This is a genomic window from Ramlibacter algicola (assembly GCF_016641735.1).
Lineage (GTDB): Bacteria > Pseudomonadota > Gammaproteobacteria > Burkholderiales > Burkholderiaceae_C > Ramlibacter > Ramlibacter algicola.
This window is the reverse complement of sequence record NZ_JAEDAO010000001.1, coordinates 1,824,030-1,880,319: the sequence shown is the minus strand read 5'-3', so window position 1 is coordinate 1,880,319 and position 56,290 is coordinate 1,824,030. Positions and strand designations below refer to the sequence as shown.

Annotated in this window: 51 protein-coding genes (2 of these 51 only partly in view); 25 read left to right on the top strand and 26 right to left on the bottom strand. The window is 69.7% G+C overall.

All coding sequences use genetic code 11. From position 1 onward, the window contains the following. Together I8E28_RS09135 and I8E28_RS09130 are read right to left on the bottom strand one after the other, a co-directional pair. Positions 1-875, bottom strand: partial view of a sensor histidine kinase gene (locus I8E28_RS09135; RefSeq protein WP_200787671.1) — the 5' portion only. It extends 208 nt beyond the left edge of the window; only the first 875 of its 1,083 coding nucleotides appear in the window; the start codon lies at positions 873-875; its stop codon lies off the left edge, out of view. Between the two features lie 188 nt (positions 876-1,063). Continuing rightward, a complete protein-coding gene (locus tag I8E28_RS09130) occupies positions 1,064-1,444 on the bottom strand; it encodes a RidA family protein (RefSeq protein ID WP_200787670.1) in 381 nt (126 codons plus the stop codon). A gap of 184 nt (positions 1,445-1,628) precedes the next feature. Between I8E28_RS09130 and grpE the strand changes: the two genes are divergently transcribed. The 4 genes from grpE to I8E28_RS09110 all read left to right on the top strand — a co-directional run bounded on the left by grpE (position 1,629) and on the right by I8E28_RS09110 (position 6,315). Beyond that, on the top strand, positions 1,629-2,201 hold the full coding sequence (gene grpE / locus I8E28_RS09125; protein WP_200787669.1) for a nucleotide exchange factor GrpE: 573 nt from the start codon (positions 1,629-1,631) through the stop codon (positions 2,199-2,201). 84 nt (positions 2,202-2,285) lie between these two features. Next, complete coding sequence (dnaK, locus tag I8E28_RS09120) at positions 2,286-4,241, top strand: molecular chaperone DnaK (protein WP_200787668.1); 1,956 nt, start codon at positions 2,286-2,288, stop codon at positions 4,239-4,241. Positions 4,242-4,328: 87 nt separating this feature from the next. Continuing rightward, positions 4,329-5,486 carry a molecular chaperone DnaJ gene (dnaJ, locus tag I8E28_RS09115; protein ID WP_200787667.1) on the top strand — a complete coding sequence of 386 codons (1,158 nt, stop codon included), beginning with the start codon at positions 4,329-4,331 and terminating at the stop codon, positions 5,484-5,486. Positions 5,487-5,754: 268 nt separating this feature from the next. Next, positions 5,755-6,315 (top strand): phosphoethanolamine transferase domain-containing protein, encoded by a 561-nt coding sequence (locus tag I8E28_RS09110; protein WP_200787666.1) that lies wholly within the window; start codon positions 5,755-5,757, stop codon positions 6,313-6,315. Here the strand turns inward: I8E28_RS09110 and I8E28_RS09105 are convergent. From I8E28_RS09105 to I8E28_RS09085, 5 genes are all read right to left on the bottom strand, one after another. Continuing rightward, the gene (locus tag I8E28_RS09105) at positions 6,312-7,394 is read right to left on the bottom strand and encodes a PA0069 family radical SAM protein (protein WP_200787665.1); all 1,083 of its coding nucleotides are present in this window, start codon (positions 7,392-7,394) and stop codon (positions 6,312-6,314) included. The genes I8E28_RS09110 and I8E28_RS09105 overlap by 4 nt on opposite strands. Before the next feature lie 170 nt (positions 7,395-7,564). Beyond that, positions 7,565-8,518, bottom strand: a complete 954-nt coding sequence (locus I8E28_RS09100; protein ID WP_200787664.1) for an NAD(P)H-dependent flavin oxidoreductase — start codon at positions 8,516-8,518, stop codon at positions 7,565-7,567. A gap of 44 nt (positions 8,519-8,562) precedes the next feature. Continuing rightward, positions 8,563-10,356 (bottom strand): acyl-CoA dehydrogenase, encoded by a 1,794-nt coding sequence (locus tag I8E28_RS09095; RefSeq protein ID WP_200787663.1) that lies wholly within the window; start codon positions 10,354-10,356, stop codon positions 8,563-8,565. Between the two features lie 114 nt (positions 10,357-10,470). Then, on the bottom strand, positions 10,471-11,406 hold the full coding sequence (locus tag I8E28_RS09090; RefSeq protein ID WP_200787662.1) for an electron transfer flavoprotein subunit alpha/FixB family protein: 936 nt from the start codon (positions 11,404-11,406) through the stop codon (positions 10,471-10,473). A gap of 58 nt (positions 11,407-11,464) precedes the next feature. Then, positions 11,465-12,214, bottom strand: coding sequence for an electron transfer flavoprotein subunit beta/FixA family protein (locus I8E28_RS09085; RefSeq protein WP_200787661.1), 750 nt, complete (start codon positions 12,212-12,214; stop codon positions 11,465-11,467). Positions 12,215-12,476: 262 nt separating this feature from the next. Between I8E28_RS09085 and I8E28_RS09080 the strand changes: the two genes are divergently transcribed. From I8E28_RS09080 to I8E28_RS09065, 4 genes are all read left to right on the top strand, one after another. Further along, positions 12,477-13,484, top strand: a complete 1,008-nt coding sequence (locus tag I8E28_RS09080; RefSeq protein ID WP_200787660.1) for a TRAP transporter substrate-binding protein — start codon at positions 12,477-12,479, stop codon at positions 13,482-13,484. A gap of 84 nt (positions 13,485-13,568) precedes the next feature. After that, positions 13,569-14,054: a TRAP transporter small permease gene (locus I8E28_RS09075; RefSeq protein ID WP_200787659.1), complete on the top strand. Its 486-nt coding sequence runs from the start codon at positions 13,569-13,571 to the stop codon at positions 14,052-14,054. Continuing rightward, the gene (locus I8E28_RS09070; RefSeq protein ID WP_200787658.1) at positions 14,051-15,346 is read left to right on the top strand and encodes a TRAP transporter large permease subunit; all 1,296 of its coding nucleotides are present in this window, start codon (positions 14,051-14,053) and stop codon (positions 15,344-15,346) included. Before I8E28_RS09075 ends, I8E28_RS09070 begins: the two co-directional genes overlap by 4 nt. Continuing rightward, complete coding sequence (locus I8E28_RS09065) at positions 15,319-16,191, top strand: 5'-3' exonuclease H3TH domain-containing protein (RefSeq protein WP_200787657.1); 873 nt, start codon at positions 15,319-15,321, stop codon at positions 16,189-16,191. Before I8E28_RS09070 ends, I8E28_RS09065 begins: the two co-directional genes overlap by 28 nt. Positions 16,192-16,281: 90 nt before the next feature. Here the strand turns inward: I8E28_RS09065 and I8E28_RS09060 are convergent, their stop codons facing one another. From I8E28_RS09060 to I8E28_RS09050, 3 genes are read right to left on the bottom strand one after another with little or no spacing between them, the layout of a single operon-like run. After that, entirely contained in the window at positions 16,282-17,523 is a 1,242-nt protein-coding gene (locus tag I8E28_RS09060; RefSeq protein ID WP_200787656.1) for a mechanosensitive ion channel family protein, read from the bottom strand. Positions 17,524-17,529: 6 nt separating this feature from the next. Then, on the bottom strand, positions 17,530-18,312 hold the full coding sequence (locus I8E28_RS09055) for an enoyl-CoA hydratase (RefSeq protein ID WP_200787655.1): 783 nt from the start codon (positions 18,310-18,312) through the stop codon (positions 17,530-17,532). 10 nt (positions 18,313-18,322) lie between these two features. Further along, complete coding sequence (locus I8E28_RS09050) at positions 18,323-19,282, bottom strand: histone deacetylase family protein (protein ID WP_200787654.1); 960 nt, start codon at positions 19,280-19,282, stop codon at positions 18,323-18,325. Positions 19,283-19,322: 40 nt separating this feature from the next. Here I8E28_RS09050 and I8E28_RS09045 point away from each other — a divergent pair, with 40 nt between their 5' ends. The 5 genes from I8E28_RS09045 to I8E28_RS09025 are packed head-to-tail and all read left to right on the top strand — an operon-like array spanning position 19,323 to position 24,991. Continuing rightward, entirely contained in the window at positions 19,323-20,243 is a 921-nt protein-coding gene (locus I8E28_RS09045) for an AAA family ATPase (protein WP_200787653.1), read from the top strand. After that, positions 20,240-21,217, top strand: coding sequence for a DUF58 domain-containing protein (locus tag I8E28_RS09040; protein ID WP_338050749.1), 978 nt, complete (start codon positions 20,240-20,242; stop codon positions 21,215-21,217). Before I8E28_RS09045 ends, I8E28_RS09040 begins: the two co-directional genes overlap by 4 nt. Continuing rightward, the gene (locus I8E28_RS09035) at positions 21,211-23,253 is read left to right on the top strand and encodes a transglutaminase TgpA family protein (protein ID WP_338050748.1); all 2,043 of its coding nucleotides are present in this window, start codon (positions 21,211-21,213) and stop codon (positions 23,251-23,253) included. The genes I8E28_RS09040 and I8E28_RS09035 overlap by 7 nt, the downstream gene beginning before the upstream one ends. Continuing rightward, positions 23,250-24,335: a lytic murein transglycosylase B gene (gene mltB / locus I8E28_RS09030; protein ID WP_200787652.1), complete on the top strand. Its 1,086-nt coding sequence runs from the start codon at positions 23,250-23,252 to the stop codon at positions 24,333-24,335. Before I8E28_RS09035 ends, mltB begins: the two co-directional genes overlap by 4 nt. Next, a complete protein-coding gene (locus I8E28_RS09025; RefSeq protein WP_200787651.1) occupies positions 24,332-24,991 on the top strand; it encodes an N-methyl-D-aspartate receptor NMDAR2C subunit in 660 nt (219 codons plus the stop codon). Before mltB ends, I8E28_RS09025 begins: the two co-directional genes overlap by 4 nt. 268 nt (positions 24,992-25,259) lie before the next feature. Here I8E28_RS09025 and I8E28_RS09020 read toward each other — a convergent pair whose 3' ends face one another. The 5 genes from I8E28_RS09020 to I8E28_RS09000 form a co-directional block, all read right to left on the bottom strand. After that, positions 25,260-25,898 (bottom strand): glycoside hydrolase family 19 protein, encoded by a 639-nt coding sequence (locus I8E28_RS09020; RefSeq protein WP_200787650.1) that lies wholly within the window; start codon positions 25,896-25,898, stop codon positions 25,260-25,262. 75 nt (positions 25,899-25,973) lie between these two features. Then, positions 25,974-27,518, bottom strand: coding sequence for a tetratricopeptide repeat protein (locus tag I8E28_RS09015; RefSeq protein ID WP_200787649.1), 1,545 nt, complete (start codon positions 27,516-27,518; stop codon positions 25,974-25,976). Next, the gene (locus tag I8E28_RS09010; RefSeq protein WP_200790347.1) at positions 27,518-28,477 is read right to left on the bottom strand and encodes an alpha-E domain-containing protein; all 960 of its coding nucleotides are present in this window, start codon (positions 28,475-28,477) and stop codon (positions 27,518-27,520) included. The genes I8E28_RS09015 and I8E28_RS09010 overlap by 1 nt, the downstream gene beginning before the upstream one ends. Positions 28,478-28,479: 2 nt before the next feature. Then, positions 28,480-29,976, bottom strand: a complete 1,497-nt coding sequence (locus I8E28_RS09005) for a circularly permuted type 2 ATP-grasp protein (protein ID WP_200787648.1) — start codon at positions 29,974-29,976, stop codon at positions 28,480-28,482. Positions 29,977-30,044: 68 nt separating this feature from the next. Further along, complete coding sequence (locus tag I8E28_RS09000; RefSeq protein ID WP_200787647.1) at positions 30,045-32,426, bottom strand: DNA internalization-related competence protein ComEC/Rec2; 2,382 nt, start codon at positions 32,424-32,426, stop codon at positions 30,045-30,047. Positions 32,427-32,567: 141 nt separating this feature from the next. Here I8E28_RS09000 and I8E28_RS08995 point away from each other — a divergent pair, with 141 nt between their 5' ends. From I8E28_RS08995 to I8E28_RS08975, 5 genes are all read left to right on the top strand, one after another. Beyond that, complete coding sequence (locus I8E28_RS08995) at positions 32,568-35,945, top strand: transglutaminase family protein (protein ID WP_200787646.1); 3,378 nt, start codon at positions 32,568-32,570, stop codon at positions 35,943-35,945. A 121-nt stretch (positions 35,946-36,066) separates the two neighbouring features. Further along, a complete protein-coding gene (locus I8E28_RS08990) occupies positions 36,067-36,417 on the top strand; it encodes a DUF4148 domain-containing protein (RefSeq protein ID WP_200787645.1) in 351 nt (116 codons plus the stop codon). A gap of 150 nt (positions 36,418-36,567) precedes the next feature. Continuing rightward, the gene (locus I8E28_RS08985) at positions 36,568-39,204 is read left to right on the top strand and encodes a circularly permuted type 2 ATP-grasp protein (RefSeq protein ID WP_200787644.1); all 2,637 of its coding nucleotides are present in this window, start codon (positions 36,568-36,570) and stop codon (positions 39,202-39,204) included. Positions 39,205-39,207: 3 nt separating this feature from the next. Continuing rightward, a complete protein-coding gene (locus tag I8E28_RS08980) occupies positions 39,208-40,095 on the top strand; it encodes a transglutaminase family protein (protein WP_200787643.1) in 888 nt (295 codons plus the stop codon). A gap of 29 nt (positions 40,096-40,124) precedes the next feature. Further along, entirely contained in the window at positions 40,125-40,577 is a 453-nt protein-coding gene (locus tag I8E28_RS08975; protein WP_200787642.1) for a RidA family protein, read from the top strand. A gap of 162 nt (positions 40,578-40,739) precedes the next feature. Here the strand turns inward: I8E28_RS08975 and I8E28_RS08970 are convergent, their stop codons facing one another. Genes I8E28_RS08970 through gph form a run of 6 tightly spaced genes read right to left on the bottom strand, consistent with a single transcriptional unit; the run spans position 40,740 to position 46,113 of the window. Next, a complete protein-coding gene (locus I8E28_RS08970; protein WP_200787641.1) occupies positions 40,740-41,147 on the bottom strand; it encodes a PaaI family thioesterase in 408 nt (135 codons plus the stop codon). A 30-nt stretch (positions 41,148-41,177) separates the two neighbouring features. Beyond that, positions 41,178-42,794, bottom strand: a complete 1,617-nt coding sequence (locus I8E28_RS08965) for a GMC family oxidoreductase (protein ID WP_200787640.1) — start codon at positions 42,792-42,794, stop codon at positions 41,178-41,180. Continuing rightward, complete coding sequence (locus I8E28_RS08960; protein WP_200787639.1) at positions 42,791-43,789, bottom strand: ABC transporter substrate-binding protein; 999 nt, start codon at positions 43,787-43,789, stop codon at positions 42,791-42,793. The genes I8E28_RS08965 and I8E28_RS08960 overlap by 4 nt, the downstream gene beginning before the upstream one ends. 31 nt (positions 43,790-43,820) lie before the next feature. Further along, positions 43,821-44,633, bottom strand: coding sequence for an ABC transporter ATP-binding protein (locus I8E28_RS08955; protein ID WP_200787638.1), 813 nt, complete (start codon positions 44,631-44,633; stop codon positions 43,821-43,823). Continuing rightward, entirely contained in the window at positions 44,630-45,445 is an 816-nt protein-coding gene (locus I8E28_RS08950) for an ABC transporter permease (protein WP_200787637.1), read from the bottom strand. The genes I8E28_RS08955 and I8E28_RS08950 overlap by 4 nt, the downstream gene beginning before the upstream one ends. Then, complete coding sequence (gene gph, locus I8E28_RS08945) at positions 45,442-46,113, bottom strand: phosphoglycolate phosphatase (RefSeq protein WP_200787636.1); 672 nt, start codon at positions 46,111-46,113, stop codon at positions 45,442-45,444. Before gph ends, I8E28_RS08950 begins: the two co-directional genes overlap by 4 nt. A 138-nt stretch (positions 46,114-46,251) precedes the next feature. On the opposite strand from gph, the gene I8E28_RS08940 reads away from it, so the two are divergent. From I8E28_RS08940 to I8E28_RS08920, 5 genes are all read left to right on the top strand, one after another. Continuing rightward, positions 46,252-47,031 carry a GntR family transcriptional regulator gene (locus I8E28_RS08940; RefSeq protein WP_200787635.1) on the top strand — a complete coding sequence of 260 codons (780 nt, stop codon included), beginning with the start codon at positions 46,252-46,254 and terminating at the stop codon, positions 47,029-47,031. After that, a complete protein-coding gene (locus tag I8E28_RS08935) occupies positions 47,028-48,179 on the top strand; it encodes a mandelate racemase/muconate lactonizing enzyme family protein (protein WP_338050746.1) in 1,152 nt (383 codons plus the stop codon). The genes I8E28_RS08940 and I8E28_RS08935 overlap by 4 nt, the downstream gene beginning before the upstream one ends. Positions 48,180-48,262: 83 nt before the next feature. Next, positions 48,263-49,159, top strand: a complete 897-nt coding sequence (locus I8E28_RS08930) for a DUF3014 domain-containing protein (RefSeq protein ID WP_200787634.1) — start codon at positions 48,263-48,265, stop codon at positions 49,157-49,159. A gap of 4 nt (positions 49,160-49,163) precedes the next feature. Further along, complete coding sequence (locus I8E28_RS08925) at positions 49,164-49,727, top strand: DUF1439 domain-containing protein (protein WP_200787633.1); 564 nt, start codon at positions 49,164-49,166, stop codon at positions 49,725-49,727. Between the two features lie 120 nt (positions 49,728-49,847). After that, positions 49,848-50,081, top strand: coding sequence for a hypothetical protein (locus I8E28_RS08920; RefSeq protein ID WP_200787632.1), 234 nt, complete (start codon positions 49,848-49,850; stop codon positions 50,079-50,081). Between the two features lie 195 nt (positions 50,082-50,276). On the opposite strand, the gene I8E28_RS08915 is transcribed toward I8E28_RS08920, so the two are convergent. The 4 genes from I8E28_RS08915 to I8E28_RS08900 all read right to left on the bottom strand — a co-directional run bounded on the left by I8E28_RS08915 (position 50,277) and on the right by I8E28_RS08900 (position 53,959). Beyond that, positions 50,277-50,960 carry a hypothetical protein gene (locus I8E28_RS08915; RefSeq protein ID WP_200787631.1) on the bottom strand — a complete coding sequence of 228 codons (684 nt, stop codon included), beginning with the start codon at positions 50,958-50,960 and terminating at the stop codon, positions 50,277-50,279. Between the two features lie 133 nt (positions 50,961-51,093). After that, positions 51,094-52,086, bottom strand: a complete 993-nt coding sequence (glsA, locus tag I8E28_RS08910) for a glutaminase A (protein ID WP_200787630.1) — start codon at positions 52,084-52,086, stop codon at positions 51,094-51,096. 144 nt (positions 52,087-52,230) lie between these two features. Next, on the bottom strand, positions 52,231-53,196 hold the full coding sequence (locus tag I8E28_RS08905) for a Bug family tripartite tricarboxylate transporter substrate binding protein (protein WP_200787629.1): 966 nt from the start codon (positions 53,194-53,196) through the stop codon (positions 52,231-52,233). Positions 53,197-53,239: 43 nt separating this feature from the next. Then, positions 53,240-53,959 (bottom strand): IclR family transcriptional regulator, encoded by a 720-nt coding sequence (locus I8E28_RS08900; protein WP_200787628.1) that lies wholly within the window; start codon positions 53,957-53,959, stop codon positions 53,240-53,242. 80 nt (positions 53,960-54,039) lie between these two features. Here I8E28_RS08900 and I8E28_RS08895 point away from each other — a divergent pair, with 80 nt between their 5' ends. Both I8E28_RS08895 and I8E28_RS08890 read left to right on the top strand, forming a co-directional pair. Continuing rightward, positions 54,040-55,248 (top strand): CaiB/BaiF CoA transferase family protein, encoded by a 1,209-nt coding sequence (locus I8E28_RS08895; protein ID WP_200787627.1) that lies wholly within the window; start codon positions 54,040-54,042, stop codon positions 55,246-55,248. Continuing rightward, complete coding sequence (locus tag I8E28_RS08890) at positions 55,245-56,078, top strand: citryl-CoA lyase (protein WP_200787626.1); 834 nt, start codon at positions 55,245-55,247, stop codon at positions 56,076-56,078. Before I8E28_RS08895 ends, I8E28_RS08890 begins: the two co-directional genes overlap by 4 nt. Here the strand turns inward: I8E28_RS08890 and I8E28_RS08885 are convergent. After that, positions 56,075-56,290, bottom strand: partial view of a hypothetical protein gene (locus I8E28_RS08885; RefSeq protein WP_200787625.1) — the 3' portion only. It continues 141 nt past the right edge of the window; 216 of the gene's 357 nt are visible here — the last part of the coding sequence; the start codon falls outside the window, past its right edge; the stop codon is at positions 56,075-56,077. The two genes, I8E28_RS08890 and I8E28_RS08885, sit on opposite strands and share 4 nt — an antisense overlap.

The following is a 56,290-nucleotide window of genomic DNA, read 5'->3' as shown; positions in this document are numbered from 1 at the left end:
CACAGGACCTCGACGCGGCCGCCGCGCACCGACGGGTCGATGCCGTGGCGAATCGCGTTCTCCACCAGCGTCAGCAGCGCCATCGGCGGGAACGGCAGGTCGCGCAGCGTGGGATCGAGCAGCGCGTTCCATTCCAGCCGGTCGGGCATGCGCATCTGCATCAGGTCCAGGTACGCGGTCACGAGGCGGTGCTCGTCGCCGAGCGTCGCATTGCGCTGCTCCAGCCGCGGCATCGCGGCACGCAGGTACGCGATGAGGCTGCGGAACACGGGGGCGGCGCGCGGCGAGCCGGTCTCGACCAGTTCCTGCACGTTGGCCAGCGTGTTCAGCAGGAAGTGCGGCTGGATCTGCGCCGTCATCAATCCAAGGCGTGCATCGGCTTCCTGCCGCTCGAGCCGCTCCTGCAGCAGGTCGGCCTTGAGCGCCTGCGCCTTGGCCAGCGCCTCGCGTTCGCGCACCAGGGCACCGAGGGCGACGAACACGCCGATGATCGCGGCGGCGAACGTCACCAGCCAGTAGCCACGCACGTGCGGCCGCGAGGCGGCGAAGGCGGCAAAGCTGCCGCCCGCGTTCATCACCTGCAGCAGCAGCGGCGCCATCAGCGCGGCGACGACGACCGCCAGCAGCTGCACGGCCCAGGGCGGCACCCTGCCGACACGGCAGCGCGCGGCGCCGGTGTAAGAGAACAGGATGACGATGCCGATGAACAGGAACTCGCCGAGCAACTCGACATAGCTGTTCAGCGTGAACGGCAGCAGCAGTGCCGCCATCCAGGCCGCGACCAGCGCGGTGATGGCGAGCGAGCGCCAGCTCGGGAAGGTGGCGCGCCAGCCCGGCTTCGTGGGCCGGTCGGTGTCCAGGGGGACGGAACTCATCGAGCGAGATTACGGGGCGGGCGGGCGCAGGGTCAAGGCAATCGGCGTGGCTCTGCGACGGGTTGCGGAAGGTCGGGGATGAACTGCGGGGCAAGAGGAGCCTTGTCATTGCGGGCTTGACCCGCAATCCACACGAAGGCGCGACAGCGCCGCATGGGCATGGATTCCGGCTTTCGCCGGAATGACAACTAGCGCTTGCGCGCCGTCACCTCCACCTCGAACTTCATCGCCGGCTCCAGCAGCCCGGCCTGCAGCATCATCGCCGCGGGCCGGACTTCGCCCAGGTGCTTCTGCAGCGTCGGCCAGCACTTCTCGAAATCGGCCCGGTCGGGCAGCACGTAGACGACCCGGACCACGTCGGCCCAGGAGGCGCCGGCCTGCTCCAGCGCGTGCTGGACGTTGCGCATGGCCTGCTCGCACTGGGCCTCGACGCTGCGGGGCAGCCGGCCGGCCTGGTAGTCGTAGCCGGTGGTGCCGGAGACGAACACCCACTCGCCGTCGACGACGGCGCGCGAGTAGCCGATGCGGGCCTCGAAGGCGGATCCGGAGCTGATGAGACGGCGCGGCATGGCGTGGTTTCCCTCCTGTCGAGCCGGCACTGTAGGGCATGGGCCGGCGGTCGCGTTGGTGGTCCATAGCCCTTCCGGGCTGGCTCAGCCTTTTTTCGCCTCGGCTGACAAAGTCGCCGCTTGAAAAGCACTAGGCTGCCCCAAGGTGGTCCCCGATTCCGAGCGTTCCCACCCCCAGAGAGCAATGAACGAAGACACGACGAAGATCGAACCGACGCTGGACGCAGCCCCCGGGCCGGCGGACATCAGTCCCGAGGAGCGCGAGGCCGCGGCCGCCGCGAACGAGGCCGACCTGGCCGGCGCCGTGGCCGAGCTGGAGCAACTGCGCGCCAGGAATGCCGAGCTGACCGAGCAGGCCCTGCGGGCCGCCGCCGAGGCCCAGAACACCCGCCGGCGCGCCGACGAGGAGATGTCCAAGGCGCGCAAGTTCGCCATCGAGAGCTTTGCCGAAAGCCTGCTGCCCGTCTGCGACAGCCTCGAGGCCGGGCTGGCCATCCAGGACGCCACGCCCGAACAGATCCGCGAAGGCGCCGAAGCCACGCTGCGGCAGCTGAAGTCCGCGCTCGAGCGCAACAAGGTCGTCGAGATCGCGCCGGCCGTGGGCACGAAGTTCGACCCGCACCAGCACCAGGCGATCTCCATGGTGCCGGCCCCCGGCCAGGAAGCGAACACCGTGGTGACCTTGCTGCAGAAGGGCTACCTGATCGCCGAGCGGGTGCTCCGCCCGGCGCTGGTGACCGTCGCGGCGCCGCAGTGACGCTTGAAACGCAGCGAGTTATCCACAAGTAGGACGCACCGGGGCGCAGCCCCACACAGATCCAGAAGCTAGGAGAGACGAGACATGGGCAAGATCATCGGCATCGACCTGGGCACCACCAACTCGTGCGTGTCCATCATGGAGGGCAACACGCCCAAGGTCATCGAGAACAGCGAGGGCGCGCGCACGACGCCGTCCATCGTCGCGTACCAGGAGGACGGCGAGATCCTCGTCGGCGCCTCCGCCAAGCGCCAGGCCGTCACCAACCCGCGCAACACGCTGTATGCCGTCAAGCGCCTGATCGGCCGCCGGTTCGAGGAAAAGGAAGTCCAGAAGGACATCAACCTGATGCCCTACACCATCGCGAAGGCCGACAACGGCGACGCGTGGGTGGAAGTGCGGGGCAAGAAGATGGCGCCCCCGCAGGTCAGCGCCGAGGTGCTGCGCAAGATGAAGAAGACCGCCGAGGACTACCTGGGCGAGCCGGTCACGGAAGCCGTGATCACGGTGCCGGCGTACTTCAACGACAGCCAGCGCCAGGCCACCAAGGACGCCGGCCGCATCGCGGGCCTGGACGTCAAGCGCATCATCAACGAGCCGACCGCGGCCGCGCTGGCCTTCGGCCTGGACAAGCAGGAAAAGGGTGACCGCAAGATCGCCGTCTACGACCTGGGCGGCGGCACGTTCGACATCTCGATCATCGAGATCGCCGACGTCGACGGCGAGAAGCAGTTCGAGGTGCTGTCCACCAACGGCGACACGTTCCTGGGTGGCGAGGACTTCGACCAGCGCATCATCGATTACATCATCGGGGAGTTCAAGAAGGACCAGGGCGTCGACCTGTCGAAGGACGTGCTCGCGCTGCAGCGCCTGAAGGAAGCCGCCGAGAAGGCCAAGATCGAGCTGTCCAACAGCTCGCAGACCGACATCAACCTGCCGTACATCACGGCCGATGCCAGCGGTCCCAAGCACCTGAACATCAAGCTGTCGCGTGCCAAGCTGGAAAGCCTGGTCGAGGACCTGATCGAGCGCACCATCGCGCCGTGCCGCACCGCCATCAAGGACGCCGGCGTCAGCGTGGGCGACATCCACGACGTCATCCTGGTCGGCGGCATGACCCGCATGCCCAAGGTGCAGGAAAAGGTGCGCGAGTTCTTCGGCAAGGACGCCCGCAAGGACGTCAACCCCGACGAGGCCGTCGCCGTGGGCGCGGCCATCCAGGGCCAGGTGCTGGGCGGCGACCGCAAGGACGTGCTGCTGCTGGACGTCACCCCGCTGTCGCTGGGCATCGAGACCCTGGGCGGCGTGATGACCAAGATGATCGCCAAGAACACGACGATCCCGACCAAGTTCGCGCAGACCTTCTCCACCGCCGACGACAACCAGCCGGCCGTGACGATCAAGGTGTTCCAGGGCGAGCGCGAGATGGCCACCGGCAACAAGCTGCTGGGCGAGTTCAACCTCGAGGGCATCCCGCCGGCGCCGCGCGGCACGCCGCAGATCGAGGTGAGCTTCGACATCGACGCCAACGGCATCCTGCACGTGGGCGCGAAGGACAAGGCCACCGGCAAGGAGAACAAGATCACCATCAAGGCCAACTCGGGCATCTCCGAGGAGGAAATCCAGAAGATGGTGAAGGACGCCGAGCTCAACGCCGCCGAGGACAAGAAGAAGCTCGAGCTGGTGCAGGCCCGCAACCAGGGCGAGGCGCTGGTGCACTCGGTGCGCAAGAGCCTCACCGAGTACGGCGACAAGCTCGATGCCGGCGAGAAGGACAAGATCGAGGCCGCGATCAAGGACCTCGAGGGCGTGCTGAAGGCCGACGACAAGGAAGCGATCGAGTCCAAGTCGAACGCGCTGATGACGGCCAGCCAGAAGCTGGGCGAGAAGATGTACGCCGACATGCAGAACGCCCAGGGCGCGCAGGCGCCGGGTGCCGATGCGGCGGCGTCGCCCGAAGGCGGTGCGTCCGCCTCGGCCGGCCCGGCGAACGACGACAACGTCGTGGACGCCGAAGTCAAGGAAGTCAAAAAAGGTTGAGCGCGGAGCGGCGCCACCCATGAGCGACACGCGCCGCGTTGGTGACGAGCCAACGCGGCGTTCGTGCTAGAAAACTGTCGAGACACGATGGCCACCAAACGCGATTACTACGACGTCCTCGGCGTGCCGAAGAACGCCTCCGAGGAAGAGATCAAGAAGGCTTATCGCAAGCTCGCGATGAAGTACCACCCCGACCGCAACCAGGGGGATGCGGCCAAGGAGGCGGAGGCCAAGTTCAAGGAGGCCAAGGAGGCGTACGAGATGCTGTCGGACACCGACAAGCGTTCGGCGTACGACCAATACGGCCACGCAGGCGTGGACCCCAACATGCGCGGCGGCTTCGGCGGCGCGGGGCCGGAAGGCTTCGGCGGCTTCGCCGAGGCGTTCGGCGACATCTTCGGGGACATCTTCGGCGGCGGCGGCCGTCCCGGTGCCGGGGCGCGCGGTGGCCGCCAGGTGTTCCGCGGCAGCGACCTGTCGTACGCGATGGAGGTCACCCTGGAGGAAGCGTCGACCGGCAAGGAGGCGCAGATCCGCATCCCGACCTGGGACTCCTGCGACACCTGCCACGGCAGCGGCGCCAAGCCGGGCACGCAGGCCAAGCAGTGCGGCACCTGCCACGGCGCCGGCGTCGTGCAGATGCGCCAGGGCTTCTTCTCGGTGCAGCAGACCTGCCCCACGTGTCGCGGCACGGGCAAGATCATTCCCGAGCCCTGCCCCACGTGCCATGGCCAGGGACGGGTCAAGCGGCAGAAGACGCTGGAAGTGAAGATCCCCGCCGGCATCGACGACGGCATGCGCATCCGCAGCGCGGGCAATGGCGAGCCGGGCACCAACGGCGGGCCACCGGGCGACCTGTACATCGAGATCCGGCTGAAGAAGCACCCGATCTTCGAGCGCGATGGCGACGACCTGCACTGCGTGGTGCCGATCTCGTTCACGCGGGCCGCGCTCGGCGGCGAGATCGAGGTGCCGACGCTGCAGGGCAAGGCCGCCATCGACATCCCCGAAGGCACGCAGGCCGGCAAGCAGTTCCGCCTGCGCGGCAAGGGCATCAAGGGCGTGCGTTCCAGCTACCCCGGCGACCTGTACTGCCACATCAGCGTCGAGACGCCGGTGAAGCTGACCGAGCACCAGCGCAAGCTGCTGAAGGAACTGGACGAGTCGCTGAAGAAAGGCGGCTCCAAGCATTCGCCCAGCGAGGAAGGCTGGGCGGACAAGTTGAAGAACTTCTTCAGCGCCTAGCCGACCTGGGCCACGTGATCGAAGGCCGGGCTCACCCGGCCTTTGTCATTGAGCCCTCGCAGTTGTCATTGCGGGCTTGACCCGCAATCCACACGAAGGGGCGTAAGCCCCGCATGGATTCCGGCTTTCGCCGGAATGACAACCGATCCGGCATGGATTCCGGCTTCGCCGGAATGACAAGGCCGCGGCTGGCAAGTCTTCCTTTTCCTGTACCCGCGGCACCACAGCCCCCTATGCACCACGGTTGGGCTGCCTCAAAATTCAGCACATGTCGCTGAAGTTGTTCCGGCACACCGATTACGCCCAGTCCATGCTCTCGCCTGGGGAGACGCGGTTCGCGCTGCACCCCGGCTGGGCGGTCACCGTCCTTGCTGCCTGGATCGGGTTCGCGTGCAATCCGTGGTTCTGGCACGCCCTGGCCCACGGCGGGCTGGCCACCGCGGTCATGCTGGGCACGGCCATCGCAGGCGGCGCGGCTTTCGTGCTGAGCCTGTTCGGCTGGCGCCGCACCTTCAAGACCGTCGCCACGCTGCTGCTGCTCGTCGCTTCCGTGCTGGCCGCGGGCGTGTGGACGCAAGACGTGTCGCTGGCCGCCGTGATGGACAGCCCGCGCGCCGCCTTCGTGCTGCCCAGCTGGGCCAGCTTCTTCGGCTGGCAGGTGCCCACCCTGCTCGCGCTGCTCGGCTTCGTGCCGATGCTGTGGGCGTGGAACGCGCACCTGCGCCGCCTGGCCGGTCCTTCGCAACTGCGCGTGAACCTTGCCGGCATGACCCTGGCCGCGATGGTCGCCGGCAGCGCCCTGTTCGCGCTGTCGTTCATGGCCGCCTAGAACAGGCTGGCCTGGCCGTCCAGCGCGGGCGGCCGGAACTTCGAGACGTCGAACTCGAACCGTTCGCGGTTGAACCCCAGGCGCGTCGCCGCCTTGCGGAACCGCTGGCCGATCAACTCGGCCCACAAGCCGCTGCCCTTCATGCGCGTCGCGAAGTCGGCGTCGTAGTCCTTGCCGCCGCGCATGTCCTGCACGCGCGCCATCACGCGGTCGACGCGCTGCGGATAGTGCAGCTCGAGCCACTGGCGAAACAGCGGGGCCACCTCCCAGGGCAAGCGGAGCACGTGGTAGAAGGCGATGCGCGCGCCGGCGTCCCACGCCGCCTCGAGCACCTGCTCGAGGTCCTCGGTGATGAACGGAATCTGCGGCGCGAGGCTGACGCCGACGGGCACGCCCGCTTCGGCCAGTGTGCGGATCGTCCGCAGCCGCCGGTGCGGCGCCGCGGCGCGCGGCTCCAGCTGGCGCGTCACTTCGGCATCCAGCGTCGTGATGGTCACGTACACGGCGGCCAGCTTGCGATGCGCCATCGGCGCGATCAGGTCCAGGTCGCGCTCGACGCCGCTGTTCTTCGTCACCAGCGACCAGGGATGGTTGGTCTCGTCCATCACCTCCAGCACCGACCGCGTGAGCCGCAGTTCCCGCTCGACCGGCTGGTAGCAGTCGGTGGCCGTGCCGATGGCCAGCATCCGGGGCTCGTACGCCTTGCGCGCGAGTTCCTTGCGCAGCACCGCGTCGATGCCGCGCTTGGCGATGATCTTGGTCTCGAAGTCCAGCCCCGGCGAGAGGTTCAGGTAGCTGTGCGTCGGCCGCGCATAGCAGTAGATGCACCCGTGCTCGCAGCCGCGGTACGGATTGAGGCCGCGGTCGAAGTAGATGTCGGGGGAATCGTTGTGGCTGATGGCCGACTTCGGCGTTTCCCAGATCACCTCGGTGCGCGGCGGCAGGGCCGCGCCCTCCTCCGCGTCGTCGGGCCAGCCGTCGTCGAACGCCTCGCGTTCGTCGCGCGAGAAACGATGCGCAAGACGCGTCGCGGCGCCTCGGCCCTTGATCGCTTCGACGGGGGTGTGGAGCTCGGCCATAACACTGGATGCGCATCCAGTATAACCGCAGTGCCTGAGATGAGATCCAAGCGCTGCATGCGGCTCAACGGACCTGTCATTCCCGCGAAGGCGGGAACCCATCGCTTCCGCCTTCGCAGGCTTCCAGAAGGAAGCGATGGGTTCCCGCCTCCACGGGGACGACGGGGTTCTCAGGCGATGCGCGCCTTGGCTTCCGCGTACTCGCGCTTCAGTCGCGCGATGAAGTCAGCGGCCGGCGCGACCTGGTGCACGGCGCCGATGCCCTGGCCGCAGCCCCAGATGTCCTTCCAGGCCTTGGACTTGCTGCCCTCGCCGCCGGCGAAGTTCATCGCGCTGGGGTCGCTCTCGGGCAGGTTGTCCGGGTCGAGGCCGGCGTTGCGGATCGACGGCTTCAGGTAGTTGCCGTGCACGCCGGTGAACAGGCTCGAGTACACGATGTCGTCGCTGGTGCCGTCGACGATCGCCTGCTTGTACGCGTCCGACGCACGCGCTTCCTGCGTGGCGATGAACGCGGAGCCGATGTACGCGAGGTCGGCCCCCATGGCTTGCGCGGCGAGGACCGCGCCGCCGTTGGCGATGGCGCCGGACAGCGCGAGCGGGCCGTCGAACCACTCGCGGATTTCCTGCACCAGCGCGAACGGGCTCTTCGTCCCGGCGTGGCCGCCGGCGCCCGCTGCGACGGCGATCAGGCCGTCGGCGCCCTTCTCGATCGCCTTGCGCGCGAACATGTTGTTGATGATGTCGTGCAGCACCACGCCGCCATACGAGTGGATCGCGTCGTTGACGTCGGTGCGCGCGCCCAGCGACGTGATGATCACCGGCACCTTGTACTTCACGACCATCTCCATGTCGTGCTCGAGCCGGTCATTGCTCTTGTGCACGATCTGGTTGATGGCGAACGGCGCCGCCGGCTTGTCCGGGTGGGCGCGGTTGTACGCGCCGAGCGTCTCCGAGATCTCCGCCAGCCACTCGTCCAGCTGCGACGCCGGCCGCGCGTTGAGCGCCGGCATGGCGCCCACGATGCCCGCCTTGCACTGCTCGATCACGAGCTTGGGGTTGCTGATGATGAACAGCGGCGAGCCGATCACCGGCAGCGAGAGGTTGCGCAGGACGGGAGGCAGCATCAGGGCTCCTGTGGGGAATCGGCGAAGACGGACGGTCGTCCGCTTCAGAAAGCTTCGAGGGGCAGCGAAGTGACGCTCTCGGCGCCTTCGACGATCGCGTCGCGCACGCCGGGCGCCTTGGCCAGGAGGTGCTCGGCGTAGAAGCGCGCCGTCGCGATTTTCGCTTCCATGAACGCCTTGTCCTCGCCCTTGGCCGCCAGGTCCTCGGCGACCAGCAGCGAACGCGCGAGCTGCCAGCCGGCCACCAGGTTGCCGGCCAGCATCAGGTACGGCACCGAGCCGGCGAACACCGCATTCGGGCTGCCCTTGGCCTGCCCGGCGATGTAGTCGACCACGTCGACGAACGCCTGGCGTGCGGCCGTGAGGCGCTTCAGCACCGCGCGAGCCGCCACGCTGTCACGCTTGGCGAGATCGGCTTCGGTCTTCTCGATCTGCGCGGCGATCGCCTTGGCGACCTGGCCGCCGTCGCGCGCCGTCTTGCGGCCCACGAGGTCGTTGGCCTGGATGGCGGTCGTGCCTTCGTAGATGGTCAGGATCTTGGCGTCGCGGTAGTACTGCGCCGCCCCGGTCTCCTCGATGAAGCCCATGCCGCCGTGCACCTGCACGCCCAGCGACGTGACGTCCAGGCTCATCTCGGTGCTGTAGCCCTTCACCAGCGGCACCAGGAATTCATAGAAGGCCTGGTTCTGCTTGCGCACTTCGGCGTCGGGATGGTGGTGCGACGCGTCGTACGCCGCCGCGGCCACGCTGGCCATCGCGCGGCAGCCTTCGGTGGACGCGCGCATCGTCATCAGCATGCGCTTGACGTCGGGGTGGTGGATGATCGGCGCGGCCGTGGTCATGGAGCCGTCGACCGGACGCGATTGCACGCGGTCCTTCGCGTACTCGACCGCCTTCTGGTACGCGCGCTCGGCGATGGCGATGCCCTGCACGCCCACCGCGTAGCGGGCCGCGTTCATCATGATGAACATGTACTCGAGGCCGCGGTTCTCCTGGCCCACCAGGTAGCCGATCGCGCCCTTGCCGCTGTCGCCGTATTGCAGGACCGCGGTCGGCGACGCCTTGATGCCCATCTTGTGCTCGATGCTCACGCAGTGCACGTCGTTGCGCTCGCCGGGCGTGCCGTCGTCCTTGGGCATGAACTTGGGCACCACGAACAGGCTGATGCCCTTCACGCCTTCCGGCGCGCCGGTCACGCGCGCCAGCACGAGGTGGACGATGTTGTCCGCCATGTCGTGCTCGCCGTAGGTGATGAAGATCTTGGTGCCGAAGATGCGGTACGTGCCGTCCGGCTGCGGCTCGGCGCGCGTGCGCACCAGCGCCAGGTCGCTGCCGGCCTGCGGCTCGGTGAGGTTCATGGTGCCGGTCCACTCGCCGCTCACCAGCTTCTCCAGGTAGCGCGCCTTCAGGTCGTCCGAGCCCGCGGTCAGCAGCGCCTCGATGGCGCCGTCGGTCAGCAGCGGGCACAGCGCGAAGCTCAGGTTCGCGGCGTTGAGGATCTCGCCGCACATCGCGCCGATGGTCTTGGGCAGGCCCTGGCCGCCGAAGTCGGTCGGGTGCTGCAGGCCCTGCCAGCCGCCCTCGATGTATTGCCGGTACGCGTCGCGGAATCCCTTGGTGGTGGTGACGTTGCCGTCCTTCCACGACGAAGGTTCACGATCGCCGGTGACGTTCAGCGGCGCGACCACTTCCTGGTTGAACTTCGCGCATTCCTCCAGCACGGCCTGCGCCGTGTCGAAACCGGCTTCCTCGAAGCCGGGAATCTTCGCGATCTCGTCGATCCGCGCGAGGTGGCGGATGTCGAACAGCATGTCCTTGATCGGGGCGCGGTACGTCATGGTCTCTCCGGGGAAATGGAACGCAGGGACGCCAAGGTTGCGCAAAGGGCGCAAAAGACCTTGATGTCCTTTGCGCCCTTTGCGAGGTCTTGCGGCCTTTGCGTTCGGCTGCTCTTACAGGGCTTTGACGAGCTCGGGCACGGCCTGGAACAGGTCGGCCTCGAGGCCGTAGTCGGCGACGCTGAAGATGGGCGCTTCGGGGTCCTTGTTGATCGCGACGATCACCTTGGAGTCCTTCATGCCGGCCAGGTGCTGGATCGCGCCGGAGATGCCGGCGGCGATGTACAGCTGCGGCGCGACGATCTTGCCGGTCTGGCCGACCTGCAGGTCGTTGGGCGCGTAGCCCGCGTCGACCGCGGCCCGCGACGCGCCGATGGCGGCGCCCAGCTTGTCGGCCAGCGGCGTCATCACTTCCTGGAACTTCTCGCTCGAACCGAGCGCGCGGCCACCCGACACGATGATCTTGGCGGCGGTGAGCTCGGGGCGGTCGTTCTGCGCGATCTCCTGGCCGACGAAGCGGCTCTTGGCGTTCGCGGCAACGGCATTGGCGGTCTCGACGGCGGCGCTGCCGCCGCTGGTGGCGGCCGGATCGAACGCCGTCGTGCGCACCGTCAGCACCTTCACCTTGTCCGCGCTCTGCACGATGGCGATGGCATTGCCGGCGTAGATCGGGCGCTCGAACGTGTCGGCGGCGTCGACTTTGGTGATGTCGGAGATCTGCGCGACGTCCAGCTTGGCCGCGACGCGCGGCGCGACGTTCTTGCCACCCGCGGTGGCGGGGAACAGGATGTGCGAGTAGTCGCCCGCGATGGCGAGCACCTGCGCGGCGACGTTCTCCGCGAGGCCGTGCGCGAACTGCTCGCCCTCGGCGTGCAGCACCTTCGCGACGCCGGCGATGTGCGCCGCTGCCTTCGCAGCTTCGGCGGCGTTGTGGCCCGCGACCAGCACGTGCACGTCGCCCGACGCGCAGGCAGCCGCGGCGGTGACGGTGTTGAGGGTAGCGCCCTTGATGGACGCGTTGTCGTGTTCGGCGATGACGAGGACAGTCATGAGAATTCCTTGAATGGATCCCGGCCTGCGCCGGGATGATCTGACGCGCTGCGCTGTGTCAGATCACCTTCGCTTCGGTCTTGAGTTTTTGCACCAGCGTCGCGACGTCCGGCACCTTCACGCCGGCGCTGCGCTTGGGCGGCTCGGTGACCTTGAGCGTCTTCAGCCGCGGCGCGACATCCACGCCGAGGTCGGCGGGCGTGACGGTGTCCAGCGGCTTCTTCTTGGCCTTCATGATGTTGGGCAGCGTGACGTAGCGCGGCTCGTTCAGGCGCAGGTCCGTCGTCACCACCGCGGGCAGGTCGATGGACAGCGTCTCGAGGCCGCCGTCGACTTCGCGCGTGACTTGCGCCTTGCCGTCGGCCACTTCCACCTTCGAGGCGAACGTCGCCTGCGGCAGGTCGGCCAGCGCGGCCAGCATCTGGCCGGTCTGGTTGGCGTCGTCGTCGATCGCCTGCTTGCCCAGGATCACCAGGCCAGGCTGCTCCTTGGCGACCAGCGCGTTCAGTAGCTTGGCGACCGCCAGCGGCTGCAGTTCCTCGTCGGTCTGGACCAGGATGGCGCGGTCGGCGCCGATGGCCATCGCGGTGCGCAGCGTCTCCTGGCACTGCTGGACACCGCACGAGACGGCGATCACCTCGGTCGCGATGCCCTTTTCCTTCAGGCGCACCGCTTCCTCCACGGCGATCTCGTCGAACGGGTTCATGCTCATCTTGACGTTGGCGATGTCCACACCCGTGTTGTCCGACTTGACCCGGACCTTCACGTTGTAGTCGACCACCCGTTTCACGGGGACGAGGACCTTCATGCGGGGCGCTCCTTGCCTGCTGCGCAGTTGACGTTGACGTAAACGGGAAATTCTAGGCGCCGGCGAAGCCGCTCAGGCCCCGCCCGGTAAAAACGAACGACCGTTCGCTTTTGGAATTATAGGACGCGCGCTGCCAGCGGTGGCGCTCCGCTTTGTCCATGGCACGACAGTCGCGCGCGCACCGTGCGGGAAAGTCATGACGGGACCGCACCGGTGCGCGCCGTACAGTGCCTGCCATCGAAGCACTCCCCTGGAGACAGCCATGAAACGCCTGCTGCTGGCCGCGGCCACCACCCTTGCCTGCGTGCCCACGTTCGCCGACACCGTGATCACCGCGTCGACGTGGCTGCCGCCCACGCACGCGATGTCCGTCGCGCAGAAGGAATGGTGCGACCTGCTCGCGAAGAACACGTCCGGCAAGATGAAGTGCAACATCCTGCCGCGCGGCGTCTCCAACCCGCCCGGCACCTACGACGCCATCAAGAACGGCCTGGCCGACCTGTCGTTCACGGTGCACGGCTACACGCCGGGCCGTTTCGTCACGACGCAGATGGCGGAGTTCCCGTTCCTGGGCGACTCGGCCGAATCCATCTCGGTCGCATTCGACCGCATCGGCCGCAAGAACCCGGCGATCCTGCAGGAGCACCAGGGCGTCAAGGTCATCACGCTGTTCACGCACGGCCCCGGCATGGTGATGACCACCAAGGGCCCGGTGACGAAGATGGAAGACCTGCAGGGCCAGAAGTGGCGCGTCGGCGGCGGCATCATCAACGACATCACCAAGGCGCTGGGCATGAACGCCACGCTCAAGCCCGCCACCGACAACTACGAGCTGCTGTCCAGCGGCGTCATGGACGGCACGCTGCTGCCGGCCGAGTCGATGGAATCGTTCAAGATCGACAAGCTGATCAAGAACGTGACCACCTTCCCCGGCGGCCTGTACAACACCAGCTTCGTCATGATGATGAACCAGGGCAAGTACGACAAGCTCACCGCCGAGGAGAAGAAGGCCGTGGACGCCATCTCCGGCGAAGTCGCCGCCCGCATCGTCGGCCGCCAATGGGACAAGTTCGACCGCCGCGCGCTCGGCCTGATGCAGGCCAACGGCATCACGCACACCAAGGCCGACGCCAAGTTCGTCGCCGACGTGAAGGGCAAGGTCGCCCCGCTGGAGCAGGACTGGGCCAAGCGTGCCGAGGCCAAGGGCCTGAAGAATGGGTCCAAGGTGCTGGCCGACTTCCGGGCCGAGATCGCCAAGGCGGCCAAGTAGCCCGGCCGTCAGCCCGGCTCTGCTACAAGCAAGGGGCGGCCGTGCCGCCCTTTTTTGCGTCCGCCCTGATCTACCTCGCCTGACATGAAACGCCTTCTCGAGCTGCTGTGCGGACTGCTGTCCGGCGTGGCGCTGTTCGCCATCATGGCGCTCACCTTCTTCGACGTGCTGGGCCGCAAGTTCGCCAGCAACTCCATCCCGGGTTCGCTGGAGATGACCGAGCTGCTGATGGTCGTCGTGATCTTCGGCGCTTTGCCGCTGGTGTCCGAACGCGGCGAGCATGTCGAGTTCGATTCGCTCGACCCGTACCTGCCAGCCTGGCTGCGCCGCGCGCAGGCGGTGCTGGTGCATTTGCTGTGCGCCGCCGTGCTGCTCGGGCTGGGCTGGCTGATGTGGCGCACCGGGAACCAGTTCCTGGAGAACGGCGAGACCACGGCGCAGTTGCGCATCCTCAAGGCGCCCTTCATCTGGGGCATGGGCGTGCTGTGCGCCCTCACCGGCGTCATCCACCTGGTGATGATCGGGCAGCCGCCGGTCGACAAGCTCGAAGGCGAAGGGGTGGCGCTGTGATCGAAGCCCTCATCGGATTCGGCGCCATCTTCGCGCTCGCGCTGCTGCGCGTGCCGCTTGCATTCGCGATGGGCCTGGTGGGCTTCGGCGGCATCTGGGTCACGCGCGGCTTCGACCCCGCGCTGGCCAGCACGGCGCAGGTCGTCTACGAAACCGGCTTCGCCTACACGCTGTCGGTGATCCCGCTGTTCATCCTGATGGGCAACTTCGTCGCGCGCGCGGGCCTCGCGCACGAGCTGTTCCAGGCCGCTTACGCGTTCCTCGGCCACGTGCGCGGGGGTCTCGCGCACGCCACGGTCGCCGCCTGCGCGGGCTTCGGCGCCATCTGCGGCTCCTCGATCGCCACCGCGGCCACCATGAGCAAGGTCGCGTACCCGTCGATGAAGAAGCTGGGCTACAGCGACTCGCTGTCCACCGGCGTGATGGCGGCGGGCGGCACGCTGGGCATCATGATCCCGCCGTCGACCATCATGGTGATCTACGGGATCATCACCGAGACCTCGATCGGCCGGCTGTTCGCCGCTGGGATCATCCCCGGCCTGCTCACCGCGGCACTGCTGATGCTGTCGATCGTGTTGATCACCAGGCGCGACGCCGAGCACGCACCGCCCGGCGTGCGTGCCACCTGGCCCGAGCGCTGGCGCGCGCTGCGCGGCATCTGGGGCGTGGCCGTGCTGGTGGTCGTGGTGCTCGGCGGCATCTATGGCGGCTTCTTCACCGCCACCGAAGGCGCCGGCTTCGGCGCCGCCGGTGCGTTCCTGTTCGCGCTGGGCCGCCGCCGCCTGACGTGGAAGATCCTCTACCAGGTGCTGGTCGAGTCCGCGCGCACGACGGCCATGCTGTTCACGCTCCTGATCGCGGCCACCATCTTCGCCAACTTCGTGAACTTCACGACCATGCCCGGCGACCTGAAGGACTGGATCACGCACCTGGGCCTGTCGCCCACCATGATCATCGTCGCCATGATGGCCATCTACGTGGTGCTGGGCACGGTGATGGAGGAGCTGACGATGGTGCTGCTCACCATCCCGCTGTTCTTCCCTATCGTCACCAGCCTCGGCTTCGACCCGGTCTGGTTCGGCGTGCTGATCGTGATGATCGTGCAGATCGGCCTGATCTCGCCGCCGGTGGGCATGAACCTGTTCGTGCTCAACGCGCTGCTGCCCGGCGTCGGCCTGGGCACCATCTTCCGCGGCTGCTGGCCGTTCGTGCTGGTGATGATCTTGGTCCTCGGCCTGCTGGTCGCCTTCCCGCAGCTGAGCCTGTGGCTGCCCTCGCTGCTCAAGGTGTAGCCCCTGGGGTCGTCGTCGACCTGGTCGACGGCACCTACGAGCTGTTCCGCCAGTTCCACGGCCTGCGGCGCTTCACCGACTGGAAGAAGCGGCCGCTCGCCGCCGCGGCGGGCGTGCTCGGCGGCGTGCTGCAGCTGCTGGAGAACCGCGCGACGCACGTCGGGGTCGCCACCGACCATGTCATCGAGTCGTTCCGCAACCTGCTGTGGCCCGGCTACAAGACCGGCGAAGGCATCGACCCCGCACTTTGGGCGCAGTTCCATCCGCTCGAAGAGGGCCTGGCCGCGATGGGCGTCGTCGCCTGGCCGATGGTGGACCTCGAAGCGGACGACGCGCTCGCCTCTGCCGCGCGCGTCGCCGACGCCGACCCGGCGGTGCAGCGCGTGCTGATCTGGACGCCCGACAAGGACCTGGCGCAATGCGTGCGGGCCGACCGCGTCGTGCAGGTCGACCGCCGCGCGGAACAGGTGCGCACCGCGAAGGACGTGCGCGCGAAGTTCGGCGTCGACCCCGCGCTGATTCCCGACTACCTGGCGCTGGTCGGCGACACGGCCGACGGCTACCCGGGCATTTCGGGCATCGGTGCGGTGAGTGCCGCGCGACTCTTGAATCGCCACGGGCCGATCGAGTCCTTCCCGGACGACGTGCTCGGCGCGAGCCGAGAGGAAGCGTTGCTGTTCAAGCGGCTCGCGACGCTGGTGGACGATGCGCCCGTGCTGCGCAACGTCGACCAGTTGCGGTGGCGCGGACCGACGCCGGCGTTCGCCGCCTGGGCCGAGAGCGCCGGCGCGCCGCAACTGGTGCAACGCGCGCTCGAAGCGCAGGCCGCGGTCGCTGCGCGCTGATGCCCGAAGTTGTCATTCCGGCGAAAGCCGGAATCCATGCCTGGTCGGACATGGATTGCGGGTCACGCCCGCAATGGCAAGGCCCGCGGTTCAGGCGGCCTGCACCACGCGCACGACTCGTTGCGGGTACGGGATGTCGATGCCCGCTTCCCGCAGGCCCTTGAGGATCGCCAGGTTGACGTCCGACCTCACGTTGTTCTGGCCGTTCCCGGGGTCGGCAATCCAGAAGTACAGCGCGAATTCCAGGCCGTCGGCGCCGAACTTGAGCAGCCGCGCGCCCGGCCCCGGGTCCTTCAGGACGCGCGGTGCCGACAGCGCCGCATCGACCAGGATGCGCTGGACGAGATCCGGGTCGCTGTCGTAGCCGACCGCGACCTCGGTGGAGACCAGCACCTTCGGGTCGAGCAGCGACAGGTTCTCGATGCGCTCGGTGATCAGCTTCTCGTTCGGCACGATCGACTCGCGGCCGTTGAGCGCGCGGATCAGCGTGTAGCGGGTCTTGATGTCGACGACTTCGCCCTCGAAGCCGTCGACGCGCACGACGTCGCCGATGCGCACGCTGCGCTCGAACAGGATCACGAAGCCACTGACGTAGTTGGACGCCAGCTTCTGCAGGCCGAAGCCCAGGCCGACGCCCACCGCGCCGCCGAGCACCGACAGCGCAGTGAGGTCGACGCCCGCGGTGGATGCCGCGGACAGCAAGCCCACCAGCAGCAGGATGGCGCGGATCGCGTTGGCGGCGACCCGGCGCAGCGACAGGTCGTGCACCGCCTGTCGCAGCACCTGCTTTTCCAGCACGGCGGAGATCCACAACGCGCCCACCAGCACGAGGCCGGCGCCGATCGTTCCGTCGACGATGGACAGCAGGCTCACGTGCGACTTGCCGAACGCGAACCGGATGTCGTCCATGTCGGCACGGATCTCCGGCAGGATGCCCAGCACCCACAGGATCGCGGCGATCCACGCGACCCACGAGAACACGCGCTCGACGAGCCGCGCCAGGTGGGACTGCGGGAAGGCGACGGTCAGCACCCGGGCGATGAAGCGGATGCCCACCAGCGACACGAGCACCGGGATCGCGATGCGCAGCAGCGGCAGCTGCTGGCGCGTTTCCAGCACGTGGCGCATCGCGAAGGCGAACGCCAGCGCGAGCAACGGGAACAGCACGCCGTCGAAGATGGCGCGGCCCAGCCAGACCGAGTCGGCAGGGTGGCGGCGGGCGATCGACCAGCAGATGCCATAGGCCAGCCCCAGGCAGCCCAACAAGGCGGCGAGTTCGACAGGGAACCCCGGGCGGCCCAGGTCCTGGACCAGCTTTTCGATGGCGTACATCGCGCCTCAGGCCCAGCGGGGTTTGCGCTTCTCGGTGAAGGCGGTGAACCCTTCCTGCGCGCAGCCGTCCATCATGTTCACCGCCATCGTCTGGCTGGCGAGCTGGTACGCCGCCTCGATGCCCAGTTCACGCTGGCGGTAAAACAGCTCCTTGCCCATCGCCAGCGCGGCGCGCGGCTTGGACAGGATGCTGGCGACGAGCGACTCCACCTCGGCATCGAGCCGGTCGGCCGGGACAACGCGGTTGACGAGGCCGCGCTCGCGCGCCTGGTCAGCGGTGATGAACTCGCCGGTGACCAGCATCTCCATCGCCTGCTTGGGCAGCATGTTGCGCAGCAGGGGCACGCTGGGCGTGGAGCAGAACAGGCCGTAGTTGACGCCGCTGACGGCGAACTTCGCCTCGGTCGCGGCGACTGCCAGGTCGCACTGCGCGACGAGCTGGCAGCCGGCCGCCGTCGCGATGCCGTGCACGCGCGCGATCACCGGCACCGGCAGCTTCTGGATGGCCAGCATCACGCGGCTGCAGCGCTGGAACAGTTGCTGGTAGTACGCCAGCTCGGGGCGCGCGACCATTTCCTTGAGGTTGTGGCCGGGGCAGAACGCCTTGCCGTTGGCGGCGATGACCACGGCGCGCGCGTCCGGGTCGTCGGCCACGCGGTCCAGCGCCGCCTGCAGCGCCGCGAGCATGTCCTCGCTGAGCGAGTTGAAGTCGGCCGGCCGGTTCATCGTCAGCGTGACGACGCCGCGCGCATCGCGCGCTTCCAGCACGGGAGCGGTGGTCTCCGTCATGGGGGTCTCCTCAGAGGTCGGCCAGCGCGCGCACATGCGCCTCGACGCTGCGGCCGAGCGCGTCGAGGTTGTAGCCGCCTTCCAGGCTGGACACGATGCGGCCTTGTGCGTGGCGCGCCGCGATGTCCTTCAGCTGCCGCGTGATCCAGGTGTAGTCGGCTTCCGTCATGCCCAACTGGCCGAGGTCGTCGTCCTTGTGGGCGTCGAAGCCGGCGCTGATGAACACCAGTTCCGGCTTGAACTCCTCGAGCCGCGGCAACCAGGCGGCTTCGACCAGTTCGCGGATCTTCGCGCCCTTGGTGTACGCGGGCACCGGCACGTTGACCATGTTGGCGCCGCGCGGGTGGTCGCCGCTGTACGGGTAGAACGGGTGCTGGAACAGGCCGACCATCAGCACGCGGTCGTCGCCCGCGAGGATGTCCTCGGTGCCGTTGCCGTGGTGCACGTCGAAGTCGACCACCGCGACGCGCTGCAGGCCATAGCGGTCCAGCGCGTACTTGGCGCCGACGGCGACCTGGTTGAACAGGCAGAAGCCCATCGCGCGGCCCCGCGTGGCGTGGTGGCCGGGCGGCCGCACCGCGCAGAAAGCGTTCTGCATCTCGCCGGCCATCACGGCGTCGGTGGCGGCGATCACCGCGCCGCACGCCCGCGCCGCCGCTTCCCAGCTGTGCGGGTTCATCGCGGTGTCAGGGTCGATGTGGCTGTAGCCGTAGCCGCCGGCGTTGATCTGGTCGGCGAGCTCCTCGCGCAGGCCGAGCAGCGAGGCGACGTGGAACTTGTCGTGCGCCAGTTCGATGGTGCCGGGGGAAGCCTCGGGCGCCTCGCGCCTGTCCAGCGCATCCATCACGCCGGTGGCCAGGAGCCGGTCCTCGATCGCGTCGAGGCGCTCGGGGCATTCAGGGTGGCCGCGGCCCATCTCGTGCCGTCGGCAGGCGGGGTGGCTGAAATACCCGGTCTTGGTCGCACTCATGGCGGTTCGCCCGTCGAAATTCGGATAACGTCTGCCCTTGATGGAAGCCCAACAAAAACTCAGGACGCTGCTGGACCAGCTTAACACGGTGATCGTGGGCAAGCCCGACCAGGTGCGGGACTGCGTGGCGTGCCTGCTGGCCGGCGGCCACCTGCTGATCGAGGACGTTCCGGGCGTCGGCAAGACCACCCTGGCGCATGCACTCGCCCGCTCGTTCGGCCTGCACTTCTCGCGCGTGCAGTTCACCGCCGACCTGATGCCCAGCGACCTGACCGGCGTGTCGATCTACGAGCGCGGCAAGGAGTCGTTCGTCTTCCACCCCGGCCCCATCTTCGCGCAGGTGCTGCTGGCCGACGAGATCAACCGCGCCAGCCCGAAGACGCAAAGCGCGTTGCTGGAGGCGATGGAGGAAAAGCAGGTCAGCGTCGAAGGCGAAACACGCCCGCTGCCCTCGCCGTTCTTCGTGATCGCCACGCAGAACCCGCACGACCAGCTGGGCACCTTCGCGCTGCCCGAGTCGCAGCTGGACCGCTTCCTGATGCGAATCTCGCTCGGCTACCCGGATCGCGCGGCCGAACGCCAGCTGCTCGCGGGCGCCGACCGGCGCGACATGGTGGCGTCGCTGCAGAACACGCTGACGCCCATCGACCTCGACTGGCTGCAGCGCCGTGTGCTGGAAGTGCACACCGCCGATCCGCTGCTCAATTACGTGCAGGACCTGGTGCACGCCACCCGCTCGGGCCGCTGGTTCCTGCAGGGTCTGTCGCCGCGCGCCGGCATCGCGCTCGTGCGCGCCGCCAAGGCGCAGGCCCTGCTGTCGGGCCGCGACTACGTGGCGCCCGACGACGTGCAGGCCATCCTCGCGCAGACCATCGCCCACCGCATGGTGCCGGTGGCCGACGCGGGCCGCGGGCCCATCGAGCAGGTGCGCGCCATGGTGGAGGCCGTGCCGCTCCCGTGATCGCCGGCGTGCTCAACCCGGTCGCCTTCGCGCGCCAGCGTTTTCGTTCCTGGTGGCAGGCCCGCCTGCCGCTGTCCGACACGACGACGCTCACCCAGCGCAACGTCTACATCCTGCCGACCCGGCCCGGGCTGATGCTGGTGGCGACGCTGCTGGTGCTGCTGGTCGCGTCGATCAACTACCAGCTGAACCTGGGCTACCTGCTCACGTTCCTGCTCGCCGGCTGCGCCGTGGTCGGCATGCACGTGTGCCACGCGACGCTGCGCGGCCTCACGATGAACCTCGCGCCGCCGGAGCCGGTGTTCGCCGGCCAGAACGCGCCGCTGCGCATCGTGCTGACCAACGACCGCAAGGCGACGCGCTACGGCATCGGCCTGGCGGTGCTCGACGAAACGCACGAGGACCACTGGTCCTGGACCGACGTGCCCGGCCTGGGCACGGCCACGGTCTCGGTCGCGTTCCAGCCAACGCGGCGCGGCCTGCACCGCATCCCGCCGCTGACGGCCGAGACGCGCTTCCCGCTCGGCACCTTCCGCGTCTGGACGGTGTGGCGCCCCGCGGCGCAGGTGCTGGTCTACCCGCAACCCGAACGCATGCCGCCGCCCTTGCCCGAAGGCGAACCGCGATCCGGCACCGTCGGCACCGCGCGCGTCGCGCTGGCCGGCGAATTCGACGGCGTGCGCGCCTACCGGCGTGGCGACCCGATGAAGCTGGTGGTCTGGAAGAAGGCCGCCAAGTCCGACGAACTGGTCAGCCGCGACGCGCAGCAGGCGCAACGGCGCGAGCTCTGGCTGGACTTCTCGCGCGCCGGCCCGCTCGATGCCGACGGGCGCGTCGCACGCCTGGCCGCCTGGGTGCTGCAGGCCGAGAAGCTCGGGCTCGACTACGGCCTGCGCCTGCCGGGCCAGCAGATCCAGCCCGACACGGGCGAGGCGCACAAGCGCCGCTGCCTGGAGGCGCTCGCGCTGTGCTGACCCGCACCGCCCCCGCCTCGCCGCTGGACCGCCTGAAGGCGCTGCCGCGCGACGCGCGCGACACGCTGTTCCTGCTGGTGGTGATCGGCTGGGTCGTCCTGCCGCAGGTCGGCCAGCTGCCCTGGTGGTGCACGCTGCTGGCCGCCGCGCTCCTCGTGTGGCGCGGCGTGCTCGCCCTCAAGGCCGCGCCGCTGCCCGGCGGCCGCTGGGTGCTGGGCCTGCTCGTGCTCACCGTGGCGGCCACGTACGCGTCGCACCGCACGCTGCTCGGCCGCGATGCCGGCGTGACGCTCATCGTGGTGCTGCTCGCCTTGAAGACGCTGGAGATGCGCGCCCGGCGCGACGCGTTCGTCGTGTTCTTCCTCGGCTTCTTCACCATGCTCACCAATTTCTTCTTCTCGCAGTCGCTCGCGACGGCGGCGGCGATGCTGGTGGGCCTGCTGGGATTGCTGACGGCGCTGGTCAACGCGCACATGCCGGTGGGGCGCCCGCCGCTCGCGCAGGCGGCGCGCACCGCCGGCTGGATGGCGCTGCTGGGCGCGCCGGTGATGGCCGTGCTGTTCATGCTGTTCCCGCGCATCGCGCCGCTGTGGGGCATCCCCGCCGACGGCCTGACGGGCCGCAGCGGCCTGTCGTCGACCATGCGCGTCGGCAACGTCGCCCAGCTCGCGCTGGAGGAAGGCATCGCGCTGCGCATCCGGTTCGAGGGCGCCGTGCCGCTGCCGACCGACCTGTACTTCCGCGGCCCGGTGCTGTCGCAGTTCGACGGCCGCGAATGGCGGCCGCTGCTGCCGCGCATGACGCCGGGCACCGCCAGCCTGATGCCGCCCGACGGGCTCGAAGTGGGCGGCGAGGCGGTGCGCTACACGGTGACGATGGAGCCGAACAACCGGCCCTGGCTGATCGTGCTCGACGCGGCCAGCAGTCCCCCGTCCGCGCCCGGGCTCGACGCCTTCACCGGCGGCGAACTGCAGTGGATGACGACCCGGCCCGCCATCGACCTGCTGCGCTACACCGTGACCAGCCACGTGCAGTACCGCGCCGGCGCGCGTGGACGGTCCGCCGTCGTCGCGCCGCAGTACCGCGAGCTGCCGCCCGGCACCAACCCGCGCACGCTGCAACTCGCGACGGACCTGGTGCGGCGTGCGCCCGCAGGCGCCGCCGACAAGCCGGCGCTGGTGCGCGCCGCGCTGGACCTGCTGCGCACCGGCGGCTACACGTACACGCTCGACCCGGGCCTGTACGGCGACGACACCGCCGACGAATTCTGGTTCGACCGGAAGCAGGGGTTCTGCGAGCACATCGCGTCCGCGTTCGTCGTGCTGATGCGCGGCATGGACATCCCGGCGCGCATCGTCACCGGCTACCAGGGCGGCGAGCTGAACGGCGTCGACGGCTACTGGGTGGTGCGCAACAGCGACGCCCACGCGTGGGCCGAGGTGTGGCTGGCCGGCCGCGGCTGGGTGCGCGTCGACCCGACGGCGTCGGTGGCGCCGGGCCGCGTCGGCAGCCTCGCGCGCCTGCGCCCCGCGCAGAACGCGTTCGCGTCGGCGCTGGGGAACGTCAGCCCCGGCCTGCTCGCCTCGGTGCGCCAGGCCTGGGAGGCCGTCAACAACGGCTGGAACCAGTGGGTGCTGAACTACACGCAGAGCAAGCAGCTGGACCTGCTGAAGAACCTGGGCTTCAAGTCGCCGAGCTGGCAGGACCTCAGCCTGGTGCTGATCGGCATCACTGTCGCCGTCACGCTCGCCGCCATCGCCTGGGCCAAGTGGGAGCGCAGCCGCCAGGACCCGTGGCTGCGCCTGCTCGCGCGCGTGCGCCAGCGGCTGCAGCAGGCCGGCGTCGCCGTCGGTCCCACCAGCGGGCCGCGCCAGATGGCCGCCGCCGTCACCGCCCGTTTCGGCGCGGAAGGGCAAGCGCTGGCAGACTGGCTCCTTCGGCTGGAGGCGCAGCGCTACGCACGCCACGCCCCGGCCGCCCTGCCCGCGCTGCAGCGCGAGTTCCACCGCTTGCCCTGGCCTACCCCCGCCGCATGACCCGCCGATCGATCGTCCTCGCCGCCGCCGCGGCGCTGTTGCCATGGCCCGCCTGGGCCGCCAAGGCCGCGCCGCCCGCGCGCCGCAAGACCGCGGCGAAGCGCGAACCGCAGGGCGAGCCGTATGCGGACCGCGAAGACGCGATGCGGGCCGCCGACGAGATCGCCGTCGAACGCAGGCTCGACCGCTCCTGGACCCGCGCGGCCATCGGGCAGGCCCGCATGCTGCCGGTGGTCGTGCGGCTGATGCAGCCGGCGCCACCCGGCACGCCCAAGAACTGGGCCGTGTACCGCAGCCGCTTCATCGACCCGGTGCGCGTCGCGGCCGGCGCCCGCTTCTGGCAGGAGAACCGCGCGGCCCTCGAGCGGGCCCATGCCGACTACGGCGTGCCACCCGAGATGGTCGTCGGCATCATCGGTGTCGAGACGATCTACGGCCAGCAGATGGGCACCTTCCGCGTGCTCGACGCGCTGGCGACGCTGTCGTTCGATTTCCCCGCCGCGCATCCGCGCGCGGCCGAGCGTGCCGCCTACTTCCGCGGCGAGCTGTCGCAGTTCCTCGCGCTCACCAACGGCGGCGATGCCACGCAGCAGCTGGGCAGCTACGCCGGCGCGATGGGCATGCCGCAGTTCATGCCATCGAGCTGGGCGCGCTGGGCCGTCGATTACGACAGCGACGGCCGCATCGACCTGGCGCGCAGCCCGGCCGATGCGATCGGCTCGGTGGCCCACTACTTCAGCGCGCATGGCTGGCAGCCCGGCGTGCCGACGCACTTCCCGGTCGCCTTCGACCCGGCGCGGCTGGACCTCGACGCCCTGCTCGCACCGGACATCCTGCCCACCTTCAACGTTCCGTCGTTCCTGGCCCGCGGTGCACTGCTGGACGAAGCGGGCCGCGCGCACAACGGGATGCTGGCGCTGGTCGAACTGGAAAACGGCGGCAGCCCGCCGACCTACGTCGCCGGCACGGAGAACTTCTACGTGATCACCCGCTACAACTGGTCCGCGTACTACGCGATGGCCGTCATCGAACTCGGGCGCGAGGTGCGCCACGCGCTGGGTTCGTCGGGAGTGGCAACGTGAGCATTCGCCTGGACGAATGGAAGCGCATCTGGTCGGAACTGGGCGCGCGCACGCTCAACGGCGGCCTGATGAACCAGCTGGTGGCCGCGTACAGCGAGCCGCATCGCAAGTACCACACGCTCGCGCACCTGCGCGACTGCCTGGCGCACTTCGACGCCGCGCGGCCGCTCGCGCGGCGCCCTGCCGAAGTCGAACTGGCGCTGTGGTTCCACGACGCCGTGTACGACCCGCGGCGCGCCGACAACGAGGAGCGCAGCGCCGCGTGGGCGCACGCCAGCGTGCTGGCGTCGGGTTGCGCGGCGGACATCGCGGACCGCGTGCGCAACCTGGTGCTCGCGACGCAGCACCATGAGGCGAGCGAAGCCTGCCCCGGGCGTCGCGAAGCGACCGGACCCGGGGATCCCGACACGCGCCTGCTCGTCGACGTCGACCTCACGATCCTGGGCACGCCCTATTCACGGTTCGACGAGTACGAGGGGCAGGTGCGCGAGGAGTATGCGCATGTGGACGATGCCGCATGGCGCGAGGGCCGCGCCCGCGTGCTGCGCGCTTTCCTCGACCGGCCGCGCATCTACCAGCTGGACGTCTTCCACGACGTGTACGAGAAGCGCGCGCGGGAGAACCTGCAGCGCGCGCTGGACGCATTCACCGCCTGAGGAGCCTGCGCGGCAGAGAGACGGGGCCGCGTTGGGTCGAGAAGGGGTCAGAGGCTAGGCGCGGGCGCGGGTCCAGCCTGGGTGGCTGGACCCGTGGCCGCAACGACGCATCTGGCCCCTTATCGGCCCAACCCTTCGGGCCGTGACCGGAAACGCGCCATGCGTCGTTACGGCCTCCTTCTGTACATCAAGTACAGCGCGTCGGACCGCGCCTAGCCTGGCGCGTTTCTGGTCGCGGCGCGGGCCCATCTCTCTGCCGCGCAGGCTCCTAGGCGAGCGCCTGCTCCACCCGCTGGTACAGCGCGAACCGCTCCTTCAGCCCCACCGCGCCGCCGTTGATGCGGCGCGTGATCTCGGTGAAGTCCTCCAGGTCGTTGTCGGAGGTGCGATCGTCGGCCAGGGCGTTGAGACCGCGTGATGCCCAGAACCAGGCGGCGGCCATCGCGGCCGGCCCCGGCTCCAGCAGCAGGTCCGGGTGGGCCACGAAGTCGAGCCCCAACGCCGCACCCGCCTGCACGTAGTTGGACCGGCCCGTGAGCTGGATGATCCCGCGGCCGCGAAAGCGCCAGCCGTCGCCGCTGGCGATGTCGCCGTTGCCCAGCCGCTTCGCGTACACGACGTTGGCCAGGGCCTGCGGGTCGTTCACGTACGGCTGCGCGCTGTCGATGCTTGGGAAGCGCCTGGGCCACACCTTCAGCAGCCGCTCCGCACTGGTGTAGCGCAGGTTCTCCTGCAGCACGTTGAACTGCCCCGACTCGTGGCCGGTTTGCGCGAGGAAGGCGGCGATGCGTTCCGGCGAGCGGATGTCATACCGCTGCAGCGCGGGCTCCAACGCGTCGGCCCACATCCCCGGCAGCTTGCACCGCGGCAGCGTCTTCGCGATCAGGGCTTCGGTGATCAGCGGCATGGGCACCTCCGTGGCGCCCATCATCGGTCGTGCCGCAGGCGGCCGCCACCCCCCGAACTGCCGATGCGCGCCGCGTCAGGCCGGCAAGCGTTGCCGCAAGGCATCGCCGACGCGTGCGACCTGCGCGGCACGCGGCTCGCCATGCGCGCGCCGGAACAGCCGCATCGTCGGGTACCAGGGCGAGTCCTCGCGTTCCAGCAGCCAGCGGAAGTCCGGGTTGGGCGGCAGCATCACCCACACCGGCGTGCCGAGCGCGCCGGCCAGGTGCGCGATCGACGTGTCGACCGTGACCACCAGATCCAGCTGCTCCAGCATCGCGGCGCTGTCGGCGAAGTCACGCCACTGGCCGGTCAGGTCGACGACGTGGTCCGGCAAGGGCACGTCATTCAGCGCGCTCGCGTCGCCCTTCTGCAGGCTGTACCACTGCACGCCGGGCACCGTGAGCAGCGGCTGCAGCACGCTGAGCGGCATCGCGCGGTTGCGGTTGTTCACCTGCACGGGCGAGCCGCTCCAGGCGATGCCCACGCGCAGGCGTCCGTCGCGCTCGCCCAGCTTCTCGCGCCAGGCGGTGCGCCGCGCGAGCGGAGCGCGCAGGTAGGGCACGGCGGCGGGAACGGACTCCAGCGTCGTGCCCGCGCGCCCCGGCAGGTCCAGCAGCGCGACGTGCAGGTCGATCTCGACCGAGCGCTCGCGGGTGACGCAAGGCACCTCGAAGCTCGCTTCCAGCAGCGGCACCAGCTCGGGCGGGACCACCGCCGAGACCTGCGCGCCCAGCGCCTGCAGCCCCGGGATGTAGCGCGCGAATTGCAGCACGTCGCCCAGTCCCTGCTCCGCGTAGACGAGCAGCCGCTTGCCGCGCAGGGGCTGCGACGGGCCCGACCACTCACGGTGCGCCTGGTGGAACGCAGGCCGCTGCATGCGCGCATCGTTCCAGCGCTTCGCGTACCAGGACCAGCCTTCCTGGAGCTTGCCCGCCAGCAGCAGCGTGAACGCGAGGTCGACCTGGGCCAGCGCGAAGTCGGGCTGGATCGCCAGTGCGCGGCGCAACTGCACCTCGGCCTCGTCGAGCCGGTTCAGCTGCAGCAGCGCCATGCCGAGGATGCGCAACGCGTACGGATGCTGCGGCGCGAGACGCACAGCTTCCTGCGCGTGCGCCAGCGTGCCCTCGAAATCCTCGACGCGCCACAGCACGCCGGCGAGGTCCACGTGCGCCTCGAAGAACGACGGCTCGCGCGCGATCGCCGCGCGGTAGCTGGCGATGGCGGCGTCGACGTCGCCGAGCTGTTCGTGGCAGTACCCCAGGTGCAGCAAGGTGGCGCGGTCGCGGGCGGCGAACTCCTCGTGCAGGCGCCGGTACAGCGGCAGCGCCTGCGCGAACTGCTGTTGCCGGAGCAGGACCTCCGCGAGAGCCGCGAGCGGCTCGGCGCGTTGCGGCGCGATACGGCAGGCATCGCTCAGCCAGGCCGTCGCCAGCGGCAGGTCGCCGCCCTGCGCAAACGCATGCGCCAGGCCCATGCGGGCGGGGAGCGAGGCCGGGTCTTGCGCGAGCGCCTGCCGGAAGGCGGCTGCCGCGTCCTGCCAGCGGCCGGACTGCAGCAGCGCCTGGCCGCGCGCCGGCATCAGAGCGTCGCCGGGACCAGGAAGTCGCGGCTGATGCGGCCGCCGAGTTCGTTGACGCGGTCGAGGAACTGCGTCAGGAACGCGTGCAGGCCGGTGGCGAGGATCTCGTCGATGTTGCCGTACTGCAGCTCGGCGCGCATCTTGCCCGCGCGGCGCTGCGTCTCGGCCGACTGGTCGTTGGCGACCATCTGCAGGTTCGCCACGACTTCGTTGAGGCTCGCATGCAGCGACCGCGGCATGTCGGGGCGCAGGATCAGCAGTTCGGCGACGCGCTCGGGCTTGATGACATCGCGGTACACCTTGCGGTAGATCTCGAAGCCGGACACCGATCGCAGGATGGCGGACCAGTGGTAGAAGTCGTACTCCTGGTCCTGCTCGGTGGCGGCGCCGAAGAAGTCGCTGTGCACCGCGTGGAACTTCACGTCCAGCAACCGCGCCGTGTTGTCGGCGCGTTCGAGGAAGGTGCCCAGGCGCAGGAAGTGCAGCGCCTCGTCCATCAGCATCGTGCCCACGGTGACGCCGCGCGACAGGTGCGAGCGGTACTTCACCCACTCGAAGAACTGGCCCGGGTCGCGCTCGAAGGCGCCGCTGCGCAGCAGGCGGCCGATCTCCAGCCAGGTCTGGTTCTGCGTCTCCCAGGCTTCGGTGGTCAGCGAGCCTCGCACGGCGCGCGCGTTCTCGCGCGCGGCGCGGAGGCACGACACGATGGACGATGGATTGCTCTCGTCCTTGACCATGAACTCCATCACGCGGCCGGGCTCGACGTCGCCGTGCTTGGCGGTGTAGGCCGGGCCAAGCTCGCTGATCGACAGCAGCCCCTGCCAGCCCACCTGCGCGACGGCGGCGGACTGCGGCAGCAGCGACGTCTGGTAATTGACGTCGAGCATGCGGGCCGTGTTCTCGGCCCGCTCGGTGTAGCGGGCCATCCAGAACAGGTGGTCGGCGGTGCGCGAGAGCATCGTCATGCCTCCAGCACCCAGGTGTCCTTGGTGCCGCCACCCTGGGACGAATTGACGACCAGCGAGCCCTGCTTGAGCGCGACGCGCGTCAGGCCACCCGGCACCATCTGCACCTGCTTGCCCGACAGCACGAACGGCCGCAGGTCGATGTGGCGCGGCGCGATGCCGCTGTCGACGAAGGTCGGGCAGGACGACAGGCTCAAGGTCGGCTGCGCGATGTAGCCGCCCGGGTTGGCGTCCAGCGCCTTGCGGAAGTCCTCGATCTCCTGCTGCGTCGCCGCCGGGCCGACCAGCATGCCGTAGCCGCCGGCGCCGTGCACTTCCTTGACGACCAGGTCCTTCAGGTTCGCCTGCACGTACTTGTGGTCCTCGGGATTGCGGCACATGTAGGTGGGCACGTTCGACAGGATCGGCTTCTCGCCCAGGTAGAACTCGATCATCCTGGGAACGTACGGGTAGATCGACTTGTCGTCGGCCACGCCCGTGCCGATGGCATTGCAGATCGTCACGTTGCCCGCGCGGTACGCATCGACCAGGCCGGTGCAGCCCAGCGTCGAATCGCGGCGGAACACCTGCGGGTCCAGGAAGTCGTCGTCCACGCGGCGGTAGATGACATCGACGCGCTTGGGCCCGCGCGTGGTGCGCATGTAGACGAAGCGGTCCTTGACGAACAGGTCCTGCCCCTCGACCAGTTCGATGCCCATCTGCTGGGCGAGGAAGGCGTGCTCGAAGTACGCGCTGTTGTACATCCCGGGCGTCAGCACGACCACGGTCGGGTCGGGGGCGCCGGGCTGGGCCGATGCGCGCAGCGTTTCCAGCAGCAGGTCGGGATAGTGCGCGACGGGCGCGATGCGGTGCTGGCTGAACAGGTCGGGGAACAGCCGCATCATCATCTTGCGGTCCTCGAGCATGTAGCTCACGCCGCTGGGCACGCGCAGGTTGTCCTCCAGCACGTAGTACTCGCCCTCGCCGTTGGCGTTGGGCGCCCGCACGATGTCGACCCCGGCGATGTGCGAGTAGACGCGGTGCGGCGTGTACACGCCCATCATCTCGCGGCGGAACTGCGCGTTCTGCAGCACCTGCTCCTGCGGGATGACGCCGGCCTGCAGGATCTCCTGCTCGTGGTAGACGTCGTGCAGGAAGCGGTTCAGGGCCGTGACGCGCTGGACCAGGCCCTGCTCCAGCCGGGCCCACTCGTCGGCCGGGATGATGCGGGGAATCAGGTCGAAGGGAATGAGCCGCTCGGTGCCGGCACCGTCCTCGTCCTTGGCGCCGTAGACGGCGAAGGTGATGCCCACGCGGCGGAAGATCATCTCCGCCTCCTCGCGCCGGGCCCGCATGGTGTCCTGCGGCTGGCGCGCCAGCCAGTTGGCGTAGCGCTGGTAGTGGTCACGCACCCCCTGCACCTGCACCTGGGACATGCCACCCATGGTCTGGGACAGGAACTGCAGCGGCCCCGCATCGGGCAGCTGGCGCATCATCTCGTCGAATTTCTGCATGGGCGTTGGAAGTCCGCCCGCAGGATAGCAACAACCGGGCCGTTCTTGGGATCGCGCGCCTGCCGAAGCTAGGGCTCGCGAGCCTGCCAGTAGTGGCGCGCGGCATCGCGTTCGCAGCGCATCGCGTCGGGAGCGCCGGACCACCACCAGGCGGCGCCGCACGCGGGCGTGGCGACGATGCGCGAACCGCGTTCACGATAGCGGTCGAGGACGTCCGCCGCGGGGTGGCCGAAGCGATTGCGGTAGCCCGCCTGGACCAGGGCCCACCGGGGCTGCACCGCATCGAGGAAGCCCGCGGTCGACGACGTGCGGCTGCCATGGTGAGGGACCAGCAGCACCTGGGCGGACCTGAGCCCGCGGCCGAGCAGCGCCGCTTCCTGCGCGGCCTCGACGTCGCCGGCCAGCAACGCGGCCTGGCGGCCGTCGTCGATGCGCAGCACGCAACTGAGCGCGTTCGGCTTGCGCGCATGCATGTCTTCTTCGTCCGGGTGCAGCACGTCGAACGCGATGCCGTCCCACGCCCAGTGCTGCCCGGCCATGCAGGGCTGCACCGGCCGCAGCGCGGACAGCAGGTGCCCGGCTTCCAGCGACGCGAGCAGCCCCGCCTGGGGCTGCATGCGCAGCACGGCCGCGGCGCCACCCGTGTGGTCGGCATCGCGATGGCTGAGCACGAGCAGGTCGACGCGCTCGCCCAGCGCCCGCAGCAGTGGCACCAGCACGCGCTGGCCCGCGTCGCTGTCGGCGCCGTAGCGGGGACCGGCGTCGTACACGAGCGTGTGCGTCGCCGTGCGCACCACCACTGCATTCCCCTGCCCCACGTCGGCCGCGATCACCTCGAACGTGCCGGGCGGTGGCCGCGGCGCCTGCCAGAGCAGCGCGGGCAGCAGCAAGGGCACGCCGAGGGCGCGCCACGCGGGAGGCAGCCGCATCACCAGCAGCAACCCGCCCAGCACGCCGGCCGTGCCGGCCCACAACGGCGGCGTGGCCGCCGACCACACCGCCCACGACCAGGCGGCCAGGGCCTCCAGCACGCCGGTGAGGCCCTGCACCGCCAGCGACGCGAGGTCCCACGCGGGCGGGACGACCACCCCCGCCATGGCGAGCGGCGTGACGAGCAGCGTCACCCAGGGAATCGCCCCCAGGTTGGCCAGCAGGCCGACCAGCGACACCTGGCCGAACAGCAGCAGCGTGAGCGGCGCGAGTGCGATGGTGACGATGCCCTGCTCGCGCAGGAGGGCAAGCACGCGTCCCCGGGCGCCGCGAGGACCATCGGCCGCTTCCCTGCCCGTCGCGAACAGCACGCCGACCGCGACGAAGCTCAACCAGAACCCCGGCTGCAGCAGCGCCCACGGATCCCAGCTGACGACGACGGCACACGCGGCCAGCCAGCTCACCGGCCACGGCCAGTGCCGCCCCGGGAGCCGCAGCACCGCCATCGAGCCCAGCATCAGCAGCGTGCGCTGCGCGGGCACGCCCCAGCCGCTGAACAGCGCATACGCAGTGGCCAGCGCGACGCCACCGAGTGCGGCCGCGTGCGGTGCCGGCAGCCACAGGCACAACCGCCCGCTGCGCCGCCAGGCCGCACCGAGCACCGCCGCCGCGAGCCACGCGAACATCGTGACGTGCAGGCCGGAGATCGACAGCAGGTGCGCGACGCCGGTGGCGCGGAACACGTCCCAGTCAGTGCGCTCGATGGCGTTCTGGTCGCCCACCACCAGCGCGGCGAGCACGCCGGCGGCCTGCGGATCGTCGACACGCGTGAGGATGGCGGCGCGCACCCGGTGCCGCGCGCGCTCGACCGGATGCTTCCACGTGGTGCCGAGCCGGCGCGGTGGCGCATCGCCCTTGCCCGCGCGCACCACGCCGGTGGCCTGCAGCCCTTGCTCCCACAGCCACAGCTCGTAGTCGAAGCCATGCGGATTGCGCGTGCCCCGCGGCGCCCGCAGGCGCGCGGTGAAGCGCCAGCGCTCGCCCGCCAGCAGCGTGGGCGGGCTGCGCTGGTCGTCGAACGCGCCAGCCTGCGCGGCCCACGCACCGCTGTACCAGGCCAGCGAGACCAGCTCCGGCACCGCGACGGCGTGGCCCTGCCCGTCCCGCGCCTCCTCGACGTCGAAGCGGAACCGCTGGCCCAGGTCGTTGCGCTGCGGCAGCCCGGCGACCGTGCCGACCAGGACGACGTCCTCGCCTTCCAGCGATGAAGGCAAGAGGCCGCCGGCATAGGCGCTGGCGCGCAGGCCACAGGCGGCGAACGTGGCACCAGCGGCGAAGGCGATGAGCCACCACGGCGAGCGCGCCGACCGCAGCAGCGCGAGGAGGCCGAGGACGCAGGCGGCCAGCAGCACGCCGTCGGCTGCAATCGGCCGCAGCGACGCCAGCTGCACATGCACGACCGGTCCGGCGACGGCGCCGAGCAGGAGCGGGACGAACGCATGGCCACCGCGCAGGGACATGCGCAATCCAACGCACCGGCTCGCGCGGCGTCGACCTCGCATCGCAGGAGGTGCGCATCGCCCCATCGCAAGCCCATCCGCACCGCGCCGGTGCGATCGCAGTGCCCCGCCGCAGGCACGATCCCCGCTACAGTCGCGCGCATGTCGATCCACGCGGCGCTGAACCACGTCACCCATTACAAGTACGACCGCCCCGTCCGGCTGGGCCCGCAGGTGGTGCGCCTGCGCCCGGCGCCGCATTGCCGCAGCAAGGTGCTGTCGTATTCGCTGCGCGTCGAGCCCGCCAACCACTTCATCAACTGGCAGCAGGACCCGTTCGCCAACTACCAGGCCCGCCTGGTGTTCCCCGAGCCGACGACCGAGTTGAAGGTCACCGTCGACCTCGTGGTGGAGATGGCGGTCTACAACCCGTTCGACTTCTTCCTCGAGCCGATCGCCGAGCAGTTCCCGTTCGCGTACGACGCCGCGCTGCGGCAGGAACTGGCGCCCTATCTCGCCGCCGACGAAGCCACGCCGCTGGTGCGCGAGTACCTCGCCCGCATCGACCGGCAGCCGCGCCCGACCATCGAATTCCTCGTCGCGCTGAACCAGCGGCTGCAGAACGACATCCGCTACCTGATCCGCATGGAGCCCGGCGTGCAGTCGCCGGAAGAAACGCTGCGTGCGGGCAGCGGCTCGTGCCGCGATTCGGGCTGGCTGCTGGTGCAGTTGCTGCGCCACCTCGGCCTGGCGGCGCGCTTCGCCTCCGGGTACCTGGTCCAGCTCGTGCCCGACGTGAAGTCGCTCGACGGCCCCAGCGGCACCGAGGTCGACTTCACCGACCTGCATGCCTGGTGCGAGGTCTACCTGCCCGGCGCCGGCTGGATCGGCCTGGACCCGACGTCGGGCCTGCTGGCCGGCGAAGGTCACATCCCGCTAGCGTGCACGCCGCAGCCGTCCAGCGCCGCGCCGATCGAAGGCCTGATCGACAAGGCCGAGGTGGAATTCGGCCACCACATGCAGGTCACGCGCGTGTACGAGTCGCCGCGCGTCACGCGGCCCTACACCGACGAGCAATGGGCGCAGGTGCTCGCGCTGGGCGATGCCGTCGACCGCGACCTGCTGGCCGGCGACGTGCGCCTGACCATGGGCGGCGAACCGACCTTCGTCGCGACGACGGACCGCGACGCGCCCGAATGGAACACCGAAGCGCTCGGCCCCACCAAGCGCGGCTACGCGACGGAACTGGTGGGCAAGCTGCGCGACCACTACGGCCAGGGCGGCTTCCTGCATTTCGGCCAAGGCAAGTGGTACCCCGGGGAGCAGCTGCCGCGCTGGGCGCTGTCGATCTACTGGCGCGCCGACGGCCAGCCTTGCTGGCGCAACGCTGCGCTGTTCGCCGACGAGCGTGAGCCGCGCGCATGCACGAGCGAGGACGCACAGCGCTTCATCACGCGGCTGGCGCAGCACTTGCACCTGCCCGAGCGCTTCATCCAGCCCGGCTACGAGGACGTCTTCCATTACCTGTGGCGCGAGCGGCGGCTGCCGTCCAACGTCGACCCGTTCGACTCGCGGCTGGACGACGAGCTCGAACGCGCTCGCCTGCGCCGCGTGTTCGAGCAGAAGCTCGATGCGGTGGTCGGCTACATGCTCCCGATCCAGGCCGGCGAACGCGGCAACGCCAGGCCCGGTGGCGCGGCGTGGTCCACCGGTCCCTGGTTCCTGCGCGACCAGCGCCTGTACCTCGTGCCTGGGGATTCACCCATGGGCTACCGGCTGCCGCTCGATTCGCTGCCCTACGTGCGCAAGTCGGAGTACCCCCACCTCGTCGAGCAGGATCCGTTTGCGCCGCGCCCGGCCTTGGCGGCGCCCGTCGATGTGCGCGCGCAGCCGCCGCTCGCGGAGAGCAATGCCACCGCCGATGCGGCTCGTGCCCCGGGGCGCCATGAATCCGCGCCCTGGATCGCGCGCACCGCGCTCTGCGTGGAGGCCCGCGACCCGCGCCGCGCCAACGGGCCGAAGGCGGAGCACGTCGGCGAGAAGAGCGGCGTGCTGTACGTGTTCATGCCGCCGCTGGCGGACGTCGCCGATTACCTCGACCTGCTCGCCGCCGTCGAAGCGACGGCCGAGGATCTCGGCGTGCAGATCGTGCTGGAAGGCTACCCGCCACCGCACGACCCGCGCCTGAAGCTGCTGCAGGTCACGCCGGACCCGGGCGTCATCGAGGTCAACATCCATCCCGCGAACGATTGGCACGAGCTGGTCGAGCACACCGAGTTCCTGTACCAGGCCGCTTTCGAGACGCGCCTGTCGGCCGAGAAGTTCATGACCGACGGCCGGCACACAGGCACCGGGGGCGGCAACCACTTCGTGCTGGGCGGCGCGACGCCGGCGGACTCGCCCTTCCTGCGCCGGCCCGAGCTGCTGGCCAGCCTGCTGCTGTACTGGCAGAACCACCCGTCGCTGTCGTACCTGTTCTCGGGCCTGTTCATCGGCCCGACCTCGCAGGCGCCGCGCGTGGACGAAGCGCGCAACGACCAGCTGTACGAGCTCGAGATCGCGGTGCGCGAGATCGAGCGCAGCCGCCAGATCCACGGCGAGAACATGCCGGCGTGGATGGTCGACCGCACGCTGCGCAACATCCTGGTGGACGTCACCGGCAACACGCACCGCAGCGAGTTCTGCATCGACAAGCTCTACTCGCCCGATTCCGCGACCGGCCGCCTGGGCCTGCTGGAACTGCGCGCGTTCGAGATGCCGCCGCATGCGCGCATGTCCATCGTCCAGCAACTGCTGCTGCGGGCGCTGGTCGCGCGGTTCTGGAACGAGCCGTACCGCGCGCCCGCCACCCGCTGGGGCACGCAGCTGCACGACAAGTGGATGCTGCCCACCTTCGTGCAGATGGACTTGCAGGACGTCATGCGCGAGATGCGCGATGCGGGCTACGCGTTCGATGCCGCCTGGTTCGCGCCGCACTTCGAGTTCCGCTTCCCCCTGGTGGGCCAGGTGCAGGCCGCGGGCGTGGAACTGACGCTGCGCAACGCGCTCGAGCCCTGGCACGTGATGGGCGAGGAAGGCGCGATCGGCGGCACGGTGCGCTACGTCGATTCGTCGCTGGAACGCCTCGAGATCAAGGTGACCGGCCTCAACGAGAGCCGCCACGTCGTGACGGTGAACGGCCAGGCGGTGCCGCTGCAGCCCACCGGCGTGGCGGGCGAGTACGTCGCCGGCGTGCGCTACCGCGCGTGGGCGCCCCCCGCGGCCTTGCACCCGACCATCGGCGTGCACGCGCCGCTGACGTTCGACCTGGTGGACACGTGGATGCAGCGGTCGCTCGGTGGCTGCCAGTACCACGTCGCGCACCCGGGCGGGCGCAACTACGAGACCTTCCCGATCAATGCCTACGAGGCCGAGAGCCGCCGGCTGGCGCGCTTCTTCCGCATGGGGCACACGCCGGGGAAGCTTCAGGTGCCGCCGGCCACCATCGGCGTGCCCGGCAGCCGCGAATTCCCCTTCACGCTCGACCTGCGCACGCGCTAATCCAGGGCTAAGACTTCGCTAAGTGCCGCCTCACGGTGGCTTCCTACAGTGACGTCACGGGTTCGATACGACCCGCGACTGAAAGACCGAAGACTCATTCGTCACTGAAAAGGAAACCATCATGAACGTCCGCACCGTCATCGCCCTCGCCGCTTTCGCCGTCGCCGGCACCGCCTTCGCGCAGTCCAGCCAGGAAATCGGCCAACCCGACGCCTTCACCCCGACCAAGACCCGCGCGCAAGTGCAGGCCGAACTGGCCCAGTTCAAGAAGGACTACCCGGTCAGCCCCTGGTCCTTCCGCTACGACCAGCTCGCCGGCTTCCAGAGCACCGTCAGCCGTGACGAAGTCCGCGCCGACTACATCGCCAACCGCGAGGAAGTCGCTGCCCGCAACTCCGAGGACAGCGGCGCTTCGTACCTGGCCGCCCACGCCCGCCAGGCTCGCGTGAACCCGACGGCCAGCGCCGAGTAAGCCACCACCCGCCGCCTCGCGCGGCGTCTCCGGTGTGCAACACGCGCCCCGCGTGACTTCGGTCCCGCGGGGCGTGTGCGCACGACCTCCGTCATTCCCGCGGAGGCGGGAAGCCATCGCTTCCGCCTTCAGAGAGACTCCATGGAAGCGATGGGTCCCCGCCTCCGCGGGGACGACGAACGAAGGCAGTGGGACAATGCCGCTGCCGTGGACAAGCCCATCGACTCGCTGTTCGGCGACGACGCCCAGGACGATCCGGCCGCGCTCGCCGCGGCCATCGCGCCGCCAGCCGCCGGCGGCCACTTCGACGAACTGCGCGGCAGCCTTTCGCGCCCCGGCGCCACGCCCGACCCGCTGGCACCGCACTGGTCCGCTTTCTTCGGCCACCTCGGCCCGGAAGCATTCAGCGGGCTCGACGCGCGCCAGCAGCTCCTCGCGCGCCAGGTGCGCGACAACGGCATCACCTACAACGTCTACGCCGACGCGGACGGTCCGCAGCGGCCGTGGTCGCTGGACCTCTTCCCCCTGATCGTCACGCCCGACAGCTGGCAGCGCATCGAAGCAGGGGTGCTGCAGCGCGTGCGCCTGCTCGACCGCGTGCTCGCCGACGTGTACGGCCCCCAGGACCTGCTCGCGCGCAACCTGCTGCCGCCTGCCCTCGTGCATGGGCACCCGGGCTACATCCGCTCGCTGCATGGCGTGCAGCCGGCCGGGGGGATGTTCCTGCACATCGCGGCCTTCGATCTTGCGCGCGATCCGGACGGCCGGTGGTGGGTCGCCTCGCAGCGCACGCAAGCCCCCTCGGGCCTGGGCTACCTGCTGGAGAACCGGCTGATCGTTTCGCGCTCGTTCCCCGCGGCGTTCGCGGGCTTGCGCGTGCAGCGGCTCGCGGCGACCTACCGGGCGCTGGTGGAAGGCCTGCGCTCGATGTGCCCGGCGCCGCAAGGCGACGCGCGGCTGGTGCTCCTCACGCCCGGCCCCTACAACGAGACCTACTTCGAGCACGCGTACCTGGCGCGCTACCTGGGCCTGCCGCTGGTCGAAGGCAGCGACCTCACGGTGCGCGACGAGCGCCTGTACCTCAAGACCCTGCGCGGGCTGGAGCCGGTGCACGGCATCCTCAAGCGGCTGGACGACGAGTTCCTCGACCCGCTGGAACTGCGGTCCGACTCGCGCCTGGGCGTTCCCGGGCTGCTGCAGGCCGTGCGCGCCGGCAACGTGCTGGTGGCCAACGCGCCGGGCACGGGATTGCTCGAGTCGAGCGCGTTGCTCGGCTTCCTGCCCGGGCTGTGCAAGCACCTGCTGGGTGAAGAGCTCTCGCTGCCCTCCATCGCGACCTGGTGGTGCGGCGAGCGCGCGGCGATGGAGGCCGCGTTGCCGCAACTCGCGGCGGGTGTGCTCAAGCCCACTTACGGCGCGCCCGGCGCCGCTGCGGTGCTGGGCCGCTATCTCTCCCGGCGTGAGCTCGACGAGTGGGCCGGCAAGATCGCGCGCGACCCTGGCGAGCACACGTTGCAGGCCTACCAGCCGCTCGCGCAGATGCCGACCTGGAAAGGCAGCCGGCTCACGCCGCGCTCATTCATGCTGCGCGTGTTCGCGATTTCGGATGGCGCGGGGTCGTGGCGCGTGTTGCCCGGCGGCCTGACGCGCATCGCCGGCGAGACGGCCGAGATCGCCACCATGCAGCGCGGCGGCAGCAGCGCCGACACCTGGGTGCTCACCGAAGGCGAGGTCGACGCCACGACGCTGCTGCACCACGAGCACCCGTCCGCCGCCGGCGCGCACCGCGACCGCATGGTGACCAGCCGCTCGGCCGAGAACCTGTTCTGGCTGGGCCGCTACACGGAGCGCACCGAGAACACGGCGCGCCTCGCGCGGCTCGTGCTGCAGTCCCTCGGCGGCGAGGACGTGTCGTCGCAGCCGCTGCTGGCGTGGCTCGGGCGGCTCGCGACGGAGCAAGGACTCGTGCTGCCCAACGTGCCGCCTCCGTCGGCATCGCGGCGCGTGTTCGAGCGCTCGCTCGTCGCTGCGCTCGCGGACACGCAGCGCGCGACCAGCGTCGGCTACAACCTCGGCGCGCTGCGCGGTGCGGCATCGTCGGTGCGCGACCGGTTGTCGCAGGAGCAGTGGAACCTGATGGTCCGCGCCGACCAGGACTTCACGCGCGGCTGCGCCAAGGCGGCCGCCGGCGGCGACTACCCGTCGGGCGAAGCATTGCGGTTGCTCGAAGCCGTGCTCGGCCACACCGCCGCGATGACGGGCGCGCAGACCGACCGCATGACGCGCGACGACGGCTGGCGGCTGCTGTCCACCGGCCGGCACCTGGAACGGCTCGGCTTCCTCGCAGGCGCGTTGGCCGCCAGCCTGGAGACGGGCGCCGTGCACGAGGCCAGCGGCTCCGAAGCGGTCGTCGCGCTGTTCGACAGCACGATCACCTTCCATGCCCGCTACCAGCAGCGGCACGACCTGCCTGCGTTGCTGGACCTGCTGGTGCTGGACCAGGACAACCCGCGGTCACTGGCCTGGGTGACCAAGACGCTGCGCGGCCGCCTCGCCCGCCTCGAAGGCATCGCGCCCGCAGAGCCTGCCCCCGCGAAGGCGGGGGTGCCAGGCATCGCGCTGACGGTGCCGGACCCGGAGGCCTGGACGCTGGAGGCGCTCTGCGACGAAACGCAGCTGCTCGCGACGCTGCAGCAGTGCGCCGACGCCGCGTGGCAGCTGTCCGATGCGCTCGGCGCCCGCTACTTCACGCATTCGGCCGAACCGCGCCGCTCCGTGGGGGCCTGAGGCATGCGGCTGCACGTGCTGCACGAGACGCGTTATGCGTATGCGCCTGCGGTGCGCACCGCGCTGCACATGGCGCATCTGCGTCCGGCCGACCGCGACGGCCAGCGGCTGCTGCGCCACTCGCTCCGCATCGATCCCGAGCCCGACCAGCGCAGCACCGCGGTCGACGTGTCCGGCAACGTGCGCGAGTTCTTCGGGCTGCAGTCGGCGCATGAAGAACTACGCGTGGTCGCCGACAGCATCGTCGAGACGAGTACGCGCGAGCAGCCCACAAGCAGCCTGCCATGGGAAGCCTCGCGCGAGCGGCTGCGCTACCACCGCGACGCCGCGCACGATCCCGCCAGCGAGTTCCTGTTCGCTTCGCCCTACGTGCCGCGCGACGCCGCGTTCATCGACTACGCGCGAGCCAGCTTCACGCCGGGGCGCCCGCTGCTCGAAGCCGCGCACGGCCTGATGCACCGCATCCACACCGAGTTCGCGTACGTGGGCGCGGCGACGGATGCGAGCACGCCGGCGCTCCACGCGCTGGCCCTGCGCAAGGGTGTCTGCCAGGACTTCGCGCACGTGCTGCTCGGCTGCCTGCGCAGCGTGGGCATCCCGGCGCGCTACGTCAGCGGGTACCTGCTCACCGAACCGCCGCCCGGCCAGTCACGGCTGCTCGGCAGCGACGCGTCGCATGCATGGGTGTCGATGTACGTGCCCGCTGCGCAGGGCCGCGGCGCATGGGTCGACCTCGACCCCACCAACGACCGCGTGCCGGGCGAGGACTACGTCACCGTCGCCACCGGCCGCGACTATTCCGACGTGTCGCCGATCCGCGGCGTGATCCACGGCGGCGCACACCACACGCTGCAGGTCGCCGTCACCGTCGCGCCGGTCGAGGGCTCCTAGAATCGCCGCTCCAACGACAAGGAGCCGTGATGAGCATCAACGACAAACTCAAGGAACTCGGCATCACCCTGCCCCCGGTCGCGACGCCCGCCGCCGCGTACGTGCCGTTCGTGCGTACCGGCAACCTCGTCTTCCTGTCCGGCCACATCGCCAAGCGCGACGGCAAGCCGTGGGTCGGGCAACTGGGCAAGTCCATCTCCACCGAGGAAGGCAAGCAGGCCGCCCGCGCCATCGCCATCGACCTGCTGGGTACCCTGCAGGCTGCCGTCGGCGACCTCGACAAGGTCAAGCGCATCGTCAAGCTGATGTCCCTGGTGAACTCCACCCCCGACTTCACCGAGCAGCACCTGGTGACCAACGGCGCCAGCGAGCTGTTCGGCCAGGTCTTCGGCGACAAGGGCGCCCACGCCCGCAGCGCCTTCGGCGTCGCGCAGATCCCGATGGGCGCGTGCGTCGAGATCGAGCTGATCGCGGAGGTTTGATCGGCTGCGGTCATTGCGACGAAGGCGCCGCTGACTTGTCATTCCGGCGGACGCTCTGATTTGCCATTCCGGCGAAAGCACTGATTTGTCATTCCGGCGAAAGCCGGAATGACAACTTGAGACGGAAGCGATGGGTCCCCGCCTCCGCGGGGCGGCCGAGGGTCAGCGCTTCGGCGGAATCGCGTAAGTGCCCACCGCGTGCGCCACCATCTCCGGCTGCCCTTCGGAGTACAGCGACACCTCACCGACCGCCAGCGTACGTCCCAGCTTGAGCAACTTGCACACACCGACGATGCGTCGATCGGCCGACGGCTTGCGCATGAAGTTGAACGAGAGGCTGGTGGTGACGGTGAGCGGGACGATGCCGATCTCGCCGAGGATGGCGACGTAGAGGGCGACGTCGGCGGTGGCCATCATCACGGGGCCGGAGACGGTGCCGCCGGGGCGCAACTCGTCGACGCCGACCTCGTGCGCCACGGTGGCGTGCATGCCGCCGACCTCGAGGATCTTGACCCGGGTCTGCGGGAATTCGCGGGCGATGAAATCCGCAATCTCTTGTTGGCTGGCCATGCCCCGAGTGTGCCTCAGCGGCGCGGCCGCTCACCGGCCGAGCAGCAGCGCGGCGCCCTTCTCCGCGATCATGATCGTGGCGGCGTTGGTGTTGGTCGACACCATCGTCGGCATCACCGAGGCGTCGATCACGCGCAAGCCCTCGACGCCCCGCACGCGCAACTGCGGATCGACCACCGAGCGATCGTCGCCACCCATGCGGCAAGTTCCGCTGGCATGGAACACCGTGCCGCCTTTCTGGCGCGCGAAGCTTTCCAGATCGACATCGGACTGCACGGCGTTGCCCGGCATGTACTCCTCGTCGGTGACGAGCTCGCGGAACGTGGGCTGGCGGTAGATGTCGCGCAGCATGCGCAGGCCGCTGACCAGCACCTTGGCGTCGTGCGGGTGCGTCAGGTAGTTCGAGACGATGCGCGGTGGTGCGAGCGGGTCGGTGGACCGGATCTGCACCGTGCCGCGCGACAGCGGCCGGCATTGCGTCGCCGATGCGGAAAAGCCCGAGAACGCATGCAGCGGGTCGCCGGGCTTGTCGACCGACAGCGGCATCACGTTGAACAGCACGTCCGGCCGCCCGCCTTCCGCGTGTTCGCTGCAGACCATGCCGCCGACCTGGCCGGCGCCGACGGTCAGCGGGCCGCGTTGGCGCAGCACCCACTGCGCGCCCATCGCGGCGAGCGACAGCGGATTGCGCACCTGGTCGTTGAGCGACATGCGCTTGCGCAGCTTGACGATGACGCGCGCCTGGTAGTGGTCCTGCAGGTTCTCGCCGACTTCCGGCGCGTCGACGTGCACTGGCAAGCCCTGTTGGCGCAGCAGCGCGGCGGGACCGATGCCCGAGAGCTGCAGCACTTGCGGCGACTGCAGCGCGCCCGCCGCGAGCAGCACTTCGCCGTCGACGTGCGCGCTGCGCCGCTGGCCGTCCTGCAGCCACTCGACGCCGGTGGCGCGGCCATGCTCGATGACGATGCGCGTGACGTGCGCGCCGGTCGCCACCGTGAGGTTGGGCCTGCGCCGCACGGGCGCGAGGAATGCAGTCGCCGCATCACAGCGCCAGTGGCCGCGCAGCGTCAGCTGGTACGCGCCGAGCCCCTCGGTGCGCGCGCCATTGAAGTCCGGATTGCGACCGTGCCCCGCCTCCATGCCGGCCTGGATCCAAGCCTCGCAATACGGATGGTCGTTGCGCAGGTCGGAGACGCACAGCTCGCCGTCCCCGCCGTGGAACTCGCTGGCACCGCCGGCATAGCGCTCGGACTTGCGAAACAGCGGCAGCACTTCGCGGTAGCTCCAGCCCTGCGCGCCGTGCACCTGCGCCCAATCGTCGAAGTCGGCGTGCTGGCCGCGGATGTAGAGCAGGCCGTTGATCGCGCTGGAGCCGCCCAGTACCTTGCCGCGCGGCCACACGATCGCGCGGTTGCCGGTGGCTTCCTGCGGCTCGAGCGGGAATTGCCAGGAGAAGCGCGGGTCGTAGATGCTGCGGAAGTAGCCGATCGGCATGCGCAGCCAGAAATGGCCGCCCTCGCCGCCCGCCTCCAGCAGCAGGACCCGGCAAGCCGGGTCGGCCGTGAGGCGGTTGGCGAGGACGCAGCCGGCGGAGCCGGCGCCGATGATGACGTAGTCGTAGCCGGCGCTGCCGGCCGCATCGGTCATGCCTTGACGACTTCCATGAAGGGCTTGGCGTCGAAGTACTGGCTGGCGGGCACCGCGTTCTGGATGCCGCCGGTGGACACGAAGAAGTCGGTCACCTGCTGCAGCCACTTGGTGACCGTGCCGTCCTGGTAGCGCGTGCGCCATTCGGCGTTGGTGAAGTACTTCGAGGCCTTGAACTGCTCCTTGAAGTCGGCCAGCGGCACGTCCTGGTACTGCGCCTTCTGCAGCATCTCGGCGGCCTCGTCGGGCTTGCTCGTGATCAGGGCATTGGCTTCCGCCCAGCCCGCGATGATCTTCTTGATCGTGTCCTGGTTCTTGTCGTAGTAGTCGTTGCGCGCGGCCCAGCCGCCCATGATGGCGGCCTGCGGGAAGAAGGCCGAGGCGTCGACCAGCTTGGTGGCGTTGGGCACCTGCTTCTTCACGACGGAATCGAACGGCACCCACAGCGCGACGGCGGGCACGGCGCCGGACACGAAGGAGCTCACCGCCTCGGTCATGCGCTGGTTGACGACCTTCACGTCCTTCGGGTCGACGTTGTTGGAGCGCAGCGCGCGGTCCAGGAACACGTGCGCCGTGGTGCCGGTGGTGGTCGACACCTGCTTGCCCTTGAGGTCGGCCAGCGTCTTGATGCCGGAGTCGGGACGCACCCACAGCTGCGCGGTGGCGTACTCGATGTTGTTCATCAGGAAGGCCTTGCCCTGCCCGCGCGCCGGGAAGTTGGACAGCACGGCGCCGGTGGCCAGCATGTCGAGGCTGCCGCCGATCATGGCCTGGAACAGCTCGAGGCCGGTGGTGAACTTCACCAGCTCGAGGTCGACGCCGTGCTTGGCGAACGCGCCGGTCTGCTGGCCGATGAAGATGTGGCCGTCCACCGCGGGGGTGTGGAGATAACCCACCTTCACCTTGGTGCGCGCCTGCGCGAACGAGGACAGCGCGCCCGCGCCGAGGGTGGCGGCGGCGGCCGCCTGGATCAATTGCCTGCGATGAAGGGCCATGGGAGTCTCCTGGGTGGGAAAGGGTGCGGAATCAGTCGGACAGCCGCACGGTCTGCCGGGCCTGGGCGGCGTACTCCTGCATCACCAGGTCACGGATGTGGGCGCGCATCTCGCCGAAGCGCGGGTCTTCGTGCACGTTCTCGGCACGCGGGTAGCCGAACGGCACGTCGATGATCGTGCGGATGCGCGCGGGGCGCGCGGTGACCACGACGATGCGGGAGGACAGGTAGATCGCTTCCTCGACCGAGTGCGTGATCAGGATGACGGTCTTGCCTTCGCGCTGCAGCACGTCGAGCAGCAGGTCCTGCATCGCCGAGCGCGTCTGCGCGTCGAGCGCGCCGAACGGCTCGTCCATCAACAGGAACTGCGGGCGCACCGCGTAGGCGCGGGCCAGGGCGAGCCGCTGGCGCATGCCGCCGGACAGGTGCTTGGGGAAGTGGTTGGCGAAGTCGGACAGGCCCATCAGGCCCATGTAGCGCTGCACCGTCTGCTCGCGCTGCGCGGCCGGCACGCGCCCGGCCGCCAGCTTGAGGCCGAACTCGATGTTCTGCCGCACGGTGAGCCAGGGGAAGACGCCGTACTCCTGGAAGATCACGCCGCGGTCGGGGCCGGGCGCGTCGACCGGCTTGCCGTCCAGCAGCACGCGGCCTTGCGAGGGCTGCACGAAGCCGCCAACGATGTTCATCAGCGTCGTCTTCCCGCAGCCCGACGGGCCGATGATGGAGACGAATTCGCCGTCGCGCACGTCGAACGACACGTCGTCCAGCACGCGCATCGGGCCGTGCTGCGTCGGAAAATCGACGCCGACGTGCTCGAAGGAAACGCGAACGGGGGCGGTTCTCATGCGATGCGGTCCTGCCAGGCCACCAGCTTGCGGGTGGCGGCGCGCAGCACCAGGTCCATCGCCAGCGCGATGAAGCCGATGCAGATGATGCCGACGTAGATGGTGTCGAGCTGGAAGAAGGCCGACGCATCCTGGATCAGGGCGCCGAGGCCCTGCTGCGCGGCGATCAGTTCGGACGCCACCAGCGTCGCCCACGCCACCCCGAGCGCGACGCGCACGGCGGTGAGGATGTGCGGGATGGTCAGCGGCACGATCACCTTGCCGAAGATCTCCAGGTCGCTGGCGCCCAGCGTGCGCGCGACCTTGATGAAGATCGGGCTGATCTGCGCGATGCCTTCGTACATCACGATCACGCCGGCGAAGAACGATGCGTAGAACAGGATCACCGTCTTGGCGGTCTCGCCGATGCCGAAGTAGACGATCACCAGCGGGATCAGCGCGATCGGCGGCAGCGCGCGGAAGAAGTTGATCACCGGGTCGATGAACACCCGCACGCCCTTGTACCAGCCGAGGCAGAAGCCCACCGGCACCGCGAGCAGCACGCCCAGCGTCACGCCGAGGAACACGCGCTGCGTCGACATCCACACGTCCATCGCCAGGCGGCCGCGCGCGAGCTCGAGGAACTTGGCGAACACCGCGTGCGGCGCCGGCACCAGCGCCGGGCTGATGAGGCCGCTGGCACGGATGCCGTACCAGGCCAGCACGATCAGGACCCAGGGCGCGAGCACCAGCGCGGCCTGCACGGCGAAGCGGCGGCCGCGTGAAGGTGCAGGCGCGTTGGCCGGGCGGACGGTGGCAGCTTCGGACGTCATGCGAAGGCCAGTTCGTCGATGGAATCGGCGTAGCCGTCCGCGTCCACCTCGCGCACCGGACGGCCATGGTTGAAGCCGTAGGTCACCAGCACCACCGGGCAGCCGGCGGCGCGCGCCGCGAGCGCGTCGTTGAGCGAGTCGCCGATCATCAGCGTGCGCGCGGGTTCCGTGCCCAGTTCCGCGCAGGTCTGCAGCAGCGGCATGGGATCGGGCTTGAGGCGTTCGAAACGATCGCCGCCGGCCACGACGTCGAAGTGGCGGTTCAGGCCCGTGATGCGCAACAGGTCGCGCGAAGGCGCGGTCGGCTTGTTGGTCACGCACGCAAGGCGCAGGCCGCGGTCGCGCAAGCGCTGCAGCCCCTCCGCCACGCCGGGATAGACCTTGGCATAGCGGCCGTTGACCTCGTCGTAGTGGCGGCGGTAGCGCAGCAGCGCGTCGTCCGCCAGCGCGTCGGCGCTGTGGGCATCGAGCCCGCCCGCCAGCAGCGCGCCGCGCACCAGGTGCTCGCCGCCCTTGCCGACCAGTTGCGACACGACCGCCGGCGACACCGGCGGCAGGCCGAGCTCGTCCAGCGCGCCGTCGAGGGCGGCCACGAAGTCGCCGAGCGTGTCGACCATGGTCCCGTCGAGATCGACCATCGCCGCCGCGAAATCCCCGGACAGCGTCATTGCGCGACGATCCCCGCCTTGCCTGTCGATTGCATGATTCGTCTCGTGTTGTCCTAACGTCCTATTGATAGTACCATTCACGCCGACATGCCCCCTCGGTTGTTTCCCTAGCCGGATCCCTGCACCAGCAGCATCCGCATGAGCACCGCCCTCCGCCCGACTTCCCGCGCTGCCGCGGCCGGCACCGGCGCGCGCGGCGCGCACTTCCTCGAGAGCGCGCTCCCCCGCTACGCACAGATCGCCGACCTGATGCGCCAGCGCATCGCGCGCGGCCTGTGGCCGCACGGCCACCGGCTGCCGTCGCTGGAAGCGCTGATGGCCGAATTCGGCGTCGCGCGCGTCACGGTGCGGCAGGCCATCGACATCCTCGCCCGCGAAGGGCTGGTGTCGCCGCAGCAGGGCCGCGGCACCTTCGTCACCGGCACGCCGCGGCGCGACCGCATCATCAACGTCGTCACCACGCTAGATGAACTGGCGCGCGTGTACGAGGACACGCAGCCCAAGATCGTCAACATCGACGAGGACGTCGGCTCGGCGCCCATCGACGCCGCGGAGGGCCATGCCGCGCCCGGCTACGCGTTCATGCGGCGCGTGCACTCGCGCGACGGCCGGCCGTACTGCGTGATCAACATCTACCTGGACGAGCGCATCTTCCGCAAGTCGCCGGCCGCCTTCCGCTCGCGCACCGTCATCCCGCTGCTGAAGTCGATGAAGGGCGTGCGCATCGCCAGCGCGCACCAGGTGCTCACCATCGGCAGCGCCGACATGGAAGTCGCGGCGCTGCTGGGACTGCCGGTGAACGCGCCGGTGGCCGAGGTGCGGCGCGTATTCAAGGACGCTGACGACACCGTCGTCTACCTGGCCGAGGTCACCTACCGCGGCGACGCCATCCGCCTCGAAATGGACCTGCAGCCGTGAGCCTGCCCGCCCTGCCCTCGGCCCCGCTGCGCCTCGCGCGCATCGAGGCCTTCGTCTTCCGCAGCCCGATCGCGACCCCGGTGCGCACCTCGTTTGGCACCATGCACGACCGGCCCGCGGTGTTCATTCGCGTCGAGGACACGGACGGCGCCGTCGGTTGGGGCGAGACCTGGTGCAACTTCCCCTCGGTCGGCGCGGAGCACCGCGCGCGGCTGGTGGAGTCGGTCTTCGCGCCGCTGGCGACCAGCCGTGGTTTCGACAGCGCCGCGCAGGCGTATGCATGGCTGGACGAGCGCACCGCCGTGCTGGCCATCCAGTCCGGCGAATACGGGCCGATGGCGCAGGCGCTCGCCGGCATCGACCTCGCGCTGTGGGACCTGTGCGCGCGACGCGCCGGGCTGCCGCTGTGGCGCTACCTCGGCGGCCACAGCGACGTCGTGCGTCCCTATGCGAGCGGCATCAACCCGGATGCACCGGAGGACATCGTTGCTGCGCGGCGCGCCGAAGGGTATGGCGCGTTCAAGTTGAAGATCGGTTTCGGCGAGGACCGCGACCTGCGCAACCTGCGTGCGTTGCGCGAGCTGCTCGGTGCATCGACGCCGCTGTTGGTCGACGCCAACCAGGGCTGGTCGCTGGACGAAGCGCTGCGCATGGCACCGAAGCTCGACGAGTTCGGCCTCGGCTGGCTCGAGGAACCGCTGCGCGCCGACCGGCCCTGGGCCGAGTGGCAGCAACTGCAGCGGGCCTGCGCGATGCCGCTCGCTGCCGGCGAGAACGTGGTCGGCGATGCCGGCTTCGACGCGGCGATCGCATCGCGCTCCTTGACCGTGCTGCAACCGGATCTCGCCAAGTGGGGCGGCATCTCCGCCTGCTGGCCGATCATCGACCGCGGCTTGCGCGCCGGCCTGCGCTACTGCCCCCACTACCTCGGCGCCGGCCTCGGCCTGCTCGCGTCGGCGCACGTGCTGGCGGCAACGGGCGCGGATGGCTGGCTGGAAGTCGACTCGAACCCGAACCCGTTGCGGACGGAGTTGATGGGGCCGTTGCGCGCGATCGAAGACGGCGTTTGCAGGCTGGGCGAGGCCCCGGGCATCGGTGTCGATCCAGACTTGCAGGCCCTTGCGGCCCTGACGGCGCGCCGCGGCTGACAGCACGCCTTCCAGCGAGTAAGACAGGTAACGGATGAGGCTGCGACCTTGAGGTCGCGCGTGGATCGGCGCAGCATGCAGGCATGACGGACGATCGACTGGAACCCAGCTTCTCTTCTCCATCTGGCGCGCCGCGTGCGCAGCCCGCCCTGCCCCGCAGTTCCGGCGCACCGCTGGCCGTGGGGCTGTTGGTCGTGGCGGTGCTTGCCGTAGGCGGCTGGTACGCCTGGACCAAGTTCAGCTCGCCTGCCGAGACGGTGGCCACCGCCCCGGCGCCCGCGACGGCGGAGCCGCGCCAGGAAGCCGCATCCGCGCCGCAAGCGCCGGCGCTGGTGCCCGCCGCGCCGGAGGATCCGGTCAAGGCCGAAGACATCACCGCCGCCCTGATCGGGCTGCTGGGGCGCGACGCAGTGCTGAAGTTCCTGGACACCACCGACTTCCCACGCCGCTTCGTCGCGACCGTGGACAACCTGGGGCGCGAGCATGCGCCGGTGGCGGTGTGGCCGGTGCAGCCCACAGCCGGGAAATTCCTCGTCACGGGCGCTGGCGATGCGACGCAGGTGGCCACCGGCAACGACGCGCGCTACGCGGCGTTCGTGGCTTTCGTGGGGTCCGTCGATGCCGCGAAAGCGGTGGACCTGTACCGCCGCATGTATCCCGCGCTGGAAGCGGCGTACCGTGATCTCGGGTTCACCAAACAGCCGCTGAACGCGCGCGTGCTCGAGGTCATCGACCTGCTGCTGGCGACGCCGGATCCTGCGCAGCCGCCGAAGGTCGTGCTGACGGAGGTGAAGGGACCGATCGCGTCGCCGCGTCCGTGGACGCGCTACGAATACCAGGATCCCAAGTTCGAGCGACTCGCCGCCGGCCAGAAGATGCTGTTGCGCGTGGGCGCGGACAACCGCAAGGTGCTGAAGGCCAAACTGCTGCAGATGCGGCAGCAGCTGGTGCAGGTGTCGACGCAGCCCGCCGCGCGCTAGTCGCATGGATCGACGTTCGTTCGTGGCCGCTCTGGCAGGCTGGCCCGCCCTGCCGCTCTTCGCGCAGGACGATCCACGGCCCCGCCACAGGCTGTCGGCCGCGCAGTTGCACGAAGCACTGTCGGCCCGCTTTCCCCTGCTGCTCGGCATTCCCGGCCTCGCGCAGATCCAGGTCAGCGCACCCCGGCTCCTGCTGCTGCCGGCCCGCAACAAGCTGGGCGCGTCGCTGCACGCCGAGGCGAGCGGCAGCGCGTTCGGTCGCCTGCCTCCCGGCGAAGTGGACGTGGTGTTCGCCTTGCGCTACGAGAGCGCCGACCGGTCCGTCCGCGCCCACGAGCCGGACATCGTCGGCATCGACTGGCCGGGCCTCACGGCCGAGGGCAAGCAGGCACTGCAGTCCCTGCTGCCCGGCATGGCGCGCGAGGTCGCGGCCGAACTCGTCCTGCACAAGTTCACGTCACGCGAGCTGGCGCTGCCGGACACGATGGGCCTCGAGCCGTCAACGCTGACGGTCGTCGACGACGGGGTGGTGGTGGAGTTCCGGGAGAAGCGGATGCGCGCCGGCTGATCACGGGTGAGCCGGTGTCACGGCGCCCGACGTTCCTTGCATCCAGGGTGCCTCCCCTCCGACGCAGCGAACGTGACGCCCGCCGCATCCTTCGGGGATCCCATCCCAGGACTCCACAACATGCCGCGAAAGGACAAGTCCGCCGAGACCGGCAAGCAGAAGCACCAAGCCGGCGCCATCGCGAAGGGCCACGAGAAACAAGGTGTGGCGCATCCTGAAGCCGAGGCGCGCGGCTGGGCCGCTGCCAGCAAGCTGCACAGCGGAGGCAAGGAGATGGCCGCCTCGCGGCGCAAGCTCCCTTCCGGCCCGCTCGGCGGTTCGGGCCGAAAGACCAACGTGTCGCGATCCTCCTGAGCTGCGCTGCTCAGGCTGCGGGCGCGAGATCCATCGCCGGCAGCACTCGCGTGAACGGCACGTTCGCCTCCCGGTTCACCTGCTCCACGTCCGCGGCCGACTCGGCCTCGAACAGGCACATGCACACGCCGGTTTCCGGCACGAAGGCGGCGATTTGTCCCGGTCGTGAACCCCTGAGGCGACTCCCAGGCCGGCTCACATCAGCCCGAGCCCGGCGAACGTGCTGACCTCGGACTGGCGGTTCGGCGGCAGCGTGACGAAGGCGGAAGTGACCTCGTCGCCGACGAATTCGGTGGTGACGATGGCGCCTTTCGCGCCATGGTCCATGGCACTGCCGAGCGCGTTGTACGTTTGCGCGCAAACCTTGATGCTGCCCGGGGACGACTTGCGCATGAACGCCAGGGCATCCTCCAGTGGGCTGCCCACCGCCAGGCTGCGCTGCTCCCCGAACAGGTCGAACGTCGCCACTGTCGTGGTGCGGGTCAGGATCGCGGCCTGGACACGCTCGCTGGATGCACGTTGCAGCAGCACCGCCGTGGCCAGCGCGGGCTCGGCATCCATGAAACGGAAGACCGCTGTCTCGCGGCACGGCTCGAACTCGCCGCCACACCGTGCGGCCAAGGCCGCCAGGTCCTGGTTCGACCACTCGGACTTCGACGGATCGCAGCAAAGCAGCGCGACGGGCTGTTGCCGGAACCGGACCGATGCCTGGCCGCCGCCGAGGAAGACCTCTCGCCAGGCGGCCGGGAAGTCCGCCAGCAGCCGATCGGACAGCTGCTCGAGGAGAAGTGCATTCTCGGGGGGCTGCGCCGCAGCCGCACGGGAGGATGCCACGCGCTCCCGCAGAGAGTCGAGCAGCTTGGGTGAAGGTTCTTGCATGGAGAGGCAGCCACTGACGCGATACAGGACTGTGGCTGACGGACGAGCTCTCGCCTAGGCTCGTGTTTAGTTATCCCCCGTACGGATCTGCGCGTAACCCGAACGGTGTAAGGCCGCAACTTCGCGCCGCCGCTCAACTGTCCTTCGCGTCGTCCCCGTCCAGCCCCACGGCAGTGATCTCGCCCGCGGCGCCGCTGCCGCCGAAGATGCCCAGGTCCCATTCGCAGGACCAGTCCTTCAGCACGGCCAGGCCGCGCACGCTGTGTCCGTGCGAATCGAGCCGCGGCGAGTAGACGGCCAGGCCCATGCGACCGGGCACCACGGCCAGGATGCCGCCGCCCACGCCGCTCTTGGCCGGCAGGCCCACGGTGTAGGCCCAGTTGCCGGACGTGTCGTACATGCCGCAGGTGAACATGAGCGTCAGCACGTCGCGCACGTGCTCCCGGCGGATCGCGCGGCGCCCCGTGCGCGGGTGCACGCCGCCATTGGCCAACGTGGCGGCCATGCCTGCCAGTTCGCGCACGTCGGCGGTGACCACGCACTGGCGGTTGTACATGCGCATCGCGCCGTCGATGTCGTCGCCGATGACGTCGAAGTGCCGCAGCAGGTGGGCGATGGCGCGGTTGCGGTGCGCCGTTGCCGTCGAATCGGTCGCACGCGGATGCAGGCGCGCGGGACGCCCGAGGTAGTCGCCGAACATGTCCATCATCCAGCCGTCGGCCTGCTGCGGGTCGGCGTGGTGCAGCATCGCGGAGATGGCGATGGCGCCCGAATTGATCATGGGGTTGTACGGGAGGTGGTCCTCCTCCAGCTCGGTGAGCGAGTTGAAGGCCTCGGTGGTCGGCTCGACGCTCACTTTGCGGTGCACCTCCTGGCGCGATAGGCGATCCAGCGCCAGGCCGTACAGGAAGGGCTTGGAGATCGACTGGATGGCGAACTCCTTGGCGTCGTCCCCGGCGGAGAACACCTGCCCGTCCACCGTGGCCATGGCGATACCGAAGCGTTCGGCTTCACCGTCCTCCAGCGTCTCCGTGGGGCCGGAGATCTCTCCGTCACGCAGCGGAAGGAAGCGTTCGATGAGCTCGCCGAGATAGGCGTCGGGTGGTGGGGCGGTGCGCGGATCCATGCGGCACCTTAGCCCGGAATCCAATCAGCAGGCATAAGACGACCGGAACACCGCCGCCGGATCCGGCACGTAGCGCAGCGCAGGCACCTGCGCCGCCGCGTCACTGCGCCTGCGGCCCCACGAACAGGGCCGCTCGCTCCCAGGTCATTCCAGCGAGATGTTGGCCTTGCGGATGATCTGGCCCCACTTCTCCGTGTCCTTCTTGACGTACTGGAGCACTTCGTCGGGCGTCGATGGGAGGGTCTCCATGCCGTGCGGGTCGATCTTCTCGATCACGGCCGGGTCCTTCAGCACCTTCTGCAAGGCTGCGTTGATCTTCATGACGACCGGGTCGGGCGTCGCCGCGGGAACGTACATCGCGTACCAGGACGAGTACTCGAAGCCCGGCAGCGTGGCCGACATCAGCGGCAGCGATCGCGTCGCGGGCGACTTGCTCGGGGCCGTGGCGGCGAGCAGCCGGACATAGCCCTTGTCCACCACCGCCTGCAACGAGGGCAGGCTGCTGAACATCGCACTCACGCGGCCCGAGACCAGGTCGTTCACCGCCGCGGAACTTCCCTTGTAGGGGACGTGGATCGTCTCGGCGCCCGACAGGCTCTTGAACATTTCCGCGCCCAGGTGCGCGGTGCCACCCACGCCGGCCGAGGCGAAGCTCACCTGGCCCGGGTGGGCCTTGGCGTACGCGACCAGTTCCGCGACGCTCTTGACGGGCAGCTTGCTGGACACCACCAGCACGTGCGGGCTGGTGGTCACCATGCCCACGGGCCGCAGCTTCGACAGCAAGTCCGCCCCGCCCTGCTTGCTCAGCAGCGGCTGGAGCACTGCATTGCCCAGCGCGGGCATCCACAGCGTGTGGCCGTCCGGATCGGAGCGGGCAACCGCCGTCAGCGACGGGACGCCCATGGCGCCGCCGTTGTTCTCGACGACCACCGGCTGCCCGATTTCGGCGCCCAGCTTCAGGGCGATCTCGCGAGCGGTGATGTCCGCAGGGCCGCCTGCCGCATAGGGCACGTTGATCTTCACCGTCTTGGTTGGCCAGGCTTGCGCGTACGCCGCCGTCGCGGTGAGCAGGACAGCCACCAGTCCCGCGCGATTCACCCATCGTTTCATGTGTCCATCTCCTTCAGGTCAAAACAAGTTTGGTCAGCCGGTGTCAGCGCGGCGAGCCGCCGAGTCGCACCGTGAGTTGCCGCGCCGCGCCCCGGACGTCGTCCACGAACCCCGGGCGTTTCCTCGAGGTCGGCATCGTCAGCGTGAGTGCCCCGACGAGCCGCCCATCGGCGCCGAACACCGGCGCCGAAATGCCCGACAGATCCGGGACACGGTCGCTGTCGATGTCCACGTAGCCCTGCTGGCGGGTCCTCTCATGCGCGGCGCCCTTGGCGCCTTCGAACGCGCGCAGGACGCGCCCGCCCGCACCGCGGTCCAGCGGCAACAGGTCGCCTGCCCGGGTGTGGTCGCGGACGACATGCGGGGAGTCCACCCGGTACAGGCAGAGCCTCTGCTCGCCCTGCCGCACGTGGAATGCCGCGCTTTCCTGCGTACGCGCCACCAGCGCGCGCAAGGCGGGAACGACCTCCGCCTCCAGCGAGAACGAGCCCGTGAACACGGCGTGCAGGCGCGCCACCTCCGGCCCGAGCGCATAGACGCCGTCACCTTGGCGCACGACCAGGCGGGCGTGCTCCAGAGATGCCAGCAGGCGCAGCACGGTGCTCTTGTACAGCCGGCTCCGCTCGGCGAGTTCGGTCAGGGTGAGCGTGCGGTCCCCGCTGCGAAACGCCCCCAGCACGCTGAGCGCGCGATCCACCGCCGCGACGCCTCCGGGCGCGGAGTTCTCGTCGGCAATCGAAGGCTCGATGGGCTTTCTCGGCATCACAGGTTCATTTTTGGAACTTCATTCTATAGCATAGAATGAAGGCTTCCCGCCCGTTCCCCCGCCTCTCCTGAAGACACATGACCAAGGCCATCAAGCCGCTGCAGGGCGTGCGCGTCCTGGACCTCACCAACGTCCTCGCCGGTCCCTTCGCCTGCCACCAGCTGGCGCACATGGGCGCCGACGTGATCAAGGTGGAATCGCGCAACGGCGGTGACCTCGCGCGGCAGCTCGGCGCGGATGCCGACCTCAATCGCGCCCACATGGGCGTGTCCTTCCTCGCCCAGAACCCGGGGAAGCGCTCCCTGACGCTCAACCTGAAGAGCGACGAGGGCAAGGACGTCTTCAAGCGCCTGGTCCGCAGTGCCGATGTCGTGGTCGAGAACTTCCGGCCCGGCGTCATGGACCGGCTCGGTGTCGGCTTTGACGTCCTCCGCCAGGAGAACCCGAAGCTGGTGTACTGCGCGATCTCCGGCTTCGGGCAGGAAGGACCGCTGCGCGACCTGCCCGCCTACGACCAGATCATCCAGGGCATGGCCGGCGTCATGAGCATTACCGGCGATGCAGGGTCGGCACCCCTGCGCGTCGGCTACCCGGTGGCCGACACGATCGGCGGGATGACCGCCGCGTTCGCCATCGCTGCAGCGCTGGCCGACCACGATCGGGCGGAAGCCGTGTTCCTGGACGTGTCGATGCTCGAGGCCACCATGGCCACGATGGGTTGGGCGGTCTCCAATTACCTGGTGGCCGATCGCGAACCGAAGCCGATGGGCAACGACAACGTGACCGCGAGTCCATCGGGCACGTTCCGAACCGGCGACGGCCTGATCAACGTCGCCGCGAACAAGCAGGAGCAGTTCGAGGCGGTCTGCCGCGTCGTCGGGCGCGCGGCGTGGATCACCGATCCGCGCTTCGCCGACCGGCATGCCCGCCTGCAGCACCGCGGCGAACTCAAGGCGCTGCTCGACGAGGCACTCGCCGCGGATTCCACCGAGGCCTGGTGGCAGCGCTTCAACCAGGTCGGCGTGCCCGCCGGTCCGGTGTACACGGTGCCGCAGGCCCTCGCGCATCCGCAGGTCGCCGGGCGCGGAATGATCGCGACCTTCCCCGACGTGCCGGGCGTGGGCAGGGACGTGCGGGTCGTGCGCACGGGGTTCAAGGTCAACGGAGAAGCACCCACGGTGGAATCGCCTCCGCCACGCCTGGGCGAGCACACCGCCGCGATCCTGGCCGAACTGGGCTACGACGCGGCGGCCGTGCAATCCCTCCAGGACAAGGAAGTCGTATGAGAAGCGAAGAGCACGCCGGCGTCGAACAGGGCGTTCGGGACTGGTGGCGCACGTCGATCATCGACATGGCGCCCGGGGTGATCCGCTACCGCGGCTATCCGATCGAGCAACTGATCGGCCGGGTCAGCCTGCCGCACATGATCTGGCTCATGACCCGCGGGGACCTGCCGACCGACCGGCAGGCCTTGCTGCTCGATGCAGCGCTGGTCGCCGCGGTCGATCACGGTCCCCAGGCGCCCAGCATCGCCATCGCGCGCATGGCCACGACCTGCGGCGTCGATCTCAACAACGCGATGGGATCGGCGGTCAACGTGCTGGGGGACGTGCATGGCGGCGCCGGCGAGCAGGCGGTGGAACTGTACGAGTCCATCGCCGCACACATGGATCGTGGGATGGCGTTCGAGGAGGCCGTCCGCAGCGGGCTGGACGAAGCGATCGCGACCCGCGGCAAGTTCGTCGCCGGCTTCGGCCATCGCTTCCATCCCGTCGACCCGCGCGCACCGCGCTTGCTCGAACTCGTGGACGAAGCCGCACAGGCCGGCGAGGTCAGCGGCCGGTATGCGCGCATCGCACGCGGCGTGGAAGCGGAGCTCGCAGCCCGCAAGGGGGGCCGGCGCATCCCGATGAACATCGACGGCGCGACGGCGGTGATCTATGCGGAACTGGGCTTTCCCGCGCCCCTGGCCCGAGGGCTCTTCTGCCTCTCGCGGTCGGTGGGCATCCTGGCGCATGCCTGGGAGCAGTCGCAGCAAGGTGGCAGGAACAAGGGACCGATCCCGCGCCAGTACACCTGGACCTACGACGGCCCGGCGCAGCGGGACGTTCCCTAGGGTTCCGCGAAAGCCTCGCTGAAGGCGGAGGCAAAGGCGGGCGATCCGCTGACGGTCAGCGCAATGGTGACGCGGCCGCGAGGTGGTGGCATGACCACCCGATTCCGGGCAAAGTCATAGTCCATCTGCAGCGGCTCGTCGTGCTCGCCACTTCCCTGCAAGTGGAAGTCCCAACCGTCCGCGTCTTCGAACGCCGATGGTGCACCGAAGCT

Bases quoted from the DNA above. Each gene is read 5' to 3' on its own strand.
- I8E28_RS09130 (WP_200787670.1), bottom strand. From the start codon at position 1,444: ATGCCGCGCCGTCTCATCAGCTCCGGATCCGCCTTCGAGGCCCGCATC.
- grpE (WP_200787669.1), top strand. From the start codon at position 1,629: ATGAACGAAGACACGACGAAGATCGAACCGACGCTGGACGCAGCCCCC.
- dnaK (WP_200787668.1), top strand. From the start codon at position 2,286: ATGGGCAAGATCATCGGCATCGACCTGGGCACCACCAACTCGTGCGTG.
- dnaJ (WP_200787667.1), top strand. From the start codon at position 4,329: ATGGCCACCAAACGCGATTACTACGACGTCCTCGGCGTGCCGAAGAAC.
- I8E28_RS09110 (WP_200787666.1), top strand. From the start codon at position 5,755: ATGTCGCTGAAGTTGTTCCGGCACACCGATTACGCCCAGTCCATGCTC.
- I8E28_RS09105 (WP_200787665.1), bottom strand. From the start codon at position 7,394: ATGGCCGAGCTCCACACCCCCGTCGAAGCGATCAAGGGCCGAGGCGCC.
- I8E28_RS09100 (WP_200787664.1), bottom strand. From the start codon at position 8,518: ATGCTGCCTCCCGTCCTGCGCAACCTCTCGCTGCCGGTGATCGGCTCG.
- I8E28_RS09095 (WP_200787663.1), bottom strand. From the start codon at position 10,356: ATGACGTACCGCGCCCCGATCAAGGACATGCTGTTCGACATCCGCCAC.
- I8E28_RS09090 (WP_200787662.1), bottom strand. From the start codon at position 11,406: ATGACTGTCCTCGTCATCGCCGAACACGACAACGCGTCCATCAAGGGC.
- I8E28_RS09085 (WP_200787661.1), bottom strand. From the start codon at position 12,214: ATGAAGGTCCTCGTCCCCGTGAAACGGGTGGTCGACTACAACGTGAAG.
- I8E28_RS09080 (WP_200787660.1), top strand. From the start codon at position 12,477: ATGAAACGCCTGCTGCTGGCCGCGGCCACCACCCTTGCCTGCGTGCCC.
- I8E28_RS09075 (WP_200787659.1), top strand. From the start codon at position 13,569: ATGAAACGCCTTCTCGAGCTGCTGTGCGGACTGCTGTCCGGCGTGGCG.
- I8E28_RS09060 (WP_200787656.1), bottom strand. From the start codon at position 17,523: ATGTACGCCATCGAAAAGCTGGTCCAGGACCTGGGCCGCCCGGGGTTC.
- I8E28_RS09055 (WP_200787655.1), bottom strand. From the start codon at position 18,312: ATGACGGAGACCACCGCTCCCGTGCTGGAAGCGCGCGATGCGCGCGGC.
- I8E28_RS09050 (WP_200787654.1), bottom strand. From the start codon at position 19,282: ATGAGTGCGACCAAGACCGGGTATTTCAGCCACCCCGCCTGCCGACGG.
- I8E28_RS09045 (WP_200787653.1), top strand. From the start codon at position 19,323: ATGGAAGCCCAACAAAAACTCAGGACGCTGCTGGACCAGCTTAACACG.
- mltB (WP_200787652.1), top strand. From the start codon at position 23,250: ATGACCCGCCGATCGATCGTCCTCGCCGCCGCCGCGGCGCTGTTGCCA.
- I8E28_RS09020 (WP_200787650.1), bottom strand. From the start codon at position 25,898: ATGCCGCTGATCACCGAAGCCCTGATCGCGAAGACGCTGCCGCGGTGC.
- I8E28_RS09015 (WP_200787649.1), bottom strand. From the start codon at position 27,518: ATGCCGGCGCGCGGCCAGGCGCTGCTGCAGTCCGGCCGCTGGCAGGAC.
- I8E28_RS09010 (WP_200790347.1), bottom strand. From the start codon at position 28,477: ATGCTCTCGCGCACCGCCGACCACCTGTTCTGGATGGCCCGCTACACC.
- I8E28_RS09005 (WP_200787648.1), bottom strand. From the start codon at position 29,976: ATGCAGAAATTCGACGAGATGATGCGCCAGCTGCCCGATGCGGGGCCG.
- I8E28_RS09000 (WP_200787647.1), bottom strand. From the start codon at position 32,426: ATGTCCCTGCGCGGTGGCCATGCGTTCGTCCCGCTCCTGCTCGGCGCC.
- I8E28_RS08995 (WP_200787646.1), top strand. From the start codon at position 32,568: ATGTCGATCCACGCGGCGCTGAACCACGTCACCCATTACAAGTACGAC.
- I8E28_RS08990 (WP_200787645.1), top strand. From the start codon at position 36,067: ATGAACGTCCGCACCGTCATCGCCCTCGCCGCTTTCGCCGTCGCCGGC.
- I8E28_RS08985 (WP_200787644.1), top strand. From the start codon at position 36,568: ATGGGTCCCCGCCTCCGCGGGGACGACGAACGAAGGCAGTGGGACAAT.
- I8E28_RS08980 (WP_200787643.1), top strand. From the start codon at position 39,208: ATGCGGCTGCACGTGCTGCACGAGACGCGTTATGCGTATGCGCCTGCG.
- I8E28_RS08975 (WP_200787642.1), top strand. From the start codon at position 40,125: ATGAGCATCAACGACAAACTCAAGGAACTCGGCATCACCCTGCCCCCG.
- I8E28_RS08970 (WP_200787641.1), bottom strand. From the start codon at position 41,147: ATGGCCAGCCAACAAGAGATTGCGGATTTCATCGCCCGCGAATTCCCG.
- I8E28_RS08965 (WP_200787640.1), bottom strand. From the start codon at position 42,794: ATGACCGATGCGGCCGGCAGCGCCGGCTACGACTACGTCATCATCGGC.
- I8E28_RS08960 (WP_200787639.1), bottom strand. From the start codon at position 43,789: ATGGCCCTTCATCGCAGGCAATTGATCCAGGCGGCCGCCGCCGCCACC.
- I8E28_RS08955 (WP_200787638.1), bottom strand. From the start codon at position 44,633: ATGAGAACCGCCCCCGTTCGCGTTTCCTTCGAGCACGTCGGCGTCGAT.
- I8E28_RS08950 (WP_200787637.1), bottom strand. From the start codon at position 45,445: ATGACGTCCGAAGCTGCCACCGTCCGCCCGGCCAACGCGCCTGCACCT.
- gph (WP_200787636.1), bottom strand. From the start codon at position 46,113: ATGACGCTGTCCGGGGATTTCGCGGCGGCGATGGTCGATCTCGACGGG.
- I8E28_RS08940 (WP_200787635.1), top strand. From the start codon at position 46,252: ATGAGCACCGCCCTCCGCCCGACTTCCCGCGCTGCCGCGGCCGGCACC.
- I8E28_RS08930 (WP_200787634.1), top strand. From the start codon at position 48,263: ATGACGGACGATCGACTGGAACCCAGCTTCTCTTCTCCATCTGGCGCG.
- I8E28_RS08925 (WP_200787633.1), top strand. From the start codon at position 49,164: ATGGATCGACGTTCGTTCGTGGCCGCTCTGGCAGGCTGGCCCGCCCTG.
- I8E28_RS08920 (WP_200787632.1), top strand. From the start codon at position 49,848: ATGCCGCGAAAGGACAAGTCCGCCGAGACCGGCAAGCAGAAGCACCAA.
- I8E28_RS08915 (WP_200787631.1), bottom strand. From the start codon at position 50,960: ATGCAAGAACCTTCACCCAAGCTGCTCGACTCTCTGCGGGAGCGCGTG.
- glsA (WP_200787630.1), bottom strand. From the start codon at position 52,086: ATGGATCCGCGCACCGCCCCACCACCCGACGCCTATCTCGGCGAGCTC.
- I8E28_RS08905 (WP_200787629.1), bottom strand. From the start codon at position 53,196: ATGAAACGATGGGTGAATCGCGCGGGACTGGTGGCTGTCCTGCTCACC.
- I8E28_RS08900 (WP_200787628.1), bottom strand. From the start codon at position 53,959: ATGCCGAGAAAGCCCATCGAGCCTTCGATTGCCGACGAGAACTCCGCG.
- I8E28_RS08895 (WP_200787627.1), top strand. From the start codon at position 54,040: ATGACCAAGGCCATCAAGCCGCTGCAGGGCGTGCGCGTCCTGGACCTC.
- I8E28_RS08890 (WP_200787626.1), top strand. From the start codon at position 55,245: ATGAGAAGCGAAGAGCACGCCGGCGTCGAACAGGGCGTTCGGGACTGG.